Raw genomic sequence first — 56,549 nt, 5'->3', positions numbered from 1 at the left:
GGTGCTGCAGTACCTGCGCGAGCACTTGGGCAAACCCGGCACCAAGGAGGGCTGCGCCAGTGGTGACTGCGGCGCCTGCACCGTGGTGGTCGGCGAACTGACCCAGGACGACCAGGGCAACGACAGCCTGCGTTATCGCAGCCTCAACTCGTGCCTGACGTTTGTCTCGTCGCTGCACGGCAAGCAACTGATCAGCGTTGAAGGCCTCAAGCATCAGGGCCAGTTGCACAGCGTGCAGCAAGCCATGGCCGATTGCCATGGTTCGCAATGCGGCTTCTGCACCCCCGGTTTCGTGATGTCGCTGTTCGCCCTGCAAAAGAACAGCAGCGGCCCCGACCTGCACCAGGCCCAGGAAGCCCTGGCCGGCAACCTGTGCCGCTGCACCGGCTATCGGCCGATTCTCGACGCTGCCGAGCAGAGCTGCCGTCAGCCCTGCCGCGACCAGTTCGATGCCCAGCAGGCGCAAACCATCAGCCGCCTCAAGGCCATTGCACCCACCCAGACCGGCGAACTGAACAGTGGCGACAAACGCTGCCTGGTGCCTCTGACCGTGGCCGATCTGGCCGACCTTTACAGCTCGCACCCCGAAGCCCGCCTGCTGGCCGGCGGTACCGACCTGGCGCTTGAAGTGACCCAGTTCCACAAGACACTGCCGGTGATGATCTACGTCGGCCACGTGGCCGAGCTCAAGCGCATCGAGAAAACAGCCAGCCACCTGGAAATCGGCGCTGCCACCCCGCTCACCGACTGCTACGGCGCGCTGAACGAGGAGTACCCGGACTTCGGTGCCCTGCTGCACCGGTTTGCCTCGCTGCAGATCCGCAACCAGGGCACCCTCGGAGGCAACATCGGCAACGCCTCGCCGATCGGCGACTCGCCACCCCTGTTGATCGCTCTGGACGCGCAGGTCGTGCTGCGCCAAGGCGAGCGTCAGCGGGTAATGCCACTGGAAGACTACTTCATCGATTACCGCATTACCGCCCGCCAGGACAGCGAGTTCATCGAGAAGATCATCGTGCCGCGTGCCACCCGCGACTGGGCGTTCCGCGCCTACAAGGTGTCCAAACGCCTGGACGATGACATCTCCGCCGTGTGCGGGGCGTTCAACCTGAGCATCGAAGACGGCGTGGTCAGCGGTGTGCGCATCGCCTTCGGCGGCATGGCGGCCATCCCCAAGCGCGCCCGTGCCTGCGAAGCGGCGCTGCGTGGCAAGCCGTGGGACCAGGCTGCCATCGAGCGCGCCTGCCAGGCCCTGGCCGAGGACTTCACCCCGCTCAGCGACTTCCGCGCCAGCAAGGAATACCGCCTGCTGACCGCACAGAACCTGCTGCGCAAGTACTTCATCGAACAGCAAACGCCGTACATCGAAACCCGGGTGACCGCTTATGTCTAACCATCACGTAGCCAAAAGCCAGGCCGAGATGGCCGAGCTGTTCAGCCAGAACCTGACCACCGGGGTTGGCCGCAGCGTCAAGCACGACAGCGCCGACAAGCATGTGTCCGGCGAGGCGCTGTACATCGACGACCGCCTGGAATTCCCCAACCAGTTGCACGTTTATGCACGCACCGCCGACCGTGCCCATGCGCGTATCCTGCGCATCGACACCACGCCGTGCTATGCCTTCGAAGGCGTGCGCATCGCCATCACCCACGAAGACATCCCCGGCCTGAAAGACATCGGCCCGGTGGTGGCTGGCGACCCGCTGCTGGCCATCGACAAGGTCGAGTTCTTCGGCCAGCCAGTGCTCGCCGTCGCAGCCCGCGACCTGGAAACCGCGCGCCGCGCAGCCATGGCCGCCATCGTCGAATATGAAGACCTGGAGCCGGTGCTGGACGTGGTCGATGCACTGCGCAAGAAGCACTTCGTGCTCGACAGCCACACCCACCAACGCGGCGATTCCGCTGCCGCGCTGGCCAGCGCCCCGCACCGCATTCAGGGCACCCTGCACATCGGTGGCCAGGAACACTTCTACCTGGAAACGCAGATTTCCTCGGTGATGCCCACCGAAGATGGCGGCATGATCGTCTACTGCTCCACGCAAAACCCCACCGAAGTGCAGAAGCTGGTGGCCGAAGTGCTCGACGTGCCGATGAACAAAGTGGTGCTGGACATGCGCCGCATGGGTGGCGGTTTTGGCGGCAAGGAAACCCAGGCTGCCAGCCCGGCGTGCCTGTGTGCGGTAGTGGCCCGCCTGACCGGCCAGCCCACCAAGATGCGCCTGCCGCGTGTCGAAGACATGACCATGACCGGCAAGCGCCACCCGTTCTATGTCGAATATGACGTGGGCTTTGACGACAACGGTCGCCTGCACGGCATCAACTTCGACCTGGCCGGCAACTGCGGCTATTCGCCCGACCTGTCCGGTTCGATCGTCGACCGCGCCATGTTCCACTCCGACAACGCCTACTACCTGGGCGATGCCACCGTGCATGGTCACCGCTGCAAAACCAACACTGCCTCCAACACCGCCTACCGCGGCTTCGGCGGCCCGCAGGGCATGGTTGCCATCGAACAGGTGATGGACCACATCGCCCGTCACCTGGGCCGCGACCCGCTGGCGGTGCGCAAGGCCAACTACTACGGCAAAACCGAGCGCAACGTCACCCACTACTACCAGACCGTCGAGCACAACATGCTCGATGAGATGACCGCCGACCTGGAAGCCAGCAGCGACTACGCCGAGCGCCGCGAGTCGATCCGCCGCTTCAACGCCAACAGCCCAGTGTTGAAGAAAGGTCTGGCACTGACGCCAGTCAAGTTCGGCATCTCGTTCACCGCAACCTTCCTCAACCAGGCCGGGGCGCTGATCCACATTTATACCGACGGCAGCATTCACCTGAACCACGGTGGCACCGAGATGGGCCAAGGCCTGAATACCAAGGTGGCGCAGGTAGTCGCCGAGATTTTCCAGGTCGATTTCAGCCGCATCCAGATCACCGCCACCAACACCGACAAGGTGCCCAACACCTCGCCGACCGCAGCCTCCAGTGGCGCCGACCTGAACGGCAAGGCGGCGCAGAACGCTGCCGAAATCCTCAAGAAGCGCCTGACCGAGTTCGCGGCGCGGCATTACAACGTGACCGAGGAAGACGTCGAGTTCCGCAATGGCCATGTGCGTGTACGCGACCAGATCGTCAGCTTCGAGCAGCTTGTGCAACAGGCTTACTTTGCCCAGGTGTCGCTGTCCAGCACCGGTTTCTACCGCACGCCGAAGATCTTCTACGACCGCAGCCAGGCGCGCGGCCGGCCGTTCTACTACTTCGCTTTCGGCGCCGCCTGCGTGGAAGTGATCGTCGATACCCTGACCGGCGAATACAAGATGCTGCGCGCCGACATCCTGCACGACGTGGGCGATTCGCTGAACCCGGCCATCGACATCGGCCAGGTGGAAGGCGGCTTCATCCAGGGCATGGGCTGGCTGACCACCGAAGAACTGGTGTGGAATGCCAAGGGCAAGCTGATGACCAATGGCCCGGCCAGCTACAAGATCCCGGCGGTGGCCGACATGCCGCTGGACCTGCGGGTGAAGCTGGTGGAAAACCGCAAGAACCCGGAAGACACCGTGTTCCATTCCAAGGCCGTGGGCGAGCCGCCGTTCATGCTCGGCATCGCCGCCTGGTGTGCGATCAAGGATGCCGTGGCGAGCCTTGCCGATTACCGGGTACAGCCGAACATTGACGCGCCGGCGACACCGGAGCGGGTGTTGTGGGGGTGTGAGCAGATGCGAAAGGCGGTGGCTCAGCAACAGACTGCCGAACAAGAACTGGAAACCGTCACCCACTGACAGCGAGGAACCTTGTGGGAGCGGGCGCGCCCGCGAAGAAGGCAACACCGTGAATGGCACCGGCTCTGCCGGTGTTCGCGGGCACGCCCACTCCCACAGAGTCTGCGGCGCAACATAGAGAGGTTGCATCATGCACCAATGGATCAACGCCCTCGCCGACCACCAATCCCGTGGCGAAGCCTGCGTACTGGTGACCATCATCGAAGAACGCGGCTCCACCCCGCGTAACGCCGGCTCGAAAATGGTCGTCAGCGCCAATGGCCTGTTCGACACCATCGGTGGCGGCCACCTGGAATACAAGGCCCTGCACATCGCCCGGCAGATGCTCGAAGAACAGCGCACCACCCCACACCTGGAGCGCTTCAGCCTCGGCGCCAGCCTGGGCCAGTGCTGCGGCGGCGCTACCGTGCTGTTGTTCGAGCCCATGGCCGCCGTGCAAGCGCACATCGCCGTGTTCGGCGCGGGCCATGTCGGCCGTGCTCTGGTACCCTTGCTCGCCGCGCTGCCCTGCCGGGTGCGCTGGATCGACTCGCGCGAGCAGGAATTCCCTGAACTCATCCCCAACGGGGTGACCAAGGTCGTCAGTGAAGAACCGGTAGACGAAGTCGCAGACCTGCCGCCAGGCTGCTACTGCATCGTCATGACCCACAACCACCAGCTCGACCTGGAACTGACCGCCGCCATTCTCAAGCGCAACGACTTCACCTGGTTCGGCCTGATCGGCTCGAAGACCAAGCGGGTCAAGTTCGAGCATCGCCTGCGCGAACGCGGCTACGACGATGCCGTGCTGGCACGCATGCGCTGCCCGATGGGCCTGCCCGATGTGAAGGGCAAGCTGCCCATCGAGATTGCCGTGTCCATCGCCGGTGAAATCATCGCCACCTACAACGCCTGCTTCGGCCAGCACGATGCTGCCGCCAATGCCGGCCCCATTGCCCAGTTGCTGCCGCCCTCCCGGCGCAGCCAAGCCATTTGACGAGTGTGTTATGACCGTTACCCGCAAAGCCTACCGTGCCGCCATCCTGCACAGCATCGCCGACCCGGCCGAGGTGGGCCTGGAGGCGTCCCATGAGTACTTCGAGGACGGCCTGCTGGTGGTCGACGATGGCCGCATCAGCGCCGTTGGCCACGCCAGCGAGCTGCTGCCGACCCTGGATGCCGGCATCCCGGTTGAACACTACCAGGACGCACTGATTACCCCAGGCTTCATCGATACCCACATCCACTTCCCGCAAACCGGCATGATCGGCTCCTACGGCGAGCAGCTGCTGGACTGGCTGAACACCTACACCTTCCCGTGCGAAAAGCAGTTCGCCGACAAGGACCACGCCGACCAGGTGGCGAAGATTTTCCTCAAGGAACTGCTGCGAAACGGCACCACCACCGCGCTGGTGTTCGGCAGCGTGCACCCGGAATCGGTCAATGCCTTGTTCGAAGAAGCCGAGCGCCTGGACCTGCGCCTGATCGCCGGCAAGGTGATGATGGACCGCAACGCCCCGGACTACCTGACCGACACCGCCGAGTCCGGCTACACCGAAAGCAAGGCACTGATCGAGCGTTGGCACGGCAAGGGCCGCCTGCACTACGCGGTCACCCCTCGCTTTGCCCCGACCAGTACACCGGAGCAATTGACCCTGGCTGGGCAACTGCTGAAGGAACACCCAGGCGTATACATGCACACGCACCTGTCGGAAAACCTCAAGGAAATCGATTGGGTGAAGTCGCTGTTCCCCGAGCAGAAGGGTTACCTGGACGTGTACGACCACTTCGAGCTGCTGGGCGAGCGCTCGGTGTTTGCCCACGGCGTGCACCTGTGCGACGACGAATGCCAGCGCCTGGCCGAAACCGGCTCGGCCGTGGCCTTCTGCCCCACCTCCAACCTGTTCCTGGGCAGCGGCCTGTTCAACCTGCCGCAAGCAGAGCGCTTCAAGGTCAACGTGGGCCTGGGTACCGACGTGGGGGCTGGCACCAGCTTCTCGCTGCTCAACACCCTGAACGAAGCGTACAAGGTGATGCAGCTGCAAGGCGCGCGCCTGCACCCTTACAAGTCACTGTACCTGGCCACCCTTGGCGGCGCCCGTGCGCTGCGCCTGGACGACCGCATCGGCAGCCTGCGCCCGGGCAACGATGCCGACTTCGTGGTGCTGGACTACAAGGCCACGCCGCTGCTGGACTACCGCATTCAGCAGTCCAACAGCATCGAAGAGACCCTGTTCGTGCTTACTACCCTGGGCGACGACCGCACCGTGCGTGAAACGTACGCGGCCGGGCGTTGTGTGCACCAGCGCTAAGGCTCTTTCGCCAGGCCCCGGTACAGCGCGCCGCCGATTGCAGCCCCGATCAGCGGCGCCACCCAGAACAGCCACAGCTGTTGCAGGGCCCAACCGCCGACGAACAAGGCCGGCCCCGTGCTACGCGCGGGGTTGACCGAGGTGTTCGTCACGGGAATGGAAATCAGGTGGATCAGGGTGAGGGCCAGGCCGATGGCAATCGGTGCGAACCCTGCCGGTGCCCGGGAGTCGGTCGCCCCCATGATCACCACCAGGAACATGGCGGTCATCACCACTTCACTGATAAAGCCCGCCCCCAGCGTGTAGCCGCCAGGCGAATGGTCGGCGTAGCCGTTCGAAGCCAGCCCCGAAGACAGTTCGAAACCAGCCTTGCCGCTGGCGATGAGATAGATCACACCTGCAGCCAGGATGGCGCCGATCACTTGTGCGATGACGTAGGGCAGCAGCTCTTTGGCCGGGAAACGCCCACCCACAACCAACCCGAACGAGACGGCAGGGTTGAGGTGACAGCCGGAGATATGACCGATGGCGAAGGCCATGGTCAGCACAGTAAGGCCGAAGGCGAAAGCAACACCGAGAACGCCGATACCGACAGGGGAACTGGCTGCGAGTACCGCACTGCCACAGCCGCCGAGGACCAGCCAGAAGGTGCCGACCAGTTCGGCCCCCATCCGTTTACCGAGGGACATGCTCATGAATCCATTCCTCAAGAAGTTGAACGCAACAAATGCGCAAGCCCAACTGCTTGATGAAGGTTTGCTCACAAGAATTTAGCAGACCTTTGGCTGATGGCCACTAATAGAACGTTATACGGTCCCTGTAGGAGCGGCTTTAGCCGCGAAGAATCCGACGCGGTGGATGGCACCGGCATAGCCGGTGTTCGCGACTAAAGTCGCTCCTACAGGGATTGCCTGCGCCTGAATCCAGGCAAACGATCAACCCTTGGCAGAAACCTTGGGCTTTTTCAGCAGGTGCGAGAACACTGCATGCAGATCGTCCGAGGCACTTTCCTCGTCCAGGTTCAGCTTGCTGTCGATGTGGTCCATGTGGTGCATCATCAGGCTCACGGCCTGTTCGGCATCGCGCGCCTCGATGGCATCGATCAGTTGCATGTGCTCGTCATACGAGCAGTGCGAGCGGTTGCCGCTTTCGTACTGGGCGATGATCAGCGACGTCTGCGACACCAGGCTGCGCTGGAAGCTTACCAGCGGCGCATTGCCCGCCGCCTCGGCCAGCTTCAGGTGGAACTCGCCGGAAAGACGAATACCGGCACCACGATCACCACGCGAGAAACTGTCGCGCTCTTCACGCACCATCTGCCGCAGCTCGTTGAGCTGGTCCAGGGTGGCGTGCTGCACGGCCAGTTCGGTAATGGCCCGCTCCACCATGCGCCGCGAGAAGAACACCTGGCGCGCTTCTTCCACCGTCGGGCTGGCCACCACCGCACCGCGGTTTGGCCGCAACAGCACCACGCTTTCGTGGGCCAGGCGCGACAGCGCGCGGCGGATGATGGTGCGGCTGACGCCAAAGATTTCGCCCAGCGCTTCCTCGCTCAACTTGGTGCCCGGCGCCAGGCGCTGTTCGAGGATGGCCTCGAAAATGTGCGCATAGACGATGTCGTCCTGGGTACCGCTGCGGCCGGCCTTGCCGACACGTGCAGGTTTTTTCAGAGGTTGCAGCTGTTCGTTCATGGGCTCTCGAGGCACGAAGAGAAAGTATGGCGCCATTGTACACAGGCTGAGGCGATTCCGCAGGGGGCGTTTTACCTATATAGCCGTTGTACGACGCATTGCGCACACAAAAGATAAAACATTATTTGCATTCTTTGTACACAAAAGCATAATCCACCGAGCGACTTCTTGACCCATGAGTCAACAAAACGGTCAGACGTCTGCCTTCCCTCGCGGAGCCGCCAAGTGCATTGCGCAGGACAATGGCTCCATAACAACAAGAAAGACTTGAGGAGTACTCGCTGTGGAAAGCCGCAAATCCGAAGCCCCTACGCTGGATCTCGCCCCACCGCTCGAAACGAGCTGGCTGGAGCGGATTTTCAAACTCAAGCAACACGGCAGCACCGTAAAAACCGAAATGATCGCCGGGGTGACCACCTTCATCACCATGGCCTACATCATCTTCGTCAACCCCAACATCATGGCTGACGCCGGCATCGACCATGGTGCCGCCTTCGTCGCCACCTGCATCGCCGCTGCGCTGGGCTGCCTGCTGATGGGCCTGTACGCCAACTGGCCGGTGGGCCTGGCGCCGGGCATGGGGCTTAACGCGTTCTTTACCTACACCGTGGTCGGCACCATGGGCTACAACTGGGAAACGGCGCTGGGGGCGGTATTCGTCTCGGGCGTGCTGTTCATGTTCCTGACCTTGTCGAAAGTGCGCGAATGGCTGCTGAACAGCATCCCGGTCAGCCTGCGCCATGCCATGGGGGCCGGCGTCGGATTGTTTCTCGGGCTGATCGGCCTGAAGACGGCAGGCATCATCGTCGACAGCCCCGCCACGCTGATCAAGCTGGGTTCGCTGCATGAACCTGGGCCGCTGCTGGCGGCCGTGTGCTTCCTGCTGATTGCCATCCTCAGCTACAAGCGGGTGTTTGGCGCGATCCTGATCAGCATTATTGGCGTCACCCTGGCGGGTTGGGGCCTGGGCCTGGTCAAGTTCGGCGGGGTGATGTCGATGCCGCCGAGCCTGGCACCGACCTGGATGGCCATGGACGTGGCGGGCGTGTTCAACGTCAGCATGATCAGCGTGGTGCTGGCGTTCCTGTTCGTGCACATGTTCGACACCGCCGGCACGCTGATGGGCGTGGCGCAGCGGGCCAACCTGGTAGCGCCGGATGGGCGCATCGAGAACCTGTCCAAAGCGTTGAAGGCAGACAGTGCTTCGAGCGTGTTTGGTGCCGTGGTGGGTGTGCCGCCAGTGACTAGCTATGTGGAGAGTGCTGCGGGCGTCGCGGCGGGTGGCCGCACTGGCCTGACCGCCGTGGTGGTCGGCCTGCTGTTCATTGCCGCAATGTTCTTCGCGCCGCTGGCCGGGATGATCCCAGCCTACGCCACTGCCGGCGCACTGATCTACGTGGCGATGCTGATGATGGGCAGCATGGCGCATATCCACTGGGACGAGGCTACCGACAGCATTCCAGCGATTGTCACGGTCATCATGATGCCGCTGACCTTCTCGGTAGCCGATGGTATTGCCCTGGGCTTCATCAGCTATGTGGCGCTGAAGGCAGGTACCGGCAAGTACAAGGAAATCTCCGCCAGCCTGTGGGTACTGTGCGCGATCTTCATTGCCAAGTTTGTATTTCTCTGACCCTACACTTCAATAGAGGGCGCTTCGGCGCCCTCCTTGTTTTTGGATCAGGGCATTATTACTTTTTCTTCAACGTATAGGGCGCCGGGCGGAGTTTTACTGACGTCGCATTTTCTGGAGCAGTCTCACGCACGATAACAACATCAAATGCCGCCTCCTTAAGCAGCACCCTATTTCGGTCATCTGTTGTATAGCCCACATAGGGAACCAAGCTGACATCCTTGCGCATTAACACCTCAAATATTGCTCCGTCAGGGCCATTCTCTTGAGCATACGGCTCGGCTTCCCGCCTGTCGGCTGCAAAATAAAATCCCGCCCCTTGCAATTGCCTACCCTCCTTCGAATGCCCTGGCTGTATACCATTTTCTACAAAAGATTTTAAATTCGAAGCTTTCGTACCATGCCAGCCAAGCTTCTTGTTAAACAGACCAATCGGAACGTTGTTCGCTATCACCCCTTTAACTTTAGACGGCACTAACCTACTCGGAGCTTTACTAGCTGCCATTTTCACTAAACTCATAAGGAAATGGCCGCTTGGATCAAGGAAATTCACAGGATCCCCTTGACAGTAGGCATATGCATTAAAACCACCCTCGGCGAATGGGCTCAAACTATCCGGACAATTAAAGCGCATCAAAACGTGATTGTACCCACGATAACCATTACCCAAATTAGAATGCCCAGTGACCGGATCCAGGTATTCACCACTGAAGCCCAGAGTGTCATGACTGGGCAGACGGTAGCCATAAGGCGAATATGCATTTTTTGAAGTCATCATGCCAGACGCTCCAGTGCGGATTGGCATTTGATCATTTCAGACACATCCAGAAGAGACAACTGACAAAAATATCAGTAACCGGGTTGATGTCAGCTCAACGTGTAAAAACAGCAGACGAAAAAAAGCCCGCCAGTGTGAGAGCGGGCCAAAGGACCTACGAAGATTCTTCTAGCGACCAACTAGCTTCCACGATAGGTCGAATAGCTGTACGGCGAGATCAGCAGCGGCACGTGGTAGTGCTCCTGCTGCTCGTCGATGCCAAAACGCAGCACCACAACATCCAGAAACGCCTGGGCCGGCAGTTGCACGCCACGGGCGCGGTAGTAATCGCCAGCGCTGAACTGCAACTGGTACACACCAGTGCGGTAGTCGTCACCCTGCAGCAACGGCGCATCGACGCGGCCATCGCTGTTGGTCAGGGCAGTGTTCACCAGCTCCAGCTGCTGGCCTTCGACACGGTACAGCTCGACCTTGATCGAGCTGCCCGGGCAGCCATGCGCGGCATCCAGTACGTGTGTGGTCAAACGTCCCATTGCGTGTCGCCTCTTGTTCAATCTGTGGGCAAGAAATACTCAGCCTATGCACCCAAACAGGGCCTGCGGTAGGCGGGAATGACGCCATTAAGACATTCCATCGCAAAATTGTACACAATTTTTTGTACCCATCCGTCGCACCCGACGTTTCCTGCCTATAAACGACCCATCGGTCGCAAATACAGGCACTGTAACGACCCCAATGTCATTAGCTGACCAATCAGGCAGGTTTCTTGCACTGTATTTCCAGGTCGCTGCGAAGCGACAAAAGGGAAGAAATGCGGAAAAACAGGCTTACAAAAGATTTCAGAAGTTGTATACAATCAGCCCATCCGGTGGTGCGACATCCCGACGCGGCCCGCCCACCCCCCGCACAAACGCACAAGAAGGAAGACTGCAGTGAGCGCTGACTACCCTCGCGACCTGATCGGTTACGGCAACAACCCTCCTCACCCGCAATGGCCGGGCAACGCTCGCATCGCGCTGTCTTTCGTCCTCAACTACGAAGAAGGCGGCGAACGCAACATCCTGCACGGTGACAAGGAGTCCGAAGCCTTCCTGTCCGAAATGGTAGCCGCCCAGCCACTGCAGGGCGCGCGCAACATGAGCATGGAGTCGCTGTACGAATACGGCAGCCGTGCCGGCGTGTGGCGCCTGCTGAAGCTGTTCAAGGACAGCGGCGTCCCGCTCACCATCTTCGCCGTGGCCATGGCCGCCCAGCGCCACCCCGACGTGATCCGCGCCATGGCCGAGGCTGGCCACGAAATCTGCAGCCACGGCTACCGCTGGATCGACTACCAGAACATGGACGAGGCCCAGGAGCGCGAGCACATGCTCGAAGCCATCCGCATCCTCACCGAACTCACCGGCGAACGCCCGCTGGGCTGGTACACCGGCCGCACCGGCCCGAACACCCGTCGCCTGGTGATGGAGGAAGGTGGCTTCCTGTATGACAGCGACACCTACGACGACGACCTGCCCTACTGGGAGCCGAACAACCCTACCGGCAAGCCGCACCTGGTGATCCCCTACACCCTGGACACCAACGACATGCGCTTCACCCAGGTACAGGGCTTCAACTGCGGCGAGCAGTTCTTCCAGTACCTGAAAGACGCCTTCGATGTGCTGTACGCCGAAGGCGCCGAAGCACCGAAGATGCTGTCCATCGGCCTGCACTGCCGCCTGGTCGGCCGCCCGGCGCGCCTGGCCGCCCTGAAGCGCTTCGTCGATTACGCAAAAAGCCATGACCAGGTCTGGTTCGCCCGTCGCGTGGACATCGCCCGCCACTGGCACACCACCCACCCGTACAAGAAAGAGAACGCCTGATGACCGCCTTCAACACCCTCAAGCCATCCGCCCTCGGCCGTGACGCCTTCGTCAGCGCCTTCGCCGACATCTACGAGCATTCGCCGTGGGTGGCCGAAAAGGCCTATGACCTGGGCCAACTGGGCGAGCTGGACGAAATCGAAGCCCTGCACCAGCGCATGAGCGACATTCTGCTCAGCGCCAACCACGCCGACCAGCTGGCACTGATCAACGCTCACCCGGACCTGGCCGGCAAGGCCGCCATCCAGGGCGAGCTGACCGAATCGAGCACCAACGAACAGGCCGGTGCCGGCATTCACCAATGCACCGCCGAAGAGTTCGCCCGCTTCACCGAGCTGAACGACGCCTACAAGGCCAAGTTCCAGTTCCCGTTCATCATGGCGGTGAAGGGCAGCAACCGGCACCAGATCCTCGCCTCCTTCGAGAAGCGCATCCACAACGATGCCGATGCCGAGTTCAAGGAAGCCCTGGCGCAGATCAACCTGATCGCCCTGTTCCGCCTGCTGCAGCTGTAAGCAACAGCCGAACCTTTTTCAGTACAACGAATAGATAAGAGAGACCCGCATGCGCACCCTGATGATCGAGCCCCTGACCAAAGAAGCCTTCGCCCCCTTCGGTGACGTGATCGAAACCGACGGCAGCGACCACTTCATGATCAACAACGGCTCGACCATGCGCTTTCACAAGCTCGCCACGGTCGAAACCGCCGAGCCTGAAGACAAGGCGATCATCAGCATCTTCCGCGCCGACGCGCTGGACATGCCGCTGACCGTACGCATGCTGGAACGCCATCCGCTGGGCAGCCAGGCTTTCATTCCGCTGCTCGGCAACCCCTTTCTGATCGTGGTCGCGCCCGTTGGCGATGCACCTGTATCAGGCTTGGTCCGGGCCTTCCGCAGTAATGGCAGGCAGGGCGTTAATTACCATCGCGGCGTCTGGCACCACCCGGTGCTGACGATCGAAAAGCGGGATGACTTCCTGGTGGTTGATCGCAGCGGTTCTGGCAACAACTGCGATGAGCATTACTTCACCGAGGAACAGATGCTGATCCTCAATCCCCACCAATAAGAAAAGGTCGGTCATCGTTCACGGTGATCGGCAGAGGTACATACTGTGGAAGCACACCTTCACGAATGGCTGAACCTGAGCATTCGCTGGGTTCACATGATCACCGGTGTCGCCTGGATCGGTGCATCGTTCTACTTCGTCTGGCTGGAGAACCACCTGAACCGAAGCAACCCGCGCGATGGGTTGTCGGGTGATCTCTGGGCGATTCACGGCGGTGGTATCTACCACCTGGAGAAATACAAGCTCGCACCCCCGAAAATGCCCGAGAACCTGCACTGGTTCAAATGGGAAGCCTACTTCACCTGGATGTCCGGTATCGCCCTGCTGTGCGTGGTGTTCTACTGGAACCCGACCCTGTACCTGCTGGCCCCTGGCAGCACCCTGAGCGGTGCCGAAGGCGTGGCCATCGGGATCGGTTCGCTGGTAGCCGGCTGGTTCATCTACGACTTCCTGTGCGATTCGCCACTGGGTAAAAAACCTGCCCTGCTCGGTGCCGTACTGTTCGTCCTGATCATTGCCGCCTGCTTCGGCTTCAGCCTGGTGTTCAGTGGCCGTGGCGCCTACCTGCACACCGGCGCGATCATCGGCACCATCATGGTGGGTAACGTGTTCCGCATCATCATGCCGGCCCAGCGCCAGCTGGTGGCGGCGATCGAGAACAACCAGACGCCCGACCCGGTACTGCCGGCCAAAGGCCTGCTGCGTTCGCGTCACAACAACTACTTCACCCTGCCGGTGCTGTTCATCATGATCAGCAACCACTTCCCGAGCACCTACGGTAGCCAGTACAACTGGCTGATCCTGGCCGGCATTGCAGTAGCCGCGGTTCTGATCCGCCACTACTTCAACACCCGCCACGACAGCAACAAGTACGCCTGGACCCTGCCGGTCGGCGCCCTGGCAATGATCTGCCTGGCCTACGTCACCGGCCCTAAGCCGATGGCTGTTTCGCCTGAGCAAGCCGCAGCGAAAGTGGAGTACCAGCCACTGCCGGCTACTGCCGTAGGTGGCAAGACCGCCGCCGAACTGCGTGCCGAAGAAGCAGCCAAGCCTGCCGAAGCACCGGCTGAAGCACCTGCCCAGGCGACTGCCCAGGCTGGCGGCGACAACTTCGACAAGATCCACAACGTCATCCAGGAACGCTGCACCGTGTGCCACTCGTCCAAGCCGACCAGCCCACTGTTCAGCGCCGCCCCTGCCGGCGTGATGTTCGACACCCCGCAGCAGATCCAGGCCCAGGCCGCGCGCATTCAGGCGCAAGCGGTCGCCAGCCAGATCATGCCGCTGGGCAACATCACCCAGATGACCACCGAAGAGCGCAAGCTCGTCGGCGACTGGATCGCCAAAGGTGCCCCGGTCAACTGAAACACCGCAATCGGGTCAACACAGCTCCCCTGTAGGAGCGGGTTTACCCGCGAAGAGGCCGGCAACCCCGGCCTCTGTTTCAAGCCATACGCAACAAGCAAGCATCGAGCGTTCAGCCTAAAGCGGGAACCCCAGCCTCTCTTCACCGAGGGCCTGCCGCTTGAAGCCGACGCTTGGATCCGAGAATAAAAACAAAACTCGAGGTGCTGCATGTCCGAGTCACGCAAGGCGTACATCCCCATTGCGCCGCCGCGCGAGCCCTTGCCCCTGTTCCAACTGATCCTGGTTGGCCTGCAACACGTTCTGCTGATGTACGGTGGCGCCATCGCCGTGCCGCTGATCATCGGCCAGGCCGCCGGGTTGTCCCGTGAAGAAGTCGCTTTCCTGATCAACGCCGACCTGCTGGTCGCAGGCGTCGCCACCATCATCCAGTCGTTCGGTATCGGCCCGGTGGGCATCCGCATGCCGGTGATGATGGGGGCCAGCTTCGCTGCCGTCGGCAGCATGGTGGCCATGGCCGGCATGCCCGGTGTGGGCCTGCAGGGGATCTTCGGCGCGACCATCGCCGCCGGGTTCTTCGGCATGCTGATCGCGCCGTTCATGTCCAAGGTCGTGCGTTTCTTCCCGCCGCTGGTCACCGGTACGGTGATTACCTCGATTGGCCTGTCGCTGTTCCCGGTGGCAGTCAACTGGGCCGGTGGCGGCCATGAAGCAGAAACCTTCGGCTCGCCGATCTACCTGCTGGTAGCGGGCCTGGTGCTGGCGGTCATCCTGCTGATCAACCGCTTCATGCGCGGGTTCTGGGTCAACGTGTCGGTACTGGTGGGCATGGGCCTTGGCTACATCCTGGCCGGTTCCATCGGCATGGTCGACCTGTCGGGCCTGAAAGACGCACCGTGGTTGCAAGTGGTCACCCCACTGCACTTCGGCATGCCGACCTTCAGCCTGGCGCCGATCCTGTCCATGTGCCTGGTGGTGGTGATCATCTTCGTCGAGTCCACGGGCATGTTCCTGGCCCTGGGCAAGGTGACCGATCGCGAAGTCACCCCAGGGATGCTGCGGCGCGGCCTGCTGTGCGATGCCGGTGCATCGTTCATCGCCGGCTTCTTCAACACCTTCACCCACTCCTCGTTCGCCCAGAACATCGGCCTGGTGCAGATGACCGGGGTGCGCTGCCGCTTTGTCACCATCGTGGCCGGTGCACTGCTGATTGTGCTCAGCCTGCTGCCGAAGGCGGCCTTCCTGATTGCCTCGATCCCGCCTGCGGTACTGGGCGGCGCGTCCATTGCCATGTTCGGCATGGTGACCGCCACCGGGATCAAGATTCTTCAGGAAGCGGACATCGGCGACCGCCGCAACCAGCTGCTGGTGGCGGTGAGCGTCGGCTTCGGGCTGATCCCCGTGGTGCGCCCGGAGTTCTTCGCCCAGATGCCACAGTGGATGGAACCCATCACCCACAGTGGTATCGCCATGGCCACGGTCAGTGCCCTGGTGTTGAACGTACTGTTCAACATCCTCGGTGGCGCCGAACGCGCGGTGCACAACGACGCTTGTCACCAGCATTGAGCCAGACGGGGCGGCGCATGGCCGCCCCGCATTCACATAAGCAGTAAACGCAACACCGTCGGCCCGCCGGAATGGGCCGCCCGGGGCGCCTGCGCGCCAAAAAAACCGCCAACAAAAACAATAAGTCCGGGAATCACAACATGAAGCGCATCACCACGTCCCTGTTGCTGGGCAGCAGCCTGCTGGCCACCCTCCCCTCGCATGCCGGCGAATGGCTGCAATGGCATGGCGAAAGCCTGACCTACCTGTACGGCAAGGACTTCAAGGTCAACCCTGATATCCAGCAGACCATCACCTTCGAGCACGCCAACAAATGGAAGTACGGCGACACCTTCATGTTCGTCGACAAAATCTTCTACAACGGCAAGGCCGACGCCAGCAAAGGCGTCACCACCTACTACGGCGAGTTCAGCCCACGCCTGTCATTCGGCAAGATCTTTGACAAGAAGCTGGCCTTCGGCCCGATCAAGGACGTACTGCTGGCCATGACCTACGAGCGCGGCGAAGGCGACAACGAGGCCTACCTGATCGGCCCAGGCTTCGACCTCGACATCCCCGGCTTCAACTACTTCACCCTGAATTTCTACGTGCGCAACACCGAGGGCAGCCGCCCCGGTGACAACGTCTGGCAGATTACCCCCGGCTGGTCCTACACCATCCCCGTAGGCAGGTCCGACATTCTGATCGACGGCTACATGGACTGGGTCACCGACAACGACCAGACCCGCCGTGGCACTTACCACGCCAACCTGCACTTCAACCCGCAGGTGAAGTACGACCTGGGCAAAGCGCTGAACCTGGGCGCCAAGCAGCTGTACGTGGGCTTTGAGTACAGCTACTGGAAGGACAAGTACGGCATCGACAGCCGCGGCAATCTGGACAGCAACCAGAGTGTCGCCAGTGCGCTGATCAAAGTGCACTTCTAGAAAACTGACCAAACGCACAAGTTTGTACCACCCCGCTCCAGGACGGAGCACTTGAGGCCCGGCGCGCAAGCCAGTAATCTGCGCGCCCCCTCGATCAGGGCAGAACGGATTCTGCCTGCGTTTACTGACCGCTCAGTCAATGAATACGGGCGGTTGGCCAACGTGTTGCCAGCCTGAAAGACCCTTTTCATCCGTTCAGAACGAAGTCGAGCAGGAAGGTTTTGCCAACCCGGAAAAGTTGGCCCAACCCTTGCCAAACAGCTGTGGCCTATCGAAAAAAGCTGACTCAAAAGACAAAAAAGCGCCAACAACGAGCGCTGACAACAGATCAATCAAGGGAGCGACACTTTCAATGCGTACCATCAACAGCCTGATCCTCGCCGGCGGCCTGCTGGCCTGTGGCACCACCTTCGGCGGCGACCTGCTGCAATGGCAGAACAACAGCCTGACCTACCTGTGGGGCAAGAACTTCAAGGTCAACCCCGAGACCCAGCAAACCTTCACCTTCGAGCATGCCGATGCGTGGAAGTACGGCGACAACTTCTTCTTCATCGACAAGATTTTCTACCAGGGCAAGAAGGACGCCAGCAACGGCCCCAACACCTACTACGGCGAGTTCAGCCCACGCCTGTCGTTCGGCAAGATCTTCGACCAGAAGCTGGAGTTCGGCCCGGTCAAGGACGTGCTGCTGGCCATGACCTACGAGTTTGGCGAGGGTGACACCGAGTCGTACCTGATCGGCCCGGGCTTCGACCTGGCCATCCCGGGCTTCGACTACTTCCAGCTGAACTTCTACAACCGCACCACCGACGGCAGCCGCGCCGGCGACAACGTATGGCAGATTACTCCGGTGTGGTCGTACACCATCCCGGTCGGCGATTCCGACGTGCTGATCGACGGCTTCATGGACTGGGTGGTGGACAACGACGAGAACCGTCGCGGCACCTACCAGGCCAACCTGCACTTCAACCCGCAGATCAAGTACGACCTGGGCAAGGCATTGCACCTGGGTGAGAAGCAGTTGTACGTGGGTGTGGAGTACGACTACTGGAAGAACAAGTACGGCATCAAGGACAGCGATGCGTTCACCACGGACCAGAACACCATGAGTTTCCTGGTGAAAGTGCACTTCTGATGCGCTGAAACGTGACAGCGCGTTGCATTAACAACGCGCTGTCATGTGCAATAGGCTGCGCAGCATGTAAGTAATTTCCTACAACTTATTCAGATCAATCCTATTCGCATTTAAAGTTGCCTTGAAAGTCAGGGCAAGCAGGCAAGGCAACAACCCACCAAACAGCAACAGCCCCGCTTCTACCTGCCAGTGTTCTATCACTCGAAAGATGTCCAGCACCAGCATGATGCTGCTGATTGTCAATGCCAGGCCGAACATGGCACAGCACTTGTACAACGCCTCGACGCCCGCCCCGCGCAGCAGCAGCCACAGGCCCAACGCCCCCCAGGCCATGACCGTACCCAGGTAGAGCGCCAGGTGGTACACATCGTAAGTTAATACTTTACCAAACATGGTTTTCCCCTCCTGAGCTGTAGGAAAAAGCAAAGTACTGACTATAGGCCCAGGCTTTCCACTTTAACACCGCAAATTTTTGACAAAATTTTTGCACTTTGCCCTTTAGCATGCTTGGATTCTCGCATTCAAAAAAGAAAACAGGCCTACTTAATGCGCACGTCCCTCGCCGCCCCGTGGCGGTATCTTCTGTTAGTTTGTTCACTGTGGTTCGGCATCTTCCTGCTGACCCGCCTGGTATTACTGGTCACCCATCTGGATGAAGTACATGGCGACTACGTCTCATTGTTCTTCAGTGGTGCCCTGTACGACCTGAGCTTCCTCACCTACGCCGCCCTGCCGCTGGGGCTGTACCTGGCCGTGTGCCCGGCAGGCTTATGGCGCACGCGCTTGCATCGCCGGCTGATGGGCGGCGTACTGGTCGTCAGCCTGTTCGTGATGCTGTTCGTCGCGGTGGCCGAGTGGCTGTTCTGGGGCGAGTTCGGGGTACGCTTCAACTTTATCGCGGTCGATTACCTGGTGTATTCCAAGGAAGTGCTGGACAACATCCGCGAATCGTACCCACTGCCCACCCTGCTGGGCAGCATCGCTGTGGTCGCCGTGTTGCTTGCAGTGGTCTTGCGCAAGCCCCTCGGCCAGGCGCTCGCAGCCCCCGGTGCCAATCTGCGCCAACGCCTGGGCGGCATTGCGCTGTTGGCTGTACTGGGTGGGCTGAGCGGTTTGCTGGTCGACCAGCAATTCCCCCGCGGCCAGGGTGGTAACGCCTACCAACGCGAACTGGCCAGCAACGGCCCGTACCAGTTCTTTGCCGCATTCCGTAACAACGAACTGGACTACAGCCAGTTCTACGCCACCCTCGATGCCAGTGAAGCCGGCGCGCAGATGCACCAGGAGCTGGCTGAGCCCAATGCCCGGTTCCAGGCCAGCGAGCCCGAGGATATCCGCCGCCATATCAACGCCAGCGGCGAGCCACGCACGCCCAACATCATCCTGGTCACCATCGAAAGCTTCAGCGCCAAGTACATGGGCAGCAACGGCGACCCGCGTAACCTCACGCCCAACCTGGACGCCCTGCGCCGCGAAAGCCTGTACTTCAACAATTTTTACGCCACCGGCACCCGCACCGACCGTGGCCTGGAGGCCATCACCCTGTCGATTCCGCCAACACCGGGCCGCTCCATCGTCAAACGCATCGGCCGCGAAAGCGGCTACGGCAGCCTCGGCCAGCAACTGGCCGCTGTCGGCTATGACCCCGTGTTCGTCTATGGCGGGCGCGGTTACTTCGACAACATGAACGCCTTCTTCAGCGGCAACGGCTACCGCATCGTCGACCAGAGCAGCGTGGACGAAAGCGAAATCGGCTTCAAGAACGCCTGGGGCATGGCCGATGAAGACCTGTACAAGCAGGCCCTGAAACTGGCCGATGCCGACCATGCCAAGCAGCAGCCATTCCTGCTGCAACTGATGACCACCTCCAACCACCGCCCATACACCTATCCGGACGGCCGCATCGACATCCCCTCGGGTGAAGGCCGTGAAGGTGCGGTGAAGTACACCGACCATACCATCGCCCAGTTCCTGCGCGAAGCGAAGCGCAAACCGTGGTTCGACAATACCTTGTTTGTCTTCGTGGCCGACCACACTGCGGGCAGTGCCGGTGTGGAAGACCTGCCGGTGAACAACTACCAGATCCCGCTGTGGATCTACGCCCCTAAGCTGATCGCCCCGCGCGAAGACGCGCAGCTGGCCAGCCAGATCGACCTTGCACCGACCTTGCTTGGCCTGCTGAACCTGAGCTACACCTCGACCTTCTTCGGCCGCGACCTGCTGCGTGAAGACACCCTGCCGCCGCGGGTACTGATCGGCAACTATCAGCACCTGGGCCTGTTCGACGGTAAGGACCTGGCGATCCTCAGCCCGCGCGGCGGCATGCGTGTGCATCAGGATGCATTGGGCAACAGCCGGGAATTGAGCGTGGGTAGCGATAACCCGCTGGTACGCCGGGCCATCGCCTACTACCAGAGTGCGGCCAACGATTTCAGCAAAGGCCTACTCGCCTGGAAACCGGCAGCCAGCGATGAGGAAAAAGGCGTGGCGGTCAGCCCCTGACGGCACGCCAAACCTTAGAGACCGCGCTGACCACCGCGAGCACCACGGCACCGGCCACCACCCCGGCCACGCCGTTGAGCAGCGCACCGGTCAACGCACCACCACGCCCTTCGCTGAACGCCTCGATGGCATGATGCAAGGGCGCGATGCCATGCACCAGAATGCCGCCACCCACCAGAAACATCGCCGCCGTACCGATCACCGACAGGCTCTTCATCATGTACGGCGCTGTCTGCAGGATGCCGTTACCCAACACCTGAGCCAGACGCGAAGCCTTCTGGGTCATCCACAACCCCAGGTCATCCAGCTTGACGATACCCGCCACCAACCCGTAAACGCCGATGGTCATGACAATGGCAATGCCCGACAGCACGATGATCTGCTGGGTCAGCGGCGCATCGGCCACGGTGCCCAGGGTGATGGCGATGATCTCCGCCGAGAGAATGAAGTCGGTGCGCACCGCGCCCTTGATCTTGGTTTTCTCGAACGCCACGAGGTCGACATTGGCATCGGCCACCGCCTCCTTACGGGCTTCGTGCTCAGCCTCATCCTCTTCTTTGCTGTGCAAGAACTTGTGTGCCAGCTTCTCGAAACCCTCGAAGCACAGGTAGGCACCGCCCACCATCAGCAGCGGCGTCACCGCCCAAGGGATGAACGCGCTGATCAACAGCGCCGCCGGCACCAGGATGGCCTTGTTCACCATCGACCCTTTGGCCACCGCCCACACCACCGGGATTTCGCGTTCGGCACGCACACCGGTGACCTGCTGGGCATTCAGCGCCAGGTCGTCGCCCAGCACGCCTGCGGTCTTTTTCGCTGCCACTTTGGTCATCACCGAGACGTCATCGAGCACCGTGGCGATGTCGTCGATCAGTACCAGTAGACTGCTTCCTGCCATGTTTGCCTGTATCCAGATGTGTATGTGCCATCGATTCTAGCCCAAAGCCGCTGCCTTGAGCCCCCGTCGAGCCCGGTGCTACCATGCCCGATCCCTCTTAGAGGTGGCCAGACACGAGGAAGATCCCTGACCATGAGCACCATTCGCGAGCGCAACAAGGAACTGATCCTGCGCGCGGCCAGCGAGGAATTCGCCGACAAGGGCTTCGCCGCCACCAAGACCAGCGATATCGCGGCCAAGGCCGGCCTGCCCAAGCCGAACGTGTATTACTACTTCAAGTCCAAGGACAACCTCTACCGCGAGGTCCTGGAAAGCATCATCGCGCCAATCATGCAGGCGTCGACGCCGTTCAATGCCGACGGCGATCCGAAGGAAGTGCTCAGTTCATACATTCGTTCGAAGATCCGCATTTCGCGTGACCTGCCGCACGCCTCCAAGGTGTTCGCCAGCGAGATCATGCACGGTGCCCCGCACCTGTCGCCGAACCAGGTTGAGCAGCTGAACGAGCAGGCCCGGCACAACATCGAGTGCATCCAGCGCTGGATCGACCGCGGGCAGATCGCCCATGTGGATGCGCACCACCTGATGTTCAGCATCTGGGCGGCGACACAGACGTATGCGGATTTCGATTGGCAGATTTCTGCGGTGACCGGCAAGGCCAAGCTGGCCGACAGCGATTACGACGCGGCGGCCGAGACCATTATTCGCATGGTGCTCAAGGGCTGTGAGCCTGAGGTGGCCTGATAGGGCCAGTGGGGCTGCTATGCAGCCCATCGCCGGCAAGCCAGCTCCCACAAGGTCTCCACAGCTCTTGAGCACTGTGAAAAACCTGTGGGAGCTGGCTTGCCGGCGATTGGGCCAGAACAGGCAATAGAGATTTAGGCAGCTACACCCGCATCTGCCCGCAACCCCACTTCCTCAATCGCACTGATCGCACACTGCTCGTCAATGTCCGACGTATCCCCGCTGATCCCGACAGCACCCAGCACCTTGCCAGCCTGATCACGAATCAGCACCCCACCCGGTGCCGGCACCACCGGCCGTTCGCCCATCCCGTTCAGCGCCGCAAAAAACGCCGGCCGCTGCTGTGCATCCAGCGCCAGCAAACGCGACCCCTTACCCAGCGCAATCGCGCCCCAGGCCTTGCCCGTGGCCACCTCAGGGCGGATCAGGCTAGCGCCATCCTCACGCTGCAGCGCCAGCAAGTGCCCGCCGGCATCCAGCACCGCCACGGTCAACGGCGCCGCGTTGATCTTGCGGCCCGCTGCCAGTGCGGCATTCACCAGGCTGACAGCAACGTTCAGGTTCAAAGCGTTCATGAAAAGGTCCTCTTCTTGTTGTGAGAAGCCCTGAGGGCAGTTGAAAACCGATAGAGCAAATAGAACACAACGAGATGTATTTTTGTATACAATATTTTGAAACGATCGTATGCGATGGCGCAAATCGCCGTTTTCACGGGCGCTCTGGCGAAAGCCAGCTTAGCCGATGAAAACCCATTGACCTGAGGCGCCAGCCGTGAATACACTCTGTCGCAACGCAAGTTGTATACAATTACAAAATCGATGAGGCACAAACCATGAGCAAAATGAGAGCAATCGATGCAGCCGTTCTGGTCATGCGCCGTGAAGGTGTAGATACCGCGTTCGGCATCCCGGGGGCTGCCATCAACCCGTTGTACTCGGCCCTGAAGAAAGTCGGTGGCATCGATCACGTCCTCGCTCGTCACGTCGAAGGTGCCTCGCACATGGCCGAGGGCTACACCCGTGCCAACCCGGGCAACATCGGCGTGTGCATCGGCACTTCCGGCCCGGCCGGCACCGACATGGTCACCGGCCTGTACAGTGCCTCGGCCGACTCCATTCCGATTCTCTGCATTACCGGCCAGGCCCCGCGTGCACGCCTGCACAAGGAAGACTTCCAGGCCGTCGACATCACCAGCATTGTCAAGCCGGTGACCAAGTGGGCAACTACCGTTCTGGAACCAGGCCAGGTGCCTTACGCCTTCCAGAAGGCCTTCTACGAAATGCGCACTGGCCGCCCAGGCCCAGTGCTGATCGACCTGCCGTTCGACGTGCAGATGGCCGAAATCGAATTCGACATCGACGCCTACGAACCGCTGGCCATCAACAAGCCGTCCGCCACCCGCGTTCAGGCCGAAAAAGCCCTGGCCCTGCTCAATGACGCCGAGCGCCCACTGCTGGTGGCCGGTGGCGGCATCATCAACGCCGACGCCAGCGACAAGCTGGTCGAGTTCGCCGAACTGACCGGCGTGCCGGTCATCCCGACCCTGATGGGCTGGGGCACCATCCCGGACGACCACGCACAAATGGTCGGCATGGTCGGCCTGCAGACTTCGCACCGCTACGGCAACGCCACCCTGCTCAAATCCGACCTGGTGTTCGGTATCGGTAACCGCTGGGCCAACCGTCACACCGGCTCGGTCGACGTCTACACCGAAGGCCGCAAGTTCGTGCACGTGGACATCGAACCGACCCAGATCGGCCGTGTGTTCACGCCGGACCTGGGTATCGTTTCCGACGCCGGCAAGGCGCTGGACGTGTTCCTGGAAGTGGCCCGCGAGTGGAAAGCCGCCGGCAAACTGCAGTGCCGCAAGGCCTGGCTGGCAGACTGCCAGGAGCGCAAAGCGACCCTGCAGCGCAAGACCCACTTCGACAACGTGCCGGTCAAGCCGCAGCGCGTATACGAAGAAATGAACCAGGTGTTCGGCAAGGACACCACCTACGTCAGCACCATCGGCCTGTCGCAGATTGCCGGCGCGCAGTTCCTGCATGTGTACAAGCCACGCCACTGGATCAACTGCGGCCAGGCCGGCCCGCTGGGCTGGACCATCCCTGCCGCCCTCGGCGTGGTCAAGGCCGACCCGAAACGCAAAGTCGTTGCGCTGTCGGGTGACTACGACTTCCAGTTCATGATCGAAGAGCTGGCCGTGGGCGCGCAGTTCAACCTGCCGTACGTACACGTACTGGTGAACAACGCCTACCTGGGCCTGATCCGTCAGGCGCAGCGTGGCTTCGACATGGATTACTGTGTACAACTGGCGTTCGAGAACATCAACTCCACCGACGCTGCCACCTACGGTGTCGACCACGTCGCCGTGGTCGAAGGCCTGGGTTGCAAGGCCATTCGTGTGTTCGAGCCGGCAGAAATCGCCCCTGCCCTGATCAAGGCACAGAAAATGGCCGAAGAGTTCCGCGTGCCGGTGGTGGTCGAAGTGATTCTCGAGCGTGTAACCAACATTTCCATGGGCACCGAGATCAACGCGGTCAACGAGTTCGAAGACCTGGCCCTGGTCGGCAACGACGCGCCAACCGCCATCTCGCTGCTGGACTGATCGCCTGACGCCCCCAGGCCTACCTGGGGGCCTTCAACGCAAGGAGACAACCCATGCCTCGCTTCGCTGCCAACCTGTCCATGCTGTTCACCGAACAGGACTTCCTGGCCCGCTTCAAGGCTGCCGCCGACGCTGGTTTCAGCGGTGTCGAATACCTGTTCCCGTACGACTTCAGTGCTGCCGAAATCAAACAGCAGCTGGAGGCCAACGGCCTGACCCAGGTGCTGTTCAACCTGCCTGCCGGTGACTGGGCCAAAGGTGAGCGTGGCATCACCTGCCACCCCGACCGCATTGAAGAATTCCGTGCCGGTGTCGACAAGGCCATCGAGTACGCCAAGGTGCTGGGCAACACCCAGGTCAACGCCCTGGCCGGCATCCGCCCGCAAGGCCCGGACTGCGCCACCGTGCGCAAGACCTTCGTGGAAAACCTGCGCTACGCCGCCGACAAGCTCAAAGCCGCCGGTATTCGCCTGGTCATGGAAATGATCAACACCCGCGACATCCCGGGTTTCTACCTGAACACCACTCAACAGGCGCTGGAAATCCAGGCCGAGGTGGGCAGCGACAACCTGTTCCTGCAGTACGACATCTATCACATGCAGATCATGGAAGGTGACCTGGCGCGCACCCTGGAAGCCAACCTGCCACTGATCAACCACGTCCAGCTGGCCGACAACCCCGGCCGTCACGAGCCAGGTACCGGCGAGATCAACTATCGCTTCCTGTTCGAGCACCTGGACCGCATTGGCTACCAGGGCTGGGTGGGCGCGGAATACAAGCCCAAGACCACCACCGAAGCAGGCCTGGGCTGGCTGAAAACGCACAACGCAATCTAAGAAACAACTCGGAACCCTGTGGGAGCGGGCTCGCCCGCGAACACCGGCGAAGCCGGTGCCATCCACCGAGTTGTCTGCTTCGCGGGCAAGCCCGCTCCCACAGGGGGCCAAGGCTTGCTTGAGATATCACAAATACAAAGAGGCACATTGTCATGGCTAAAATCGGTTTCATCGGCACCGGCATCATGGGCAAGCCCATGGCCCAGAACCTGCAGAAAGCAGGTCACAGCCTGTTCGTTTCCACCCATCACGACGCCGCGCCAGCCGAGCTGATCGCCGCCGGTGCAGTGGCCCTGGCCAACCCGAAGGAAGTGGCCCAGGAAGCCGAATTCATCATCGTCATGGTCCCGGACACCCCGCAGGTCGAAAGCGTCCTGTTCGGTGAAAACGGCGTGGCCGAAGGTGTGGGCCCGAACAAGGTGGTGATCGACATGAGCTCGATCTCCCCTACCGCCACCAAAGCCTTCGCCGAAAAAATCAAGGCTACCGGCGCCGCCTACCTGGACGCTCCGGTATCCGGCGGTGAAGTCGGTGCCAAAGCCGCGACCCTGAGCATCATGGTCGGTGGCTGCCCGAAAGCCTTCGAGCGCGCCCTGCCGCTGTTCGAGGCCATGGGCAAGAACATCACCCGCGTCGGTGGCAACGGCGACGGCCAGACTGCCAAGGTGGCCAACCAGATCATCGTTGCCCTGAACATCCAGGCTGTTGCCGAGGCCCTGCTGTTCGCTGCCAAAAACGGCGCCGACCCGGCCAAGGTGCGTGAAGCCCTGATGGGCGGCTTCGCTTCGTCGAAAATCCTTGAAGTGCATGCCGAGCGCATGATCAAAGGCACCTTCGACCCGGGCTTCCGCATCAACCTGCACCAGAAAGACCTGAACCTGGCCCTGCAAGGCGCCAAGGAACTGGGCATCAACCTGCCCAACACCTCCAATGCCCAGCAAGTGTTCAACACCTGCCAGGCCCTGGGCGGCGGCAACTGGGACCACTCGGCGCTGATCAAAGGCCTGGAGCACATGGCCAACTTCTCGATCCGCGACGAGAAATAAGCAACACACACTGGCTGACCTGCGACCACGGGGCAGCCAGTGACACCGAGCAACACCCGCCCCTGGTTCGGCCTGCACGGAGGCAGTTCCAGGGGCGTTTTTGATTCTGCAGAACAACAATAATTGGGAGCCTGCCATGTCGGTCGATCCGCAAAAAATTCTCCGCGAGCTGTTCGACACAGCCATCGCTGCCGCCCACCCCCGTCAAGTCCTCGAACCCTACCTGCCCGTCGACCGTAGCGGCCGGGTGATTGTCATCGGCGCCGGCAAGGCCGCAGCCGCCATGGCCGAAGTGGTCGAGAAAAGCTGGCAGGGCGAAGTCTCTGGCCTGGTCGTCACCCGCTACGGCCACGGCGCCAATTGCCAAAAAATCGAAGTGGTCGAAGCCGCCCACCCGGTCCCCGACGCCGCCGGCCTGGCCGTTGCCAAGCGCGTGCTGGACCTGGTCAGCAACCTCAACGAAGACGACCGCGTCATCTTCCTGCTGTCTGGCGGTGGTTCCGCCCTGCTGGCGCTGCCGGCCGAGGGCCTGACCCTGGCCGACAAGCAGCAGATCAACAAGGCACTGCTCAAATCCGGCGCCACCATCGGCGAGATGAACTGCGTGCGCAAGCACCTCTCGGCGATCAAAGGCGGCCGCCTGGCCAAGGCCTGCTGGCCTGCCACCGTTTACACCTATGCGATTTCCGACGTACCGGGCGACCTGGCAACGGTCATCGCCTCCGGCCCCACCGTGGCCGACCCGAGCACCTCGACCGATGCCCTGGCCATCCTCAAGCGCTACAGCATCGAAGCGCCGCAAGCGGTCATCGACTGGCTGAACAACCCAGCCTCGGAAACCGTCAAAGCCGACGATCCGGCCCTGGCCCGCAGCCACTTCCAGCTGATCGCCAAGCCCCAGCAGTCGCTTGAAGCCGCCGCCGTGAAAGCCCGCCAGGCCGGTTTCAGCCCGCTGATCCTCGGTGACCTGGAAGGCGAATCGCGCGAAGTGGCCAAGGTACACGCCGGTATCGCCCGGCAGATCGTGCTGCATGGCCAGCCGCTGAAAGCCCCCTGCGTGATCCTGTCCGGCGGCGAAACCACCGTGACCGTGCGCGGCAATGGCCGTGGCGGGCGCAACGCCGAGTTCCTGCTCAGCCTTACCGAAAGCCTGAAAGGCCTGCCGGGTGTGTACGCCCTGGCCGGTGATACCGACGGCATCGATGGCTCGGAAGAAAATGCCGGTGCCTTCATGACCCCAGGCAGTTACGCACGCGCCGAGGCCCTGGGCCTTTCGGCCAGCGACGAGCTGGACAACAACAACGGCTACGGCTATTTCGCCGCGCTGGATGCGCTGATCGTCACCGAACCAACCCGCACCAACGTCAACGATTTCCGCGCCATCCTGATCCTTGAGACTGCCCAATCATGACGCCTGATAAAAAAGTAAAGATCCTCGCCACCCTCGGCCCTGCGATCAAAGGCAAAGACGACATCCGCCAGCTGGTCGAGGCCGGGGTGAACATCTTCCGCCTCAACTTCAGCCACGGCGAACACGCTGACCACGCCTTGCGCTACCAGTGGATCCGCGAAGTCGAGCAGCAGCTCAACTACCCGCTGGGCATCCTCATGGACCTGCAAGGGCCCAAGCTGCGTGTTGGCCGCCTGGCCGAAGGCAAGGTGCAACTGCAGCGTGGTCAGTCATTGCGCCTGGACCTGGACACGACGCCGGGCAACAGCGAGCGGGTCAACCTGCCCCATCCGGAAATCATCGCTGCGCTGGAGCCGGGCATGGACCTGCTGGTGGACGATGGCCGCCTGCGCCTGCGGGTGACTGCCAAGCACGCCGACGCCATCGACACGACCGTGCTGAACGGCGGCGAGCTGTCCGACCGCAAGGGCGTGAACGTGCCGCAAGCGGTACTCGACCTCTCCCCGCTTACCGAAAAAGACCGCCGCGACCTGGCCTTCGGCCTGGAACTGGGCGTGGACTGGGTGGCCCTGTCGTTCGTGCAGCGCCCGGAAGACATCGTCGAAGCCCGCCAGCTGATTGGCGACCGCGCTTACCTGATGGCCAAGATCGAAAAGCCATCGGCCGTCGAACAGCTGCAAGCCATCGCCGAACTGGCAGACGCCATCATGGTGGCCCGTGGTGACCTGGGCGTGGAAGTGCCGGCCGAAAGCGTGCCACAGATCCAGAAACGCATCATCGGCACCTGCCGCCAGCTGGGCAAACCAGTGGTGGTGGCCACGCAGATGCTCGAATCCATGCGCTTCTCGCCGGCACCGACCCGCGCCGAAGTTACCGACGTGGCCAACGCCGTGGCCGAAGGTGCCGATGCGGTGATGCTGTCGGCCGAGACCGCTTCGGGTGACTACCCGCTGGAAGCCGTGCAGATGATGAGCAAGATCATCCGCCAGGTGGAAAACGGCCCGGACTACCAGGCCCAGCTCGACGTTGGCCGGCCGAAAGCCGAAGCCACGGTATCGGACGCCATCAGCTGCGCCATCCGCCGTATCAGCGGCATCCTGCCGGTGGCGGTGCTGGTCAACTACAGCGAATCGGGCGCCTCCACCCTGCGTGCTGCGCGCGAGCGGCCACGGGCACCGATCCTCAACCTGACGCCGAACCTGAACACCGCTCGCCGTTTGAGCGTGGCGTGGGGCGTGCATTCGGTGGTCAACGACCGCCTGCGCCAGGTGGACGAGGTTGTGTCGACTGCGCTGGAGATTGCCCAGGCGCAAGGCATGGCCAGCCGTGGCGATACGCTGCTGATCACGGCCGGTGTGCCTTTTGGCAAGCCGGGGTCGACTAACACGCTGCGGATCGAGACCTTGATCTAAGCAACCACACCTCCCCAGTGGGAGCGGGCTTGCCCGCTCCCACTGGGTTAGCGGTGTTGCACACAACAGCGGAAAACCCGAGGCCCAAAGAGGCCCACCGCTTCCCTTCAACCTCACTGACTGCCCCATGTACACCAAAAATTTCGTCAACCCGTGCCCCGACTGGGCCACGGCGTTACTCAACGGCTTCAGCCAGGTGCTGCTGCTGCGCACCCCCCTGTGCGGCCTGTGCTGCCTGCTGGCCATCCTGCTGACCGCCCCCGACCTGGTCGGCGGTGCCCTGCTCGGTGCCCTGGCCGGCCTGATCACCGCCCAGGCCCGTGGTTACGACCGCGCCGACCGCCAGGCCGGGCTGTACTGCTACAACGGTGTGCTGATTGGCCTGCTGATCAGCGCCGTGCTGCCGTGGTCGGTCATCCTGCCACCGCTGATCATTGCTGCAGGCGGCCTGTCCAGCATCATCACCCACCAGTGGCGCAAACGCGGCGGCAAGCTGCTGATCGCCTACACGGCGCCGTTCGTGCTGCTGGGTTGGGCCGTGCTGTTGTTCGCCAGCCCTTCGCCCAGCGGCTTCGTCGAGGCCGACCCGCTATATGCTTTGGCGCGGGGTGTGGGCCAGATTTTCCTGCTCGACCAACCTTTGGCCGGATTGCTGATCATGGTCGGCATGTTCATCGCCAACCCTTATGCCGCGATGTGGGCAGTGATCGGCTCAGCCATTGGTGGCGGTGTGGCATTGCTGACCGACCAGGCGCAGGCTGCGTGGTTGGGCCTGTACGGTTTCAATGCGGCACTGGCGGCATTGGCCTTCAGCAGGCAGGGTGAGAAACCGTGGGTGACAATGCTGGCAATTGCCTTGGCCTTGCTGCTGCAACCGGTGTTCACGCTGCTGCCTGTGGCAGGTCTGACTGCGCCCTTTGTCGCCGCCTGCTGGCTGATGCATGCGGGCAACCATCTGGCCCAGCCCAGACAGCGCAATGCCAGCCGCTTGCACAGCTGAAACGCAACCCCTAGGCTCAGCCCATCGCTTTTGTGGACCGAGCTAATGAACAACCCTGCGAGCCTGCGTGAACGGCTCTTCGTTATCGTCTTCCAGACCGACACCGTGGCTGGAAGACGCTTCGACAAAATCCTCCTGCTAATCATCCTCGCCAGCCTGGTCACGGTGATCCTCGACAGCATCGACGAAATACACCAAGGCTACGCCGGCCTGCTGGCAGCCATCGAATGGGGCTTTACCGCGATCTTCCTGGCCGAGTACCTCACCCGCCTGTACTGCTCGCCCAAGCCCCTGCGCTATGCGTTCAGCTTCTACGGCCTGGTCGACTTGCTGGCGATCGTGCCGGGGATCATCGCGCTGTACTACAGCGACGCCCAGTACCTGCTGATCATCCGGGTGATCCGGATGCTGCGGATCTTCCGCGTGCTCAAGCTCAGCCCGTACCTCAAGCAGGCCCATTACCTGATGGAGGCACTGCGCGGCAGCAAGCAGAAGATCATCGTGTTTCTGGTCACGGTCTCGACCCTGGTAACCGTGTTCGGCACCTTGATGTATGTGATCGAAGGACCGGAGCATGGCTTTACCAGCATCCCCAAAGGCATCTACTGGGCCATCGTCACACTCACTACCGTGGGGTTTGGCGATATCGTGCCGAAGACGCCCCTGGGCCAGGTGCTGTCGTCGCTGGTGATGATTACGGGTTACTCAATTATTGCCGTGCCGACCGGCATCTTTACCGCCGAGCTGGCCAATGCCATGCGTGGTGAACAGCTGCAGCATGATTGCCCGACTTGCAGCAAGAAGACCCATGAGCATGGCGCCGCGTTCTGTTCCCGGTGTGGGAATGTACTGTTCCCGAAAACTGAATAAGCAAAGAGCCATTTCGTCTTTAAAGCCCCAAGAACCAAACGCTATAGTCGCTGGCACACTGCCAAACATCTGAACCATAACAAGGAAGCAACGTGAAAAAACTCTTCACCGCCTCGCTGCTCGCCGCAGGCCTGGCCCTGGGCAACCTCGCCCAGGCCGCCCCTACCCTGCTGAACGTTTCCTACGACGTGATGCGCGACTTTTACAAGGACTACAACCCGGCCTTCCAGAAACACTGGGAAGCCGAGCACAAAGAGAAGGTCAACGTGCAGATGTCCTTCGGCGGCTCCAGCAAGCAGGCGCGTGCAGTGATCGATGGCCTGCCGGCCGACGTCATCACCATGAACATGGCCACCGACATCAACGCCCTGGCCGACAACGGCAAGCTGGTACCGGACAACTGGGTAACCCGCCTGCCGAACAACAGCGCGCCGTTCACCTCGGCCACCGTGTTCATCGTGCGCAAGGGCAACCCGAAAGCCCTGAAAGACTGGCCCGATCTGCTGAAGGACGGTGTGCAGGTGATCGTGCCCAACCCGAAAACCTCGGGTAACGGCCGCTACACCTACCTGTCCGCCTGGGGTTATGTACTCAAGCAAGGCGGTGACGAGGCCAAGGCCCGTGACTTCGTTGGCAAGCTGTTCAAGCAAGCGCCGGTGCTGGATACCGGTGGCCGTGCTGCTACCACCACGTTCATGACCAACCAGATCGGCGACGTGCTGGTCACCTTCGAGAACGAAGCCGAAATGATCGCCCGCGAGTTCGGTCGCGACCAGTTCGAAGTGGTTTACCCAAGCGTGTCGGCCGAGGCCGAGCCACCGGTGAGCGTGGTGGACAAGGTGGTCGCCAAGAAGGGTACCCAGGCCGTGGCCGAGGAATACCTGAAGTACCTGTGGTCGCCAGAAGCTCAGGAGATCGCCGCCAACAACTACCTGCGCCCACGGGATGCGACGGTACTGGCCAAGTACACCGACCGTTTCCCGAAAGTGGACTTCCTGTCGGTGGAGAAAACCTTTGGTGACTGGCGCACCGTGCAGAAGACCCACTTCAATGATGGCGGCGTGTTTGACCAGATTTATAGCGGTCAGTAAATGATGTAGGCAGGCCCGGCCCTATCGCCGGCAAGCCAGCTCCCACAGGTACTGCACAATGCCCAAGCCGCGTGCAGTACCAGTGGGAGCTGGCTTGCCGGCGATAGGGCCGGTACTGGCAAACTCAGGTCTGACGGAATACCAAAGCCTTCAAGCCCCCCGCCGGGTCCACATCGGGAAACTCCGGCGGGTTCTCCAACCGCTCGACAAACGCCAGCGAAGGCGCCTGCTCCGCCATCCCCTCGATCAGAAATTCCGGCCCGATCCCCGGGTCGTTCACGCACGCCAGCACTGTGCCACCCACATTCAGCAACTCCGGCAACCGCCGCAGGATCTTCGCGTAATCCTGGGTCAGCACAAAACTGCCACGCTGGAACGTGGGCGGGTCGATGATGATCAGGTCATAAGGCCCGTACCTGCGCACCTTGCCCCACGATTTGAACAGCTCATGCCCCAGGTAAGCCACCCGCGATGCATCGTGGCCATTCAGGCGGTGGTTATCACGGCCACGGGACAACGCCGACTTGGCCATGTCCAGGTTCACCACCTGCTCGGCGCCACCGGCAATCGCCGCCACCGAAAAACCGCAGGTGTAGGCGAACAGGTTCAACACACGCTTGCCCGCTGCCTGCTCGCGCACCCAGCGCCGGCCGTAGCGCATGTCGAGGAACAGGCCATTGTTCTGCCGCACGCCCAGGTCCAGCAGGTAGGTCAGGCCATCCTCGACCACCTCACGCTGCTGGCACGGCTCGCCCAGCAGCCACTGGCCCGGGCTGTCGGGCAGGTAGCGGTGCTGAATGAGGATCGCCTGGCCAGACCACTGCGGGCGTTCGGCAAAGGCACGCAACATGGCTTCCAGTTCAGCCAGCTGGCCCTCGGGTGGCTCGCGGAACAAGGCGACCGACAGCACCCCCTGCAACCAGTCGACCGTCACTTGCTCCAGGCCCACCCAGCAGCGGCCACGGCCGTGAAACAGTCGGCGGGTTTCCTGCGGGGCAGGGTCGAACGCGGCGAGCAGGTGTTGCTCAAGGGTGTGGATCGGCGAAGTCATGGTGGGTCGCAAACAAATGAAAAGGCCGCCATTCTACCCCTTGACCGCCACTTGTGCAGAACGGAACCACCAGCCCTGCTGCATCCCCGCCGCCGCCACCAGGATCAAACCCACGCCCAGCCACTGCAGCGGCGCCAGCCGATGCCCGAACGCCACCCAGTCCACCAGAATCGCCGCAATCGGGTAGATGAACGACAGCGCCCCGGTCAACGCCGTGGGCAGACGCTGGATGGCACTGTAAAGCAGCACATACATCAGGCCGGTGTGCACCATGCCCAGTGCCAACAAGCTGGCCAACGCCGGCACTTCTCCAGGCAACCCGCCAGGCCTGACCCAGGGTGCCAGCATCAGCACACCGGTGGTTACCTGGATCAATGCAATCAGGTGAGGCGGCGTGCCACTCAGGCGCTTGATGATCAGTGCAGCGATTGCGTACAAGAACGCCGCCCCCAGCGCCAGGGCAATTCCCAGCAGATAATCCTCACCGCCACCCTGCCCCGCGCCGTGGGCACTGACGATGGCCAACATGCCGAGGAAGGCGACGCTCAGCCAAGTCACCTTGGCCAAGGTGATTTTCTCGCCCAGGAACAGCGCCGCCAGCCCCACCAGCAGAAACGGCTGCACGTTGTACACCGCCGTGCCAATGGCAATCGACGCCCGCGAGTAAGAGGCAAACAACAGTAACCAGTTGCCGACAATCGCCACCCCACTGGCAATCGCCAGCAAGAACGCCGTGCGGCTGATCACTCCCGGCCGCAGAAAGCCAAACGCGGCGCAGATCACCAGCAAGGTCACGGCGCCGAACACGCAGCGCCAGAACACCACCTCAAGCACGGGCTGGCCGGACACCAGCACGAACCAGCCGATGGTCCCGGAAATCAGCATGGCAGCGACCATTTCCAGCGAGCCACGGCGCAATGAACTGTCCATCTCACACCTCCCGTTGACGATGGCAACAGTATGCAAAGGATACCGGTGTGCCATCCAGCGGATAACGAAGGCAGATTGGCATACCTGCCTTTACTATCAAGGTAAATAACGCGAATGACCTATTGAGGTGACCGTGACTGACGCCATCGACCAACTCCTGATCAATGCACTGATGGAGGACTCGCGCCGCTCGCTGAAGGCCCTGGCGCAGGTGAGCGGGCTGTCCGCACCCAGCGTCAGCGAGCGCCTGCGCCGGCTGGAGGAGCGTGGCGTGCTGCGCGGCTACACCGTGGAGGTCGACCCGCGCGCGTTTGGCTACCAGTTGCAGGCCATCGTGCGTATCCGCCCGCTGCCGGGGCAGTTGCAGGAGGTGGAGCGGCAGATCATTGCAATACCTGAGTTCACCGAGTGCGACAAGGTTACTGGCGAAGACTGCTTCATTGCCCGGCTGCATGTGCGCTCGATGGAGCAACTGGACACCCTGCTCGACCGCATCAATGTGCTGGCCGAGACCAACACCGCAATCATCAAGAAGAGCCCGGTGAAGCGGCGGTTGCCGCCGATGGATTGAGAGGCGGCACAGCAAAACCTGACTATTTTTTGTGCACAAAAATGTCACCTTAAGTGCCATTTTTGTGTGCACTTTCTCCGGTAACGCCCCAATACGTTACACACTACCCTGCAACTAATTTTGACCATTCGATCAACTAATTATCTGCCTAAAAATTTAAACCTGTTTATTTGGTCAACTTATAGTTCCTGAATTTCATGAACTTATCTTTCGAAGCCCTAGATTCGAAATGACAGCCCTTTAACGCTTGCTCTTTCCTTGGCATGGAACTCGCTTTTGTGTCCTCGTGTTTTGTATACAAACCAAACAAAACATAAATACACAAGAACCCGCGACGCCGGTCCAATCCCGGCCGCCGCGCCCAGAACCCTGTGATGCCAAGCTGCACCGACGAGATGGCGAGCCCGTGCGCATGCCCGCTCATCGCAGTCCATGTGCATCAGGAGCCCGCCGGAATGAGTAGCAGCCTCGACCTTGCCCCTGAACTATCCGTCGCCAGCACCCACCCTGCTTCCACACTTGACGGCAGCCAGCCAGCGCTGGCCCTGAGCCCGCGCCTGCATAACCGCGACCTTGCACCTACCCGTATCGAAGGCCGCCGCTGGGGTGGCTACAGCATCTTCGCGTTGTGGACAAACGATGTGCACAATATCGCCAACTATTCGTTCGCCATGGGCTTGTTCGCCCTTGGCCTGGGTGGCTGGCAAATCCTGCTGTCGCTGGCGATTGGCGCGGCGCTGGTGTACTTCTTCATGAACCTGTCCGGCTACATGGGGCAGAAAACCGGCGTTCCCTTCCCGGTCATCAGCCGCATCGCCTTCGGCATCCACGGCGCGCAGATTCCGGCGCTGATCCGCGCCGTCATCGCCATTGCCTGGTTCGGCATCCAGACCTACCTCGCCTCCGTGGTGCTGCGCGTGCTACTGACCGCCGTGTGGCCGCACATGGCAGCCTACGACCATGACAGCATCCTCGGCCTTTCAAGCCTGGGCTGGGTGTGCTTCGTGTCGATCTGGCTGGTGCAGCTGGTGATCCTGGCGTACGGCATGGAGATGGTGCGCCGCTACGAGGGTTTCGCCGGCCCGGTGATCCTGCTGACCGTCTCGGCCCTGGCGGTGTTCATGTACTTCCAGGCCGACACGCGCATCGCCTGGTCGGTGGCCGAGCCGCTGACCGGTTACGAGATGTGGCGCAACATCTTTGCCGGCGGTGCGCTGTGGTTGGCGATTTACGGCACCCTGGTGCTGAACTTCTGTGACTTTGCCCGCTCCTCGCCGTGCCGCAAGACCATTCGCGTGGGCAACTTCTGGGGCCTGCCGGTAAATATCCTGGTATTCGCCATCATCACCGTGGTGCTGAGCGGCGCGCAGTTCCAGATCAACGGCCAGATTATCGACAGCCCGACGCAGATCGTCGCGGCCATCCCGAGCACACCCTTCCTGGTACTTGGCTGCCTGGCCTTCCTGATCGTCACCGTGGCAGTGAACATCATGGCCAACTTCGTCGCCCCGGCCTTCGTGCTCAGCAACCTGGCGCCGCGTCACCTCAACTTCCGCCGCGCCGGGTTGATCAGTGCCACCGTGGCGGTGCTGATCCTGCCGTGGAACCTGTACAACAGCCCATTGGTGATCGTGTACTTCCTGTCGGGCCTGGGCGCCCTGCTCGGCCCGCTGTACGGGGTGATCATGTCCGACTACTGGTTGCTGCGCAAAGGCTGCATCAACGTGCCGCAGCTCTACAGCGAAGACCCGGCCGGTGCCTACCACTACACCAAGGGCATCAACCTGCGCGCCGTGGCAGCCTTCGTGCCGGCCGCACTGCTGGCCATTGTCCTGGCGCTGGTCCCCCACTTCCAGCATGTGGCGCCGTTCTCCTGGCTGATCGGTGCTGGCATCGCCGCCGCCCTGTACCTGCTGATCGCGCCTCGCAACCGCCACTACCACGACGTCAGCGGCGAGTGCATCGCTGTCGACCACAGCAGCCATTGATCAAGGAAGCCTGCCCATGCGTATTCTGATTGCCAACGTCAACACCACCGAAGCCATCACCGAGGCCATTGCCGAACAAGCGCGCAGTGTCGCCACCCCCGGCACCGAGATCATTGGCCTCACCCCCTGGTTTGGCGCCGAGTCGGTGGAAGGCAATTTCGAGAGTTACCTGGCTGCCATCGCCGTGATGGACCGGGTGCTGGCCTATGAAGGCCCCTACGACGCCGTGATCCAGGCCGGCTACGGCGAACACGGCCGTGAAGGCTTGCAGGAGCTGTTGAACGTACCGGTAGTGGACATTACCGATGCAGCCGCCAGCACGGCGATGTACCTGGGCCATGCTTACTCGGTGGTGACCACCCTGGACCGCACCGTGCCGCTGATCGAGGACCGTTTGAAGCTCTCCGGGCTGTACGACCGCTGCGCCTCGGTAAGGGCCAGCGGGCTGGCCGTGCTGGAACTGGAAGAAGACCCGCAGCGTGCGGTGGAAGCCATCGTGGAGCAGGCCGAGCGAGCCGTGCGTGATGACAAGGCCGAGGTGATCTGCCTGGGCTGCGGCGGCATGGCCGGGCTGGATGAGCAGATCCGCCAACGCACCGGCGTGCCGGTGGTGGATGGTGTGAGCGCGGCGGTGACCATTGCCGAATCGCTGGTGCGCATGGGGTTGAGTACCTCCAAGGTGCGCACCTATGCCACGCCACGGGCGAAGAAAGTGGTGGGTTGGCCTATGCGGTTTGGCCGTTAAAGGTATTTAACCTGCTCCGGCCCTATCGCCGGCAAGCCAGCTCCCACAGGTGTTGCACAGGCTTCAACATGTGTGCGGTCCCTGTGGGAGCTGGCTTGCCGGCGATAGGGCCGGTACAGGTCAAACCATCAACCGGGTCAAGCACTCTGCACTGCCACGGGCCAAGGTAAATTACCCGTCACGCTAAAACCTCATGTCGGGCAGCTATGCGCACCGTCATTCAAACCCTGGCGCACATTGCGGCTGAGCAGGCTGGCCTTGCCGTCGTGCCAGGTCAGGGTCAGTACATAGAGGGTATCGAAGTCATCGCCGTTCCAGTCATCGGTAATCACCCGCTCTTCACCCAGCGCCTTGCCGGCCACGGTATTGATCAACTCCGGGAGGTAACCATGCGACCAGGCGGTGTAGATGGTTGCATTGCGGTACTTGTCGCTCAGCAGCTCGTCAGCCAGTTCGTCGGTGTCGTTGGCGCCATAGTCGATGTTCACCGGCAGGCCCAGACGGATGGCGCTGGGGGTAATGGTCATCAACGGGCGGATGTAGCTGTAGCTTTCGTCCTTGCTGCCTTCCTCGACATGCCGCGAAGGATTGGCAGCAAACACGTAATCGGCCTTGCCAAAGCGCTCGGGCAGCACAGTGGCCAGGTCCAGCGCACGGTTCAAGCCTTGGCAGTTCAACTGGCCCAGCCCCTCGCCCGGCTTCTCGGCATGGCGCAGGAACACCAGGGTCTGGGTGCCATCCACCGGTTGCGCACGGCTTTCGACAGCCTCCAGCGCCAGCGGTACGGCGACAGCTGTAAGCACCAGGCTCAGCAGCAAGTGACGGCGACGGCGGAAGAATGTTGGCAACTTCATCAAGGCAGGCTCGTGTGGCAAAGAAAATCGGATTAACCCGCCACATCGCCCCATCAGCTGCAGGGCGCCCTTGTAGTGAATGCCATCCTTGGCAACGAGTGAGGGTCAGAGTGCCCTGAACCCGTTTGGTTCCTCCCTGGAGGTAGATGCCGTTCCCTAGGCAAGGCCTAGGTTAGGGGATGGGTGTTTCTGAATTGTGTCCGTTCGTACCTTGTCACTTCCACCGCTGACCGCTACGGCACTCCAGCCGTTTCACCCCGAGAGTCTGAATCGATAATGATTACATCGAACACCTGTTCAATGACCTGCTTCGGGCCTTGATTCAAACTCCACGTGAAGAACACCAGAAAGCCCAGCAAGAATACGAAGAGGATTGAGCCCACGAGACTCTGCGCCACGCCCAACCAGAATCCGGGCTTGGCCTCCCTGATCTCGCTGCTTGCCTTGTCGGAATAGTACTGCTCAAGCTCCACAGCCTGCGCCGCGATCGAGGCATCAAGAAATCCCTGAGCAAGCTGGCTGGCCTGATTACGGTAACCCTCTATCTGCGAGGGGCTGTTACTGACATCGTGGAAAGGCGCCAGGTCTTCATCCCGCGGTTCCCGGTCATGCTTTTCCTTGAAAGCCTGGATAAACTCGATTTTTTGCCTCTTGTAAAGCGAATAGGCAATGATACCGAGCGTATCTTGCTCATTCTCCACAAGCACCGAGTAGATGTGGTTGTAACAGCCGTCAGCCATCAGGCTATTACCCCTTGCGTAATCGGCAGTACGCAGCTGCGAAGGCTGCCTTCAATTCAGAGCGTGTTTTTCGGGTGTTTGTAACCACACTCGCCAGTTCACGCGGCAACGAGATTTCCATTCGCGCGCCTGATGCCACCAGCAACGCATTGGCTTCGCGAACCACTCGAGATGAAAAATGCGATTTCATAGAGGACTACCCTGTACGCTCACTAAGCCTGCAAGGTTAGCCGACCCTAAATAGCACCTCAATCAGGCATCGATCGACAGAGCGTGTAGTCCTTTTCCTCAATCATCCCGCGTCAGCACTTCCAGCAATTCGATCTCGAAGGTCAGGTCCGAATTCGGCGGGATCGCCCCCACGCTGCGCTCGCCATAGCCCAGGTGTGCTGGAACCTGCAGCTTGCGCTTGCCACCCACACGCATGCCCATCAGGCCTTGATCCCAGCCTTTGATCACCCGGCCGGTGCCGATCACGCACTGGAACGGCTTGCCGCGTGACCAGGACGAATCGAACTCGCTGCCGTCGGCCAGCCAGCCGGTGTACTGGGTGGTGATCAGGGCGCCTTTGACGGCGGCTTTGCCATCACCCTCCACCAGGTCGATGATCTGCAGTTCTTGGCTCATGGGCACGCTCCAACGCGGGAAAACAAAGCTGCCCTTTTCTCAGGAATGCACCGGTTTTGCAAGTTTGCGCGGTGTTTCATGCCGCCGCTTCAAACCGGGCCGCGCTGAGCAATCAGCTGTTCTGCTCGAACACCTCTTGGCCAGTCAGTTCCTTGGTCTGGTTGGCGAAGCAGTACCAGGCGGGTTTTTCTTCCACGAAAATCTGCAGGTTGAAATCCCACGCCTGGTCACCGTCGAGCAGGCCGACCGGCACGGCATGGAAGTCGTTGGCCTTGAGCCGGTAATACAGGTGCGTGCCGCACTGGCCGCAAAACGCGCGCTGAGCCCAGTCAGACGACTCATACACCGAGGGCACACGCCCTTCGATCACCGGGGGCCGGCTGCACTCCACAACCAGCAGCGGGCCGCCAGTCCATTTGCGGCACATGCTGCAATGGCAGGCACTGACATGGGTGTTGTCTACAGTGACCTTGAGCGTGGTGGCGCGACACAGGCAAGTGCCTTGTTTTTCCAGGGCCATGGCTGGCTCCTTGAACAGGGAAAGAGCCAGCCAGTATAGATGCCTGAACGGGCCTCAGAAGTAGACGGTACCGCGCAGGTACAACGCCGCCCGCCCGCTGATGATTACCCGGCCATTGCCCGGCACTTCGCACTGCAGCTGCCCTTTGCGCGCCCCGCCCTGCTCACAGCTCAGTACCCGCTTGCCCAGGCGCTCCGCCCACACCGGTGCCAGCGAGGTGTGGGCCGAACCGGTTACCGGGTCTTCATTCACGCCTACCCGCGGGCCGAACCAGCGGGTGACGAAATCAAAACCACGCCCTGCTGCCGTCACGGCAATACCACGCACGTCGAACGTGTTCAACGCAACGAAGTCCGGCTTCAGGGTGTCGAGGATCAACGCATCGTCGATCACCACCACATAGTCGTCGCTTTGGTACAACGCCTGTGCCTGGTTCAAACCCAGCGCTTGCAGCAACCCTGCCGGGATATCCACTGCAACCGGCTGCTTGGCCGGGAAATCCATCGCCAGCAACCCGTCAGCGCCACGGCTGACGCGCAGTTCGCCACTGCGGGTGTTGAAGCGCAGCACCTTTGCCTGCTCGCCCAGTTGCTCGAACAGCACATAGGCGGACGCCAGGGTGGCGTGGCCGCACAGGTCAACTTCCACGGTCGGGGTGAACCAGCGCAGGTCGTAGGTTTCACCATTGCGCACGAAATAGGCGGTTTCCGACAGGTTGTTCTCTTCGGCGATGCGCTGCAGCACATCGTCCGGCAGCCAGCTTTGCAGCGGAATCACGGCGGCCGGGTTGCCACCGAACGGTTCGGCGGAAAAGGCATCGACCTGGAAGATTTCGAGTTGCATGCACACACTCCTTGTTGCCCGGGTGTTGCCAGGCAGATGGCTGAAAGGGTTACTTAGGTACCTTGCGGCAGTACAGTGACGCACGCATCAGTGTCGACCGCGCTGGCATGGCCGATCTTCACCAGATAGCCCTCGGCGAAGGCGCAATTTTGCGCAAGCCACCTGCGGGTCAATTCGAGGTGTCATTATGCGGAGTGATCGACCAGTACAGTCAACCGAAATATCAAGGTAAAACTGTACTGTACCGCCACACAAAGCCCCGCTCTTGATCTTGATCTTCGCGACTTCAGGAGGCCGAACGCAGGCCTTGCGGAGGGAGGTGACGGGCATGGATGCCCGTCAAGCGCTGGGCCCCAGGATGGGGCCTGCAGCGCGGTCCTCCCGGGAGCAAGGCCGGAGTGAGGGAACCCCGGAGCGCAGCGTAGGGGCCGGATGATGGGAGCGCAGCGTTTTTTGGTTACTTTTTGTCGCGTTTGACAAAAAGTGACTCGCAGTAAGGGCGAATAGGTGAGTCAGCGTCGCCATCGCATACGGACTATGCGCGATTTAAAAACCGGCACTGTTTCGCTGTTCGCTTTCAGGCGCGGGCATAAACAACACTATTACTGGGCGAACGCGCGACCTAAACCGCCTGGTACGCCGCTACTGTCAGTTTCCTGCCACGGCCCATTCGGGCTCAGCGACCAGCTCCAGCCGTTGTCGAACCGGTAATAAGTACGCTGCCGGTAGAAGGTATTGGGCTGTTTCTCCAACACATACACACCCAGCTTCGGATCCCAATGGCTGGCCCCGCCCGGTGGTGGCGCAAAGCTGGCCGAGGTACGCGGCATCGGTTTGGGAATCGCCGCCGGCTTGCTCGGTTGGGTCGATGGCTGCCCGCCCGGCAACGGCTTGACCACCGGCCCCTGTGGCGGCACGCGTTCAATCGGGGGTTCAGGCTGCTCATACGGCTGATGCACCGTACACGCAGACAAACCCAGGGCCAGGGTAATCAGGGTCAGGCGGACGGTGCTGTGCATGGCATTGCTCTCTTACTGGTCGGGGCTGTCGATGGTCAGGCGCTGGGTAGCCTGGGTGGCGCTGGGCAGTGGCGCACCCTGGCCAATCCATTCGCCGTGGGTAGGCTGGCCAGCGCGCGATACACGTGCAACCAGTTGGACTTCGGCAAATTGCGACAGTTTCATCTGCGGCATCATCGCGTCAGCATCCGACAACTCCACCTCGATCGGCAACTGCGCCACCGTCACCCGCTTGGCCGCCAGCGGCATGGGCGGGCCATTGCTGGCGCGGGCAAAGATGAACACGGTGTCGTCCGGCTTGACCTTGTCTTTCAGCGCCGCTGCCAGCTCCACCCGCACTTTCAGGCGGGCCGCCGCAGGTGCGGGTGGAGCTTCCGCCACAGCCCCACCCAGGCGCTCGACGGCGCGGTCGATACCGCCCTGCAGGGCGTCACGCGATGCGTCACCTTCCGGCAGCTGCGCCAGCAGGCGCTTCCAGTAGTCGATGGCTTCCTGGTAACGCTCACCTTCGAAGGCCGCGATGCCGCGCAGGCCCAGGCTGGTCACTTCGTTGGGGTCGGCCTTCAAAGCTTCGTCAGTCAGCGCCTGCAACTGCGGGCTCCACTGTTTGTCAGCAGCAAAATACAGGGCCTGAGCCCATTGCCCCAGCAGCTCGGGCTGGCGGCCTGCCAGGGCCACGGCCCGCTCGAAGGTGCGCGCCGCATCAGCCGGGCGTTGCTCGGCCATGTAGGCGCGCCCCAGGAAGTACATGGCCTCGGCCGAATCCGGCTGGGCCTCCACCACGCGCTCCAGACGCGTGGTCATTTCTTCCATCGACTTGGGCGCCTCGGCGAACTCCTGGGTCAGGGCCACCTTGTCGGCCGCACCAAAATGCAGGTACAGCCCAAGCGCCATCAGCGGTACCAGCACAGCCGCCAGCAGCGGCAAAACCTTGCCCAAGTGGCCCTGGCGCGGTGCCTCGGCGCCTTCGGTATCGGCCAGCAATTCGCGGGCAGCCTCGTCACGGCCCTTGGTCATCTGCGCCTCGTCAAGCACGCCAGCAGCCTGCTGGGCGGCCAGTTCGGCAACACGCTCCTGGTACAGGGCCACGTTCAGGGCGGTGCGGTCTTCTTCCTGCTGACGACGACGGCCACGCAGGATAGGGATCAGCAAAAAGCTGAGGGCAGCGAGCAGCAGCAGGCCCGCGCTAAGCCAGAATTCAATCATGGGTCTGTTCTTTTTCCAGCAGTTTGGCGAGACGCTCGCGTTCTTCGGCAGACAATTCATTGCCGCCCTGCACAGCCGTACCGCGGCGCCGGCGCACGATCACCGCCAACACCACGAAACCGCCGGCCAGCAGAATCCCCGGGCCGAACCACAACAGCCAGGTGCGCCCGCTGAGCGCCGGCTTGTAGCGCACGAAGTCACCATAGCGGTCGACCATGAAGTCGACGATCTGCTGGTTGCTCTTGCCCTCGCCCAGCATGCGGAAGATTTCCCGGCGCAGGTCGGCGGCAATCGGTGCGTTGGAATCGGCAATGTCCTGGTTCTGGCACTTGGGGCAGCGCAGTTCCTTGGTCAGTTGCTGATAGCGCTCGCGCTCGGCCTCCTCGCGGAACTGGTAGGTGTCGATGGCCGCCTTGGCCACGCCGGCCAGGCTCATGCCCAGCACGGCAGCCGCCAGCCAACGCCTCATGGTTTGGCCTCATCGACCAGGCCCTGGTAAAGCGGGGCCAGCTGTTCGCGCCACACCGTGGCATCGACAATGCCCACGTGTTTGTAGCGAATGATGCCCTTGGCGTCGATCAGGAAGGTTTCCGGCGCACCGTACACGCCCAGGTCCAGGCCCAGGCTGCCCTGCTCGTCGCGGATATCCAGCTGATAAGGGTTGTGGAACTCGGCCAGCCATTTTTGCGCGGCGGCATTGTCGTCCTTGTAGTTGACCCCGTGAATCACCACGCCCTGCTGGGCCAGCTGGTTAAGGTACGGGTGCTCGACCTTGCAGGACGGGCACCAGGTGGCCCACACGTTGACCAGCGCCGGGCGGCCCTGCAAGTCGGCCTGGGTCAGGGTGCGGTCGCCCTGGGTCGAGGCCAGCGAAAACGCCGGGAACGGTTTGCCGATCATTGCCGAAGGCAGCTCGTCGGGCTTGAGGAACAGCCCTTTGTAGAGGAACACCGTCACCAGCAGGAACACTGCCAGGGGGACTACCATGATCCAACGCTTCATGCAGCTGCTCCAGACACGCCCAGGGCATCACGCACCCGGGTCTTGACCTTGACGCGGTAACGCCGGTCGAGGGCCGCCAGCAACCCACCCAGGCCAGTCAGCAGACCGCCCAGCCAGATCCAGCGGACGTAAGGCTTGATATGTACGCGCACGGCCCACGCGCCGTTCTCCAGCGGCTCGCCCAGGGCGACGTACAGGTCGCGGGTAAAGCCTGCATCGATGCCGGCTTCGGTCATCATCGACTGCTGCACGGTGTACAGGCGCTTTTCCGGGTGCAGGGTGGTGATTTCACGGCCATCACGGCTGACCACCACGGTGCCCTTGTCGGAGATGAAGTTCGGCCCTTCGAAGTGCTTGGCGCCCTGGAACAGGAAGTGGTAACCACCCAGTTCCACGCTTTCGCCCGGGGCCATGCGCAGGTCGCGTTCGGCGCTGTTGTTGCTCGACAGCACCACGCCCAGCGCACACACCGCCAGGCCCAGGTGGGCCAGCTGCATGCCCCAGTAGCTGCGGCCCAGGCAGGGCAGGCCCTTGAGCAGGCCTTTGTGGCGGGTCTTGTCGAGGATGTCGCGCAGCCCGCCGAGCACCACCCAGGCGGCCAGAGCGAAGGCGGTCAGGGTCGGCCAGTCGAAGTCATCGACGACAAAGCCGGCCACCGGGGCCAGGATGGCGCTGCCGATCAGCACCGGGGTCATCATGCTGGCCAGCCATTTGCCCGGGGTGTCCTTCCAGCGCACCACCACCCCCACGCTCAGCACCACCATCAACAGCGCCATCAGCGGCAGGAACAAGGCATCGAAGTACGGCGGGCCGACCGACAGCTTGGCCCCGGTGAGGGCATCGAGCACCAGCGGGTACAAGGTACCGAGCAGAATCATCGACGCGGCCACCACCAGCACCAGGTTGTTGGCCAGCAGCAGCGTCTCGCGCGACCACAGGGCGAAGCCGACCTGGCTCTTGACCACCGGGGCCCGCAGGGCGAACAGGGTGAGCGAACCACCGACCACGAACAGGAGGAAGATCAGGATGAAAATGCCCCGCGACGGGTCGGCGGCAAAGGCATGCACCGAAGTCAGCACACCGGAACGCACCAGGAAAGTCCCCAGCAGGCTCAGCGAGAACGCGGCAATGGCCAGCAGCACGGTCCAGCTCTTGAACACCCCGCGTTTTTCGGTCACTGCCAGCGAGTGAATCAGCGCCGTGCCTACCAGCCAGGGCATGAACGAGGCGTTTTCCACCGGGTCCCAGAACCACCAGCCACCCCAGCCCAGCTCATAGTAGGCCCACCACGAGCCCAGGGTGATGCCCACGCCAAGGAAGGCCCAGGCAACGATGGTCCACGGCCGCGACCAGCGCGCCCAGGCAGCGTCCAGGCGGCCGCCGAGCAAGGCAGCGATGGCGAAGGCGAAGGCCACCGAGAAGCCCACGTAACCCATATACAACATCGGCGGGTGAACGATCAGGCCAAAGTCCTGCAGCAGCGGGTTGAGGTCGCGACCATCGGTCGGCACCTGCGGCAGCAAGCGCTGGAACGGGTTGGAGGTAATGATCAGGAAGCTCAGGAAGCCCACGCTGATCATGCCCATCACCGCCAGCACACGGGCCAGCATCACCTGCGGCAACTGGCGCGAGAACACCGACACGGCAAAGGTCCAGCCGCCCAGGATCAGCGCCCAGAGCAGCAACGAACCTTCGTGGGCGCCCCATACAGCGCTGAACTTGTAGTACCAGGGCAAGGCGCTGTTGGAGTTGCTGGCTACGTAGGCAACCGAGAAATTGTCGGTCATGAAGGCATGGGTCAAACACGCGAAGGCGAAGGCCAGGAAGGCGAACTGCCCCCACGCCGCCGGCCGTGCCAGGCTCATCCACAGGCTGTCGCCCCGCCAGGCGCCGAGCAGCGGCACACTGGCCTGTACAGCGGCGAAGCAGATGGCCAGGATCATCGCCAGCTGGCCCAGTTCGGGGATTACCAGCGCCGCGTTCATGGCTTGGCCTCCCCGCCCGTGGCGGCCTGGCCGCTTTCCTTCAGGGCCTTGGTGACCTCGGGCGGCATGTACTTCTCATCGTGCTTGGCCAGCACTTCGTCGGCCACCACCACACCGTCGGCGTTGACCTTGCCCAGGGCGACAATGCCCTGCCCTTCGCGGAACAGGTCAGGCAGGATGCCACGGTAGGTGATCGGTACCGACTTGTTGAAGTCGGTGACCACGAAGCGCACATCCAGCGAGTCGGACGAACGCTGCACCGAGCCTTTCTCGACCATGCCGCCTGCGCGGATGCGGGTGTCCAGCGGTGCTTCGCCATTGGCGATCTGGGTGGGGGTATAGAACAGGTTGATGTTCTGCTGCAGTGCGCTCAAGGCAAAGCCGACGGCAACCCCGACGCCGACCAGCAGGCCGACGATGAGCAACAGGCGTTTCTTGCGCTGCGGATTCACTGGTTGTTCTCCCGGCGCAAACGGCGCGCCTCTTCTTGCAGGTAGCGACGGCGGGCCAGCAGCGGCGCAGCAACGTTCAGCGCCAGCACGGCCAGGCAGATGCCATAGGCCGACCACACGTACAGGCCATGGTGGCCCATGGCGAGAAAGTCGCCAAAGGTGGCAAAGCTCATTGTGCGGCCCTCCGCCCCAGGCTGTTCAACACTTCGTCCTTGACCCAACTGGCGCGCGCCTCGCGCTTGAGCACTTCAAGGCGCATGCGCAACAGCAGCACGGCACCGAAGAAGCAGTAGAAACCCAGCGCCGTGCACAGCAATGGCAGCCACATTTCTGCGGGCATCGCCGGTTTTTCGGTAAGGGTGAAGGTGGCGCCCTGGTGCAGGGTGTTCCACCACTCCACCGAGTACTTGATGATCGGGATGTTCACCACGCCGACAATCGCCAGCACCGCGCAGGCCTTGGCCGCACTGTCACGATTACTGATCGCCTGGCCCAACGCAATAATGCCGAAGTACAGGAACAGCAGGATAAGCATGGACGTAAGGCGGGCATCCCACACCCACCAGCTGCCCCAGGTCGGCTTGCCCCAGATGGCGCCAGTGACCAGCGCCACGGCGGTCATCCAGGCGCCGATCGGCGCGGCGCATTGCAAGGCGACATCGGCGATTTTCATTTTCCACACCAGCCCCACCACCCCGGCCACCGCCAGCAGCACGTAGCAGGACTGCGCCAGCATTGCCGCCGGCACATGAATGTAGATGATGCGGAAGCTGTTGCCCTGCTGGTAGTCCTGTGGGGCGAAGGCCAGGCCCCAGGTGATGCCGACCAGCAGCAGGAGCACGGCAGCACCGGCCAGCCATGGCAGCATGCGGCCGCTGATGGCATAGAACCATTTGGGGGAGCCCAGCTTGTGGAACCACGTCCAGCTTATTTTCATCAGGGTACATCCAGGGTATTGGCCGGGCTTGAAAGCCCGGGACTCGTTATTCGCCAACGCTGATTTTCAGGCCGGCCGCTATCGCAAAGGGTGCCAGGGTCACGGCCAGGGCCGTGAGGCTGGCAAGCCAGAGCAGGTGGCCGGTTGCCGGCATATTTTGCAACGCCGCTTGCAACGCACCACTGCCCAGGATCAATACAGGGATATACAACGGCAGAATCAGCAACGCCAGTAACAAACCACCGCGCTTGAGGCCAACCGTCAGCGCCGCACCCACCGCACCCAGCAGGCTCAGTACCGGCGTACCCAGCAGCAACGAGCCAAGCAGCACCGGCAGGCAATGGCTCGGCAGCCCCAGCATCAGCGCCAGCAGCGGCGCCAACAATACCAGCGCCAGCCCGGAAAAGATCCAGTGCGCCAGCACCTTGGCCAGCACCAGCAGCGCCAGCGGGTGCGGCGACAGCACCCACTGTTCCAGCGAGCCGTCCTCGAAATCGCTGCGGAACAGGCCGTCCAGCGACAACAGCACCGCCAGCAATGCCGCCACCCAGACAAGCCCAGGCGACAAGGTTTGCAACAATTGGCTTTCCGGGCCGACCGCCAAAGGGAACAACGCCACGACGATGGCGAAGAACACCAGCGGGTTGGCCAGCTCGGCCGGACGGCGGAACAGCAGGCGCGCTTCGCGGCGCAACAACAAGACGAATACGCTCATGCCGCCCATTGCCCCAGGTTCAGTTCACGGTAACCGGAGGGCTTGCGTTCCAGCATGTGGTGGGTGGTCAGCACCACCGTGCCACCCTGTTCGCAATGGGCCGCCAGGTGTGCTTCCAGCTGTGCCACGCCCTGCTTGTCCAGGGCCGTGAACGGCTCGTCAAGAATCCACAGCGGCGGGCAGGCCAGGTGCAACCGGGCCAAGGCCACGCGCCGCTGCTGGCCGGCTGACAGGGTATGGCAGGGTACGTCTTCGAAACCCCGCAGGCCGACGGCCTCCAGCGCGGCCCAGATCGCCTCGCGGCTGGCCGGCTGGTGCAAGGCGCACAGCCAGGTGAGGTTTTCTTCAGCGGTGAGCAGGTCCTTGATGCCAGCGGCGTGGCCGATCCACAACAGGATGCTGGCCAGGGCATGGCGCTGCTCGGCCAGTGGCTTACCGCCCAGCAGGATCTGCCCGGCAGTCGGCTGCATCAGCCCGGCCAGCAGACGCAGCAGGCTGGTCTTGCCGCTGCCGTTGGGGCCGCTGATCTGCAGCATGTCGCCGGCACCCAACTCGAAATCGAGCTGCTCGAACAACAGGCGCCAGTCGCGCTCGCAGGCCAGGCCTGCGGCTTGGAGGTGAAGGGTCACGGTTTCGCCTTATCTTTGTAGGGCTTCAGTGCGGCGTCGCCTGAAGCCCTGTGTCTCAAGTCGCCCCCAGCGCTGCCGTTATACTGGCAACCACGGGCGCTCGGCATTATTACATGCGCCGCCGCGCTGCCAAGAGGCCGGGTTCGACAGGTTGTATACAATCATGACTGAAATCAATAGTCTCGCTGCACAAACCGCAGTCAATACCCAAGCCATGAAGGCCGGTATGACCGGCGAACTGCTGCGCCTGACGCAACCGCAGCCTGGCTTGATGGCCCCTGGCGAGACCGCACAGGCCGAAGTGGTTGCGATGCGGCAGGTGGGCAGCGACTTTCAGCTGGTGCTACGGCTGATGCAGGCCAACGGCCTTCAGACCCAACTGCAAGCCAGTGCCAGCCAGCCCCTGCCTCAAGGCAGCCAGGTCACCGTCAGCCAGACCGAAAGCAATCATCTGGCGATCATGCTGCAGCAGGCCAGCGCCAGCCAGGTCGCCACCCTCACCCGCCTGGACACCAGCAAGGTGCCCGTCGGCACCCTGCTGCAAGGCAAGGTCATGACCAACCAGCTACTGCCCCAGGCCGCTGGCCAGCCTGCGGCCTACCGGGCCCTGATCAGCCTGCTCAACAGCGCCCAAGCCGGCGCCACCCTGACGGTGGACAGCCCACGCCCTCTGGCTATCGGCAGCCTGCTCAGCGCGCTGGTGCAGGGTGACCAGTCACTGCGTTTCGTGCCACTCAGCGGCAGGCAGGACCAGCTCAACATCGCCCAGCAGCTGCTAACCCAGCAAAACCGCCAAGCCTCGTTGCCCTGCCTGCTCAACGCCCTGCAGCAGATGACCCGAGACCCTGGCATCGATGGCGACCTGCGCGCCAGCGCCGAACGCCTGTTGGTCAGCCTGCCAGATGCGCGCCAGCTGGGCGATGCGAAAGCGGTTGCCCAGGCCTTGAACAACAGTGGCGCTTTCCTTGAAGCGAAACTGCTGGGTGGCTTTCCTGCCAGCGTCGCCACCGATCTGAAGGCGCATTTGTTGCGGCTGGTCGCCCAGGCTTCGACCACGCCGCCCGGCACGGCCAACCTTGCACCAGCCAGCCTGGCCGTGACCATGCCGGCACTGGCCCGCAGTGCGCTGGGCATGCTCGAACGGGTCAGCCCCAGGCCGCAGCCGGGCGCGTTCCCGCTGCCCTCGCGCCTGCTCAAGGCCCTGGAAGACGAAGGCGACCTGCAACAACTGCTGCGCCTTGCCGCTGCGGCAATTTCGCGCCTGCAAAGCCATGCCATGAGCAGCCTGCAACAGACCGGAACGCTGGAAAACGGCAACCTGCAGACCACCTGGCAAACCGAAGTGCCGATCCGCCACGGCCAGGAATTCATCCCGTTGCAGGTCAAACTGCAGCGCGAAGAAACCCCGCAGCAGCAAGCCGACCGCCAGCATGAAGCACAAGACCCGCTGCAGGCCCTTTGGCGCATCGAACTGGCCTTCGACCTGTCGCCACTCGGCCCCGTGCAGGTACAGGCACAACTGAGCCAAGGCCGCCTGAGCGGGCAACTGTGGGCAGAGCGTGAGCAAACCGCCAGGCTGATCGACACCCAGCTCGGCGCCCTGCGCGAGCGCCTGCTGGCACGTGGCCTGGACGTCGGTGACCTGGAGTGCCACCCTGGCACGCCGCCACAAGGCCCGCGCACGCGGGTAGAACAACGTTGGGTGGATGAAAACGCATGAGCCAGAAGCACACACGCCAGGCCATTGCCCTGAGCTACGACGGCCAGCAGGCCCCCACCCTCAGCGCCAAGGGTGACGATGCCTTGGCCGAAGCTATCCTGGCCCTGGCCCGTGAACACGAGGTGCCAATCTACGAAAATGCCGAGCTGGTGCGCCTGCTGGCGCGCCTGGAGCTGGGCGAGCAGATCCCGGAAGCTTTGTACCTGACCATCGCCGAAATCATCGCGTTTGCGTGGCAACTGCGCGGTAAAGTCCCGTACGGCTTCGATGATTCACCGATAGACGAACGCGACGTGACAGAGGTGCTTGCGCGCCTGCCTGGCCCGCCAGGCTGAACCTCAGGGCCAGCACTATTTACCACTCCCCTGCCAATCAGCCGGTCGATGCTGTGGTTTTCCCAACCCACGGAGACCGACATGGCCACCACGCACATCAATGCGGCTGGCGTGCAGTTCGTACGCAACCACCTCGCCACCCTTCCCCGCCCAGACCGCGAAGCCAAGCGCGCAATTGCTGCCTGGCTTGCCACCCAAGGGGTACACCAGGACCCAGACCTGATTGATGTCGTCACGCTGCATGTTCACCCTGATGGCATCGCCAGTTACCAGGCCAAAGTCGTACAGCGCGTCAGCCTCACCCAAGCGGTGCTGATGAACTGGCAAGGCGAATCCAACAACGACTTCTTCGGCGGGCTGTTCAGGCAACCCTGGGCCGGCACGTTGCCGGACGATGGCCCGATCACACTGGTCGACCACTTCCCCCCACAGCCCATTTACGATAACGGCGCCTGGTACGAAGTGTTCAATGGCCTGTTCAAGCGCAGCACACCCGCCCGTTACGATCATTCCACACTGCTCGACATCCGCGCCGAAGCCTTGCAAAGCCATATAGAAGCAATGGACTTTCACACAGGTTACACGGCATCACTCGACGCTTTCTGGCATCAACACCTTTCAGACTACCGACTGTGCTGCAAACTCAACTTCATCGCTGCCTGCAACAAACAGGTCGCAGAAGGCAGCCTGAGCGACGCCGCACGCAAGCTGGCCTGGCGGGCAGCCGAACTGATCCCGCGCGGCGAAGGTTTACGCCTGAGCACGCTGAGCATCTACGGCTATGCCGCCACCGACCTGCTGTACATCAACGACACCAAGACCGACCTGATCCTGCTCTACGCCCCCGGCAACAGTTCACCGCTACTGGAGTTCGCCAGCGAAGACCTGTTGAAAGACTGGGTTGGCCAACAGTGCAAAGGCGCCGACACGCGCCAGGCACTCAAGCAACACTTCCGCCTGGCCGACGGCCCACAGGGCATCGACTTCAGCGGCCTGGACACCGCCCTGGAAGGCCTGGGCGTTTATCCGCACAACCACCGCTTGCCACCGGAGCATGGCTTTTTCAACGACGACGGTACATGGCCACCGCGTACGTACGTCAACTACCGCCCCGGCAAGTACAACCCACGCCTTACCGGCGATCTGTTCCAGGCCATGGCCGAGCGTCAGCGCCAACGCTGTTACGACGATGCCGATTTCCTCATTACCAGCAATGCGCAAATAACAAAATCCAGATGGGCCAGCTACCTGAACAGCACCCTCACGCTTGTGGCACCGCTGACATTCGTGGTGCCGGGCCTGGCCCCGCTGCTTGCGCTAGGCGGTATAGCGCAGCTTGCGCTTGGCCTTGACCAGGCCATCAACGGGAAAACCCTGCGCGAAAAACAGCAAGGGCTGGGCGATATCGCTTATGGTCTTTTGAATTCAACCCCCTTGGCCGCTGAGGCCGTGATCAAAAGCACTGCGCTGTTTCGCTATCAGGAAGACGGCTTCGTTCTCCCGCGCAAAATCAATGATCAATGGGGATACCCCCTGAGCCCCGTAAGCCCGCCCCATTTGCCGGAGGTGGAAGTAGCCCCCTATTTTCACCGCCCGGCGCGCATAGCGCCCCTGCCGGACGCTGATGCCGTCGTTGCCAACTCGGTAAGGCGCTTTCCTCGGTACAACGGCGATGTGGACCAACTGATCGGCTACTACGAAGAAGTGCCCGACTACGCAGAAGTGCTCGACCTGGTCTACGACATGGAAGCCGATCTGTTCATCACCGAGGAAGGCACCAATGAGGTAGAACCGGTTTACTATGAAGCCGAGCCCGAAACCGGTAACTTGCGCATCGTCAACCCCGAAGGGCGCCAGGTAACAAACCAGATGCGCATGTCATCCCTGCGAGCGCTGGGTATCGATGTGCAGCTTCCCGTACATTTACCAGCGCCCGTCCCGCCAGGTGCTCACCCGATCCCCAAGCTGATTTCATCGCTTTGGGTCGGCAATAAAACGCTCAGCGACGAGCTGCTTGGCACACTGGCTGCCAACGCACTAAAACTACGCGACAGTGCGTATCGATATCGGCTATTCCTGTCAAAAGCAAACCCCGAGGCCTTTGCGGAAAACCTGCGCATGCTAGAGGCAAGAGTGCCCGATATGCAGGTATTAACACTGGAAGACCAGCCTTTCTTCACCGCCTTCGAACAAAGCCAGTACTTTGCCCAGTACCAAGCAGCAATCGACGGCAACGGCGGTGTAGCCACCAACTTCTCCTCAGCATCGGATGTATTGCGCTACCCGTTGCTGCATGCTGAAGGCGGGATATACATGGATGTCGATGACCAACTGCTGGATGCGGCGGCGAGTGCCGCTCATAACACTGCGGCTATCGATACCGTAGAATTGCTCGCCACCGATGACGGGCTGCTGTTACACCCACCCATGCAAAACGAAAAGCTGGGAATGAACACGCAGTTCAACACCAGCATGATCGGCAGCCAAGCCGGCAACCCGACGCTGCTGGCCATTTCCGAAGAAATGCATGCCCGCTATCTGGCCAATGCGGATTTCTACCAGGTACGTCCCACGCTGGCAGATGACCCCGCTGGCTTCTATCGCTACGCCAACCGGCTCAGTGAACTGACCGGCCCGGGAATGTTCAATGCCGTGGTAGACCGGGTGCTGCCAGATCTCTATTGCCTGCGTCAGCTTCACAACCTGTACATGATGCCGCGCATCAACAGCTTCCTCTACGTCGACCTGGACCTTTTCAAGGCGCTACAGCTCCAGCGCCTGCCACTGTCCCGCGTGGCCAGAGTGGGTGGCATGCATTCCTGGGCCACAACCTGAAGCACCTGAAAGAAAGGCGACATCATGGTCGCCTTTGTGCATTCACCCGCTGCGGTGCAGCTTGCTCATCAACTCCGCCTCGGCCTGGGTCAGGCCGCAGCTTTCGGTCAGTTCGGCCACGCTGGCGCCCATGCCCACCAGTTTGGCGGCCTGGGTGAAGGTGACGTTGTTGGGGTCACGCTGTTCCAGCTGCTGAATCTTGTCGGGCAGTGGCGCCACCGCCACGCTCAGCTCGTGCAGCGCCTCGCCCATGCGCACGGTACCGTTCTGGTAGTCGTCCAGGCGTTTGGCCAGGTCCTTGATGCGCTGGTCACGCAGCGCATCGCCTTCGGCCTGCTGCGCGGCCAGCTCGCGCTGGCGCTTGCTGTAGTTGAGGAAAAACCACAGGCTCAGCGCCCACACCAGCGCCAGGAAGATGACAGCAACCTGTAGGATCAACTCAGATATTCTCCAGCTCGGACCACTCTTCCTCGGTCATCATCTTGTCCAGCTCAACCAGAATCAGCAGTTCGCCATTCTTGTTGCACACGCCCTGGATGAACTTGGCCGACTCTTCGTTACCCACGTTTGGCGCGGTCTCGATTTCGGACTGGCGCAGGTACACCACCTCGGCCACGCTGTCGACCAGAATGCCGACCACTTGCTTGTCAGCCTCGATGATGACGATACGGGTGTTGTCGGTGACTTCGGTCGGCATCAGGCCGAAACGCTGGCGGGTGTCGATCACCGTCACCACGTTGCCGCGCAGGTTGATGATGCCCAGCACATAGCTTGGCGCACCCGGCACCGGGGCGATCTCGGTGTAGCGCAACACTTCCTGTACCTGCATCACATTGATGCCGTAGGACTCGTTGTCCAGACGGAAGGTAACCCACTGCAGGATCGGATCTTCGGAACCTTGTGCAGACGACTTTTTCATTCCCCTAGCCCTCAAAATCCGCCATTGGCGGTGTGTTCGGTGTCATTTTTGTCTAGCGTGCATCTGCTTGACCGCGCCGCTGGCGATCAGCTCGGCCAACGCGGCGACGTCGAGCAGTGCACACATGTGTTCGATTACGGTGCCGGCCAGCCACGGGCGCTGGCCACGCTGGCTGCGCCATTTGATTTCTGACGGGTCCAGGCGCAGCGAGCGGCTGACCTGGTGCACGGCCAACCCCCATTCGTAGCCCTGCACGGAAATCACGTAATTCAGGCCTTGGCGAAAATCATCCCGGTAACGGTCGGGCATCACCCAACGCGCAGTGTCCAGCACCTTCAGGTTACCCGCCTGGCAGGTCAGGATGCCGAGAAACCAATCGGGCTGGCCGAACAGCGGCGTCAGCTCCTGGCCGGCCAGGTTGTAGATCGACCCCAGGCACACCAACGGCACCGCCAGGGTCAAGCCAGCCACGTCGAACAGCAAGCATTCGAACGGCTCGGCGGCCCACACCGGACGGCCGTCGACGCTGGCTGGCGGCACCGGCAGATCCGGTGCCGGCAAATGCACATCCACCAGCGGAACCGCCAGCTCCACGGCCTGCTCCTCAACCAGTACCGGAATACTGGCCTCGGCTACCACCGCTTGTTCGACCACCGTCACCACAGGGGCTTCCACCGGCATGACGGCAGGCAGCACCGCCAGCTTTGGTTCGGCAAAAGGTCGCGGCGGGAAGCTAGCGGCGGCTTCAGCCGGCACCGGCACGGCCGGTTGCCGGGCATCACGCGCCTGTTCCTCACGCACCGCTTCGGCGAAATCGTCCGCTACAACCGGCTGCTCGAACAGGCCTTCGGCCTCGGTAGCCTCCTGCAGCAGGCCATCGAGGTACGACTGCAGGGCCAATTGCGGCCGGGTGCCGGTTTTCTGTATCTGGGTCATCAGGCCACCTGCGCCGCAGTCTTGTAAGTCAGCAGGTGCTTGAGCAGCGCCCGGTAGGCAATCAGCCCACGGCTCTTGCTGTCGAACTGCGAGGGCGTAACACCCTTGCGGCTGGCATCGCGCAGGCGCGTGTCCACCGGGATGTAGCCTTGCCACACCTGCTGGCCGTAACTGTCACGCAACTGCTTGAGCGTGCCCAGCGAGGCCTGGGTACGGCGGTCGAACAGGGTTGGCACGATCTGATATGGCAGCGCCTGCTTGCGCGAGCGATTGACCATGGCCAGGGTGCCGACCATGCGCTCCAGGCCCTTGACTGCGAGAAACTCGGTTTGCACCGGGATGACCAACTGCTGGCTGGCGGCCAGGGCATTGACCATCAGCACGCCGAGCAAGGGTGGGCTGTCGATCAGGGCAAAGTCGAAATCCTGCCATAGCTGCGCCAGACTCTTGGCGATTACCAGGCCCAGGCCGTTCT

Annotated in this window: 56 protein-coding genes (1 of these 56 running past the window's edge); 28 read left to right on the top strand and 28 right to left on the bottom strand. The window is 61.9% G+C overall.

Translation table 11 applies throughout. The annotated features are described in order from the left end of the window. The 4 genes from xdhA to guaD form a co-directional block, all read left to right on the top strand. On the top strand, window positions 1-1,393 hold the 3' portion of the coding sequence (xdhA, locus tag A0O30_RS08290) for a xanthine dehydrogenase small subunit (protein ID WP_019099545.1). 62 nt of this gene lie to the left of the window's left edge; only the last 1,393 of its 1,455 coding nucleotides appear in the window; its start codon lies off the left edge, out of view; it ends in the stop codon at window positions 1,391-1,393. After that, a complete protein-coding gene (gene xdhB, locus A0O30_RS08285) occupies window positions 1,386-3,785 on the top strand; it encodes a xanthine dehydrogenase molybdopterin binding subunit (protein WP_105946149.1) in 2,400 nt (799 codons plus the stop codon). The genes xdhA and xdhB overlap by 8 nt, the downstream gene beginning before the upstream one ends. 130 nt (window positions 3,786-3,915) lie before the next feature. Further along, window positions 3,916-4,761 (top strand): xanthine dehydrogenase accessory protein XdhC, encoded by an 846-nt coding sequence (gene xdhC / locus A0O30_RS08280; RefSeq protein WP_105946148.1) that lies wholly within the window; start codon window positions 3,916-3,918, stop codon window positions 4,759-4,761. Between the two features lie 10 nt (window positions 4,762-4,771). After that, complete coding sequence (guaD, locus tag A0O30_RS08275; protein WP_105946147.1) at window positions 4,772-6,076, top strand: guanine deaminase; 1,305 nt, start codon at window positions 4,772-4,774, stop codon at window positions 6,074-6,076. Here the strand turns inward: guaD and aqpZ are convergent. Together aqpZ and A0O30_RS08265 are read right to left on the bottom strand one after the other, a co-directional pair. After that, a complete protein-coding gene (gene aqpZ, locus A0O30_RS08270) occupies window positions 6,073-6,771 on the bottom strand; it encodes an aquaporin Z (RefSeq protein ID WP_016711724.1) in 699 nt (232 codons plus the stop codon). The two genes, guaD and aqpZ, sit on opposite strands and share 4 nt — an antisense overlap. Window positions 6,772-7,011: 240 nt before the next feature. Then, window positions 7,012-7,767 (bottom strand): GntR family transcriptional regulator, encoded by a 756-nt coding sequence (locus tag A0O30_RS08265; RefSeq protein WP_012273431.1) that lies wholly within the window; start codon window positions 7,765-7,767, stop codon window positions 7,012-7,014. A 283-nt stretch (window positions 7,768-8,050) separates the two neighbouring features. Between A0O30_RS08265 and A0O30_RS08260 the strand changes: the two genes are divergently transcribed. Beyond that, entirely contained in the window at window positions 8,051-9,400 is a 1,350-nt protein-coding gene (locus A0O30_RS08260; RefSeq protein ID WP_003254327.1) for an NCS2 family permease, read from the top strand. A 58-nt stretch (window positions 9,401-9,458) separates the two neighbouring features. Here A0O30_RS08260 and A0O30_RS28175 read toward each other — a convergent pair whose 3' ends face one another. After that, on the bottom strand, window positions 9,459-10,175 hold the full coding sequence (locus tag A0O30_RS28175; protein WP_371921618.1) for an RHS repeat-associated core domain-containing protein: 717 nt from the start codon (window positions 10,173-10,175) through the stop codon (window positions 9,459-9,461). Between the two features lie 182 nt (window positions 10,176-10,357). Further along, complete coding sequence (uraH, locus tag A0O30_RS08250; RefSeq protein WP_003259496.1) at window positions 10,358-10,711, bottom strand: hydroxyisourate hydrolase; 354 nt, start codon at window positions 10,709-10,711, stop codon at window positions 10,358-10,360. Window positions 10,712-11,110: 399 nt separating this feature from the next. Between uraH and puuE the strand changes: the two genes are divergently transcribed. The 7 genes from puuE (at window position 11,111) to A0O30_RS08215 (ending at window position 18,097) form a co-directional block, all read left to right on the top strand. Next, on the top strand, window positions 11,111-12,037 hold the full coding sequence (puuE, locus tag A0O30_RS08245; RefSeq protein ID WP_105946145.1) for an allantoinase PuuE: 927 nt from the start codon (window positions 11,111-11,113) through the stop codon (window positions 12,035-12,037). Continuing rightward, on the top strand, window positions 12,037-12,552 hold the full coding sequence (gene uraD, locus A0O30_RS08240; RefSeq protein ID WP_105946144.1) for a 2-oxo-4-hydroxy-4-carboxy-5-ureidoimidazoline decarboxylase: 516 nt from the start codon (window positions 12,037-12,039) through the stop codon (window positions 12,550-12,552). The genes puuE and uraD overlap by 1 nt, the downstream gene beginning before the upstream one ends. Window positions 12,553-12,601: 49 nt before the next feature. Next, the gene (locus tag A0O30_RS08235) at window positions 12,602-13,105 is read left to right on the top strand and encodes an ureidoglycolate lyase (RefSeq protein WP_012315446.1); all 504 of its coding nucleotides are present in this window, start codon (window positions 12,602-12,604) and stop codon (window positions 13,103-13,105) included. 45 nt (window positions 13,106-13,150) lie between these two features. Next, on the top strand, window positions 13,151-14,470 hold the full coding sequence (locus tag A0O30_RS08230; protein ID WP_105946143.1) for a urate hydroxylase PuuD: 1,320 nt from the start codon (window positions 13,151-13,153) through the stop codon (window positions 14,468-14,470). A gap of 210 nt (window positions 14,471-14,680) precedes the next feature. Then, window positions 14,681-16,036, top strand: coding sequence for a nucleobase:cation symporter-2 family protein (locus A0O30_RS08225; protein WP_016711731.1), 1,356 nt, complete (start codon window positions 14,681-14,683; stop codon window positions 16,034-16,036). 140 nt (window positions 16,037-16,176) lie between these two features. Further along, window positions 16,177-16,962: an outer membrane protein OmpK gene (locus A0O30_RS08220; RefSeq protein WP_105946181.1), complete on the top strand. Its 786-nt coding sequence runs from the start codon at window positions 16,177-16,179 to the stop codon at window positions 16,960-16,962. Window positions 16,963-17,314: 352 nt separating this feature from the next. Further along, window positions 17,315-18,097, top strand: coding sequence for an outer membrane protein OmpK (locus A0O30_RS08215; RefSeq protein ID WP_105946142.1), 783 nt, complete (start codon window positions 17,315-17,317; stop codon window positions 18,095-18,097). 78 nt (window positions 18,098-18,175) lie between these two features. Here A0O30_RS08215 and A0O30_RS08210 read toward each other — a convergent pair whose 3' ends face one another. Beyond that, entirely contained in the window at window positions 18,176-18,490 is a 315-nt protein-coding gene (locus A0O30_RS08210) for a hypothetical protein (RefSeq protein ID WP_023381453.1), read from the bottom strand. Between the two features lie 153 nt (window positions 18,491-18,643). Between A0O30_RS08210 and A0O30_RS08205 the strand changes: the two genes are divergently transcribed. Further along, window positions 18,644-20,599, top strand: a complete 1,956-nt coding sequence (locus A0O30_RS08205; protein WP_105946141.1) for an LTA synthase family protein — start codon at window positions 18,644-18,646, stop codon at window positions 20,597-20,599. On the opposite strand, the gene A0O30_RS08200 is transcribed toward A0O30_RS08205, so the two are convergent. Continuing rightward, window positions 20,589-21,497, bottom strand: coding sequence for a DUF808 domain-containing protein (locus A0O30_RS08200; RefSeq protein ID WP_105946140.1), 909 nt, complete (start codon window positions 21,495-21,497; stop codon window positions 20,589-20,591). The genes A0O30_RS08205 and A0O30_RS08200 overlap by 11 nt on opposite strands. Before the next feature lie 132 nt (window positions 21,498-21,629). Between A0O30_RS08200 and A0O30_RS08195 the strand changes: the two genes are divergently transcribed. Beyond that, window positions 21,630-22,241, top strand: a complete 612-nt coding sequence (locus tag A0O30_RS08195) for a TetR/AcrR family transcriptional regulator (protein WP_060499633.1) — start codon at window positions 21,630-21,632, stop codon at window positions 22,239-22,241. Window positions 22,242-22,375: 134 nt separating this feature from the next. Here A0O30_RS08195 and A0O30_RS08190 read toward each other — a convergent pair whose 3' ends face one another. Continuing rightward, the gene (locus A0O30_RS08190; RefSeq protein ID WP_028699366.1) at window positions 22,376-22,816 is read right to left on the bottom strand and encodes a heme-binding protein; all 441 of its coding nucleotides are present in this window, start codon (window positions 22,814-22,816) and stop codon (window positions 22,376-22,378) included. 257 nt (window positions 22,817-23,073) lie between these two features. On the opposite strand from A0O30_RS08190, the gene gcl reads away from it, so the two are divergent. The 8 genes from gcl (at window position 23,074) to A0O30_RS08150 (ending at window position 32,515) form a co-directional block, all read left to right on the top strand. Continuing rightward, a complete protein-coding gene (gene gcl / locus A0O30_RS08185; RefSeq protein ID WP_105946139.1) occupies window positions 23,074-24,849 on the top strand; it encodes a glyoxylate carboligase in 1,776 nt (591 codons plus the stop codon). 53 nt (window positions 24,850-24,902) lie between these two features. Next, window positions 24,903-25,685, top strand: a complete 783-nt coding sequence (gene hyi / locus A0O30_RS08180) for a hydroxypyruvate isomerase (RefSeq protein WP_016711738.1) — start codon at window positions 24,903-24,905, stop codon at window positions 25,683-25,685. Between the two features lie 152 nt (window positions 25,686-25,837). Further along, the gene (locus tag A0O30_RS08175; RefSeq protein ID WP_105946138.1) at window positions 25,838-26,731 is read left to right on the top strand and encodes a 2-hydroxy-3-oxopropionate reductase; all 894 of its coding nucleotides are present in this window, start codon (window positions 25,838-25,840) and stop codon (window positions 26,729-26,731) included. 136 nt (window positions 26,732-26,867) lie between these two features. Beyond that, window positions 26,868-28,142 carry a glycerate kinase gene (locus A0O30_RS08170; protein WP_105946180.1) on the top strand — a complete coding sequence of 425 codons (1,275 nt, stop codon included), beginning with the start codon at window positions 26,868-26,870 and terminating at the stop codon, window positions 28,140-28,142. After that, on the top strand, window positions 28,139-29,554 hold the full coding sequence (gene pyk, locus A0O30_RS08165; RefSeq protein WP_016711741.1) for a pyruvate kinase: 1,416 nt from the start codon (window positions 28,139-28,141) through the stop codon (window positions 29,552-29,554). The genes A0O30_RS08170 and pyk overlap by 4 nt, the downstream gene beginning before the upstream one ends. Window positions 29,555-29,681: 127 nt before the next feature. Further along, a complete protein-coding gene (locus tag A0O30_RS08160) occupies window positions 29,682-30,554 on the top strand; it encodes an urea transporter (RefSeq protein ID WP_105946137.1) in 873 nt (290 codons plus the stop codon). 45 nt (window positions 30,555-30,599) lie between these two features. Beyond that, the gene (locus tag A0O30_RS08155; protein ID WP_105946136.1) at window positions 30,600-31,424 is read left to right on the top strand and encodes an ion transporter; all 825 of its coding nucleotides are present in this window, start codon (window positions 30,600-30,602) and stop codon (window positions 31,422-31,424) included. A 92-nt stretch (window positions 31,425-31,516) separates the two neighbouring features. Next, window positions 31,517-32,515: a sulfate ABC transporter substrate-binding protein gene (locus A0O30_RS08150; protein ID WP_060499626.1), complete on the top strand. Its 999-nt coding sequence runs from the start codon at window positions 31,517-31,519 to the stop codon at window positions 32,513-32,515. A 124-nt stretch (window positions 32,516-32,639) separates the two neighbouring features. Here the strand turns inward: A0O30_RS08150 and A0O30_RS08145 are convergent, their stop codons facing one another. Both A0O30_RS08145 and A0O30_RS08140 read right to left on the bottom strand, forming a co-directional pair. Next, on the bottom strand, window positions 32,640-33,566 hold the full coding sequence (locus tag A0O30_RS08145; protein ID WP_105946135.1) for a class I SAM-dependent methyltransferase: 927 nt from the start codon (window positions 33,564-33,566) through the stop codon (window positions 32,640-32,642). Between the two features lie 33 nt (window positions 33,567-33,599). Then, window positions 33,600-34,496: a DMT family transporter gene (locus tag A0O30_RS08140; protein ID WP_105946134.1), complete on the bottom strand. Its 897-nt coding sequence runs from the start codon at window positions 34,494-34,496 to the stop codon at window positions 33,600-33,602. A gap of 133 nt (window positions 34,497-34,629) precedes the next feature. Here A0O30_RS08140 and A0O30_RS08135 point away from each other — a divergent pair, with 133 nt between their 5' ends. The 3 genes from A0O30_RS08135 to A0O30_RS08120 all read left to right on the top strand — a co-directional run bounded on the left by A0O30_RS08135 (window position 34,630) and on the right by A0O30_RS08120 (window position 37,800). Further along, complete coding sequence (locus A0O30_RS08135; RefSeq protein WP_043197208.1) at window positions 34,630-35,067, top strand: Lrp/AsnC family transcriptional regulator; 438 nt, start codon at window positions 34,630-34,632, stop codon at window positions 35,065-35,067. A 455-nt stretch (window positions 35,068-35,522) separates the two neighbouring features. After that, complete coding sequence (locus A0O30_RS08125; RefSeq protein ID WP_105946132.1) at window positions 35,523-37,055, top strand: NCS1 family nucleobase:cation symporter-1; 1,533 nt, start codon at window positions 35,523-35,525, stop codon at window positions 37,053-37,055. Window positions 37,056-37,071: 16 nt separating this feature from the next. After that, window positions 37,072-37,800, top strand: coding sequence for an aspartate/glutamate racemase family protein (locus tag A0O30_RS08120; RefSeq protein WP_060499621.1), 729 nt, complete (start codon window positions 37,072-37,074; stop codon window positions 37,798-37,800). 191 nt (window positions 37,801-37,991) lie between these two features. Here the strand turns inward: A0O30_RS08120 and A0O30_RS08110 are convergent, their stop codons facing one another. The 15 genes from A0O30_RS08110 to ccmA form a co-directional block, all read right to left on the bottom strand. After that, window positions 37,992-38,654: a histidine phosphatase family protein gene (locus A0O30_RS08110; RefSeq protein WP_105946130.1), complete on the bottom strand. Its 663-nt coding sequence runs from the start codon at window positions 38,652-38,654 to the stop codon at window positions 37,992-37,994. Window positions 38,655-38,887: 233 nt separating this feature from the next. Further along, a complete protein-coding gene (locus A0O30_RS08105; RefSeq protein WP_105946129.1) occupies window positions 38,888-39,394 on the bottom strand; it encodes a hypothetical protein in 507 nt (168 codons plus the stop codon). A gap of 288 nt (window positions 39,395-39,682) precedes the next feature. After that, window positions 39,683-40,021 carry an FKBP-type peptidyl-prolyl cis-trans isomerase gene (locus A0O30_RS08100; RefSeq protein WP_019099528.1) on the bottom strand — a complete coding sequence of 113 codons (339 nt, stop codon included), beginning with the start codon at window positions 40,019-40,021 and terminating at the stop codon, window positions 39,683-39,685. Window positions 40,022-40,133: 112 nt separating this feature from the next. Further along, window positions 40,134-40,541 carry a GFA family protein gene (locus A0O30_RS08095; RefSeq protein ID WP_105946128.1) on the bottom strand — a complete coding sequence of 136 codons (408 nt, stop codon included), beginning with the start codon at window positions 40,539-40,541 and terminating at the stop codon, window positions 40,134-40,136. Between the two features lie 54 nt (window positions 40,542-40,595). After that, a complete protein-coding gene (locus A0O30_RS08090; RefSeq protein ID WP_105946127.1) occupies window positions 40,596-41,384 on the bottom strand; it encodes a PhzF family phenazine biosynthesis protein in 789 nt (262 codons plus the stop codon). 602 nt (window positions 41,385-41,986) lie between these two features. Next, entirely contained in the window at window positions 41,987-42,403 is a 417-nt protein-coding gene (locus A0O30_RS08080; RefSeq protein WP_016711753.1) for a hypothetical protein, read from the bottom strand. Between the two features lie 12 nt (window positions 42,404-42,415). After that, window positions 42,416-43,609 (bottom strand): c-type cytochrome biogenesis protein CcmI, encoded by a 1,194-nt coding sequence (ccmI, locus tag A0O30_RS08075; protein WP_105946125.1) that lies wholly within the window; start codon window positions 43,607-43,609, stop codon window positions 42,416-42,418. Beyond that, window positions 43,602-44,078, bottom strand: a complete 477-nt coding sequence (locus A0O30_RS08070) for a cytochrome c-type biogenesis protein (protein ID WP_105946124.1) — start codon at window positions 44,076-44,078, stop codon at window positions 43,602-43,604. Before A0O30_RS08070 ends, ccmI begins: the two co-directional genes overlap by 8 nt. Next, complete coding sequence (locus tag A0O30_RS08065; RefSeq protein WP_105946123.1) at window positions 44,075-44,611, bottom strand: DsbE family thiol:disulfide interchange protein; 537 nt, start codon at window positions 44,609-44,611, stop codon at window positions 44,075-44,077. Before A0O30_RS08065 ends, A0O30_RS08070 begins: the two co-directional genes overlap by 4 nt. After that, window positions 44,608-46,596 carry a heme lyase CcmF/NrfE family subunit gene (locus A0O30_RS08060; protein ID WP_105946122.1) on the bottom strand — a complete coding sequence of 663 codons (1,989 nt, stop codon included), beginning with the start codon at window positions 46,594-46,596 and terminating at the stop codon, window positions 44,608-44,610. Before A0O30_RS08060 ends, A0O30_RS08065 begins: the two co-directional genes overlap by 4 nt. Continuing rightward, window positions 46,593-47,048 (bottom strand): cytochrome c maturation protein CcmE, encoded by a 456-nt coding sequence (ccmE, locus tag A0O30_RS08055; protein WP_016711758.1) that lies wholly within the window; start codon window positions 47,046-47,048, stop codon window positions 46,593-46,595. The genes A0O30_RS08060 and ccmE overlap by 4 nt, the downstream gene beginning before the upstream one ends. Further along, a complete protein-coding gene (gene ccmD / locus A0O30_RS08050; RefSeq protein ID WP_012273475.1) occupies window positions 47,045-47,221 on the bottom strand; it encodes a heme exporter protein CcmD in 177 nt (58 codons plus the stop codon). The genes ccmE and ccmD overlap by 4 nt, the downstream gene beginning before the upstream one ends. Beyond that, entirely contained in the window at window positions 47,218-47,985 is a 768-nt protein-coding gene (locus A0O30_RS08045; RefSeq protein ID WP_016711759.1) for a heme ABC transporter permease, read from the bottom strand. Before A0O30_RS08045 ends, ccmD begins: the two co-directional genes overlap by 4 nt. A gap of 46 nt (window positions 47,986-48,031) precedes the next feature. Continuing rightward, on the bottom strand, window positions 48,032-48,709 hold the full coding sequence (gene ccmB, locus A0O30_RS08040; RefSeq protein ID WP_016711760.1) for a heme exporter protein CcmB: 678 nt from the start codon (window positions 48,707-48,709) through the stop codon (window positions 48,032-48,034). Then, window positions 48,697-49,329, bottom strand: coding sequence for a cytochrome c biogenesis heme-transporting ATPase CcmA (gene ccmA, locus A0O30_RS08035; protein ID WP_105946121.1), 633 nt, complete (start codon window positions 49,327-49,329; stop codon window positions 48,697-48,699). Before ccmA ends, ccmB begins: the two co-directional genes overlap by 13 nt. 163 nt (window positions 49,330-49,492) lie before the next feature. Between ccmA and A0O30_RS08030 the strand changes: the two genes are divergently transcribed. The 3 genes from A0O30_RS08030 (at window position 49,493) to A0O30_RS08020 (ending at window position 54,219) form a co-directional block, all read left to right on the top strand. Continuing rightward, window positions 49,493-51,049 carry a flagellar hook-length control protein FliK gene (locus A0O30_RS08030; RefSeq protein WP_105946120.1) on the top strand — a complete coding sequence of 519 codons (1,557 nt, stop codon included), beginning with the start codon at window positions 49,493-49,495 and terminating at the stop codon, window positions 51,047-51,049. Then, window positions 51,046-51,384 carry an EscU/YscU/HrcU family type III secretion system export apparatus switch protein gene (locus A0O30_RS08025; protein ID WP_105946119.1) on the top strand — a complete coding sequence of 113 codons (339 nt, stop codon included), beginning with the start codon at window positions 51,046-51,048 and terminating at the stop codon, window positions 51,382-51,384. The genes A0O30_RS08030 and A0O30_RS08025 overlap by 4 nt, the downstream gene beginning before the upstream one ends. A gap of 81 nt (window positions 51,385-51,465) precedes the next feature. Further along, window positions 51,466-54,219, top strand: coding sequence for a dermonecrotic toxin domain-containing protein (locus A0O30_RS08020; protein WP_105946118.1), 2,754 nt, complete (start codon window positions 51,466-51,468; stop codon window positions 54,217-54,219). 42 nt (window positions 54,220-54,261) lie between these two features. Here the strand turns inward: A0O30_RS08020 and A0O30_RS08015 are convergent, their stop codons facing one another. The 4 genes from A0O30_RS08015 to A0O30_RS08000 form a co-directional block, all read right to left on the bottom strand. After that, a complete protein-coding gene (locus A0O30_RS08015; RefSeq protein WP_060499607.1) occupies window positions 54,262-54,657 on the bottom strand; it encodes a DUF2802 domain-containing protein in 396 nt (131 codons plus the stop codon). 1 nt (window position 54,658) lies between these two features. Further along, window positions 54,659-55,138: a chemotaxis protein CheW gene (locus A0O30_RS08010; RefSeq protein ID WP_003254393.1), complete on the bottom strand. Its 480-nt coding sequence runs from the start codon at window positions 55,136-55,138 to the stop codon at window positions 54,659-54,661. A 42-nt stretch (window positions 55,139-55,180) separates the two neighbouring features. After that, on the bottom strand, window positions 55,181-56,074 hold the full coding sequence (locus A0O30_RS08005; protein ID WP_105946117.1) for a CheW domain-containing protein: 894 nt from the start codon (window positions 56,072-56,074) through the stop codon (window positions 55,181-55,183). Beyond that, window positions 56,074-56,549: ParA family protein (locus A0O30_RS08000; RefSeq protein WP_146256307.1), on the bottom strand; the 476-nt coding region annotated here is incomplete at its 5' end. The genes A0O30_RS08005 and A0O30_RS08000, both read right to left, overlap by 1 nt.

Source organism: Pseudomonas sp. LLC-1, assembly GCF_002992185.1.
GTDB lineage: Bacteria > Pseudomonadota > Gammaproteobacteria > Pseudomonadales > Pseudomonadaceae > Aquipseudomonas > Aquipseudomonas monteilii.
Note: the sequence above shows the minus strand (reverse complement) of the source record. Positions and strands in the feature narration are given on the sequence as shown.

Coding starts and splice junctions, on each gene's coding strand:
- xdhB (WP_105946149.1), top strand. CDS start 1,386: ATGTCTAACCATCACGTAGCCAAAAGCCAGGCCGAGATGGCCGAGCTG.
- xdhC (WP_105946148.1), top strand. CDS start 3,916: ATGCACCAATGGATCAACGCCCTCGCCGACCACCAATCCCGTGGCGAA.
- guaD (WP_105946147.1), top strand. CDS start 4,772: ATGACCGTTACCCGCAAAGCCTACCGTGCCGCCATCCTGCACAGCATC.
- aqpZ (WP_016711724.1), bottom strand. CDS start 6,771: ATGAGCATGTCCCTCGGTAAACGGATGGGGGCCGAACTGGTCGGCACC.
- A0O30_RS08265 (WP_012273431.1), bottom strand. CDS start 7,767: ATGAACGAACAGCTGCAACCTCTGAAAAAACCTGCACGTGTCGGCAAG.
- A0O30_RS28175 (WP_371921618.1), bottom strand. CDS start 10,175: ATGACTTCAAAAAATGCATATTCGCCTTATGGCTACCGTCTGCCCAGT.
- uraH (WP_003259496.1), bottom strand. CDS start 10,711: ATGGGACGTTTGACCACACACGTACTGGATGCCGCGCATGGCTGCCCG.
- uraD (WP_105946144.1), top strand. CDS start 12,037: ATGACCGCCTTCAACACCCTCAAGCCATCCGCCCTCGGCCGTGACGCC.
- A0O30_RS08235 (WP_012315446.1), top strand. CDS start 12,602: ATGCGCACCCTGATGATCGAGCCCCTGACCAAAGAAGCCTTCGCCCCC.
- A0O30_RS08225 (WP_016711731.1), top strand. CDS start 14,681: ATGTCCGAGTCACGCAAGGCGTACATCCCCATTGCGCCGCCGCGCGAG.
- A0O30_RS08220 (WP_105946181.1), top strand. CDS start 16,177: ATGAAGCGCATCACCACGTCCCTGTTGCTGGGCAGCAGCCTGCTGGCC.
- A0O30_RS08215 (WP_105946142.1), top strand. CDS start 17,315: ATGCGTACCATCAACAGCCTGATCCTCGCCGGCGGCCTGCTGGCCTGT.
- A0O30_RS08210 (WP_023381453.1), bottom strand. CDS start 18,490: ATGTTTGGTAAAGTATTAACTTACGATGTGTACCACCTGGCGCTCTAC.
- A0O30_RS08205 (WP_105946141.1), top strand. CDS start 18,644: ATGCGCACGTCCCTCGCCGCCCCGTGGCGGTATCTTCTGTTAGTTTGT.
- A0O30_RS08200 (WP_105946140.1), bottom strand. CDS start 21,497: ATGGCAGGAAGCAGTCTACTGGTACTGATCGACGACATCGCCACGGTG.
- A0O30_RS08195 (WP_060499633.1), top strand. CDS start 21,630: ATGAGCACCATTCGCGAGCGCAACAAGGAACTGATCCTGCGCGCGGCC.
- A0O30_RS08190 (WP_028699366.1), bottom strand. CDS start 22,816: ATGAACGCTTTGAACCTGAACGTTGCTGTCAGCCTGGTGAATGCCGCA.
- gcl (WP_105946139.1), top strand. CDS start 23,074: ATGAGCAAAATGAGAGCAATCGATGCAGCCGTTCTGGTCATGCGCCGT.
- hyi (WP_016711738.1), top strand. CDS start 24,903: ATGCCTCGCTTCGCTGCCAACCTGTCCATGCTGTTCACCGAACAGGAC.
- A0O30_RS08175 (WP_105946138.1), top strand. CDS start 25,838: ATGGCTAAAATCGGTTTCATCGGCACCGGCATCATGGGCAAGCCCATG.
- A0O30_RS08170 (WP_105946180.1), top strand. CDS start 26,868: ATGTCGGTCGATCCGCAAAAAATTCTCCGCGAGCTGTTCGACACAGCC.
- pyk (WP_016711741.1), top strand. CDS start 28,139: ATGACGCCTGATAAAAAAGTAAAGATCCTCGCCACCCTCGGCCCTGCG.
- A0O30_RS08160 (WP_105946137.1), top strand. CDS start 29,682: ATGTACACCAAAAATTTCGTCAACCCGTGCCCCGACTGGGCCACGGCG.
- A0O30_RS08155 (WP_105946136.1), top strand. CDS start 30,600: ATGAACAACCCTGCGAGCCTGCGTGAACGGCTCTTCGTTATCGTCTTC.
- A0O30_RS08145 (WP_105946135.1), bottom strand. CDS start 33,566: ATGACTTCGCCGATCCACACCCTTGAGCAACACCTGCTCGCCGCGTTC.
- A0O30_RS08140 (WP_105946134.1), bottom strand. CDS start 34,496: ATGGACAGTTCATTGCGCCGTGGCTCGCTGGAAATGGTCGCTGCCATG.
- A0O30_RS08125 (WP_105946132.1), top strand. CDS start 35,523: ATGAGTAGCAGCCTCGACCTTGCCCCTGAACTATCCGTCGCCAGCACC.
- A0O30_RS08120 (WP_060499621.1), top strand. CDS start 37,072: ATGCGTATTCTGATTGCCAACGTCAACACCACCGAAGCCATCACCGAG.
- A0O30_RS08110 (WP_105946130.1), bottom strand. CDS start 38,654: ATGAAGTTGCCAACATTCTTCCGCCGTCGCCGTCACTTGCTGCTGAGC.
- A0O30_RS08105 (WP_105946129.1), bottom strand. CDS start 39,394: ATGGCTGACGGCTGTTACAACCACATCTACTCGGTGCTTGTGGAGAAT.
- A0O30_RS08100 (WP_019099528.1), bottom strand. CDS start 40,021: ATGAGCCAAGAACTGCAGATCATCGACCTGGTGGAGGGTGATGGCAAA.
- A0O30_RS08095 (WP_105946128.1), bottom strand. CDS start 40,541: ATGGCCCTGGAAAAACAAGGCACTTGCCTGTGTCGCGCCACCACGCTC.
- A0O30_RS08090 (WP_105946127.1), bottom strand. CDS start 41,384: ATGCAACTCGAAATCTTCCAGGTCGATGCCTTTTCCGCCGAACCGTTC.
- A0O30_RS08080 (WP_016711753.1), bottom strand. CDS start 42,403: ATGCACAGCACCGTCCGCCTGACCCTGATTACCCTGGCCCTGGGTTTG.
- ccmI (WP_105946125.1), bottom strand. CDS start 43,609: ATGATTGAATTCTGGCTTAGCGCGGGCCTGCTGCTGCTCGCTGCCCTC.
- A0O30_RS08070 (WP_105946124.1), bottom strand. CDS start 44,078: ATGAGGCGTTGGCTGGCGGCTGCCGTGCTGGGCATGAGCCTGGCCGGC.
- A0O30_RS08065 (WP_105946123.1), bottom strand. CDS start 44,611: ATGAAGCGTTGGATCATGGTAGTCCCCCTGGCAGTGTTCCTGCTGGTG.
- A0O30_RS08060 (WP_105946122.1), bottom strand. CDS start 46,596: ATGAACGCGGCGCTGGTAATCCCCGAACTGGGCCAGCTGGCGATGATC.
- ccmD (WP_012273475.1), bottom strand. CDS start 47,221: ATGAGCTTTGCCACCTTTGGCGACTTTCTCGCCATGGGCCACCATGGC.
- A0O30_RS08045 (WP_016711759.1), bottom strand. CDS start 47,985: ATGAAAATAAGCTGGACGTGGTTCCACAAGCTGGGCTCCCCCAAATGG.
- ccmB (WP_016711760.1), bottom strand. CDS start 48,709: ATGGGCGGCATGAGCGTATTCGTCTTGTTGTTGCGCCGCGAAGCGCGC.
- A0O30_RS08030 (WP_105946120.1), top strand. CDS start 49,493: ATGACTGAAATCAATAGTCTCGCTGCACAAACCGCAGTCAATACCCAA.
- A0O30_RS08025 (WP_105946119.1), top strand. CDS start 51,046: ATGAGCCAGAAGCACACACGCCAGGCCATTGCCCTGAGCTACGACGGC.
- A0O30_RS08020 (WP_105946118.1), top strand. CDS start 51,466: ATGGCCACCACGCACATCAATGCGGCTGGCGTGCAGTTCGTACGCAAC.
- A0O30_RS08010 (WP_003254393.1), bottom strand. CDS start 55,138: ATGAAAAAGTCGTCTGCACAAGGTTCCGAAGATCCGATCCTGCAGTGG.
- A0O30_RS08005 (WP_105946117.1), bottom strand. CDS start 56,074: ATGACCCAGATACAGAAAACCGGCACCCGGCCGCAATTGGCCCTGCAG.